Here is a 54,494-nt window from a genome sequence, read left to right on the forward strand (position 1 = left end):
CCACCAGCCAGAACCGCCCCAGCCGCCCCTGTGCCACCAGCCCGTGTACCAGGGCTGCGCCGGCGAAGACCAGCGGTACGCTGCACAGCGGCGTCAGCATGGCCAGCTGCGCGCCCAGGTTGGGTGCGAGCAGCATGCCGGTCAGCAGCGCTAACGCCCACAACCAGGGCAGGCGCAGCGCGCGGAACTCGCCGGCGAAACCGCCGGGGTTGTATAGCAGGCTCTGCCAGTAGCGACCGAGCACCAGGGCAAGCAGGCTGACAATCTGCAGCAGCGCAGCCAGCAGGCCGGTCAACACCGGCGCCAGCAGGGCACCCAGACGCACCTGCTCGTCCGCCGAGAGCGGCCTGGCCGACTCGAGAACCTGCGGCATGAGCTTCTGCAGCTCGCCCGCCATGGCCTCAATGGGGGCGCGGAACACCTCCCCCAGCACCAGCGCATAGGCCAGGCCGACCAGCACACTGCCCATCAGCACCAGCCGCCAGGACACGCTGGCGCGCAGCAACTGGGCCAGCCCCAGGGTGCCGAGCAGCAGCAGTAGGGTGCGTGGCTCGCCGAAGTACCACCAGACGGCCGCCGGCAGCATGGCCAGAGCAACGATACCGAAGGCGTCGCTCAACCCGCGGCGCAGCAACACCAGACTGCCCGCCGCCGCACTCAGCCAGAACAGCAGCGGCAGGGCGGCGGTGCTGACGACCACGAAGCTGGCCTGCATGCGACCGCGCATGATGAATTCGGCCAAGGCGCGCATGCGATCTATCCCTTACCTCTGTCGACCGCCCGCCATCAACGGCCGTGGCTGTCGGTGTAGGGCAGCAGGGCCAGATAGCGGGCACGCTTGATAGCGGTGGCCAGCTGACGCTGATAACGGGCCTTGGTACCGGTGATGCGGCTGGGAACGATCTTGCCGGTTTCGGAGATGTAAGCCTTCAGGGTGTTGAGATCCTTGAAATCGATCTCTTTCACGCCTTCGGCAGTGAAACGACAGAACTTGCGACGACGGAAGAAACGTGCCATGGGAGTTGCTCCTCAATAGATCCGTGGATTACTCGTCAGCCTTATCGCTGTCGCTGTCGAGACCTTCATGACCGCCGTGTTCGGGGCGCTCGCGACGCTCACGACGCTCACTGCGGTTTTCCTCGGCCTTGAGCATCTCGGACTGGCCGGTGACGGCTTCGTCGCGGCGGATGACCAGGTTGCGGATGACGGCGTCGTTGTAGCGGAAGTTGTCTTCCAGCTCGGCCAGGGCCTTGCCGCTGCACTCGACGTTCAGCATCACGTAGTGAGCCTTGTGCACGTTGTTGATGGCGTAGGCCAGCTGGCGACGGCCCCAGTCTTCAAGGCGATGGATCTTGCCGCCATCCTCTTCGATCAGCTTGGTGTAACGCTCCACCATGCCACCGACCTGCTCGCTCTGATCCGGATGGACCAGGAAAATGATTTCGTAATGACGCATGGATGCTCCTTACGGGTTGCAGCCTGCCGACGCGATGCGGTCAGGCAAGGAGTGAATGACTCGTTGGACTTGTCATAAGCCGAGGCGCAGCGCCTCGGCTCAGGGCAAGGGGCGCAATTCTAGAGAAGGGCCGGGAGGGAAGCAAGGCACAAGGGTACCGTGCCGTCATTGCGTGCGGCGCTGGCGCACCGCCTCGAACAAACAGATGCCAGTGGCGACGGATACATTCAGGCTGCTGACGCTGCCGGCCATCGGCAGGCGCACCAGGTAATCGCAGTGCTCGCGGGTCAGCCGCCGCATACCCTTGCCCTCGGCACCCATGATCAGCACAGTCGGGCCGCGCAGGTCCAGCCCATAGAGTTCCTGCTCGACCTCGCCGGCGGTGCCGACCGTCCACAGTCCGCGCTGGCGAAGCTTCCCCAGGGTCCGCGCCAGGTTGGTCACCGCCACCAGCGGGACCACCTCGGCGGAGCCGCAGGCGACCTTGCGCACCGTGGCGTTCAACGTGGCCGACTTGTCCTTGGGCACGATCACCGCCTGCACGCCAGCCGCATCGGCGGTACGCAGGCAGGCGCCGAGGTTGTGCGGATCGGTGACGCCATCCAGGACCAGCAGCAGCGGCGGCCCCTCGCAGCGGTCGAGCAGCTCGTCGAGCATCGCCTCACCCCAGACCTGACTGGGACTGACCTCGGCGACCACGCCCTGGTGCACGCCCTCGGCCCACTCGTCCAGCTCGCGGCGCTCACGCGGGCCGACCGGCACCCGAGCCTGCCGGGCCATCTCGAGCAGCGCCTGCACCCGAGGGTCCTGACGCCCCTCGGCCAGCCAGAGCTGCTTGACCCGCCGAGGGTGATGACGCAGCAGGGCCTCCACGGCATGTACGCCGTAGATCCTTTCCAGTTCGCTCATGTCTTGGCCTTGCTCCGAGCCTTGCGGGAAGCGCCCTTGTCGGCCGGCTTGTGCTGCCTGCCGCCGCCCCCCTTGCCGGTAGAGCCCTTGGTCGCCTTCCGGCGCTCCGGCTTGGTGGTCTTGGCCTCGGCCAGCAGCGCCTGCTTGGTCGCCCGACTCTTCTTCACATCGGTGTTGCCGAGCATGGCCTCGGCCTGGGCCAGCAACTCGGAAGCCAGTGGCGCCAGCTCCTTGCCCTTACCACCCCTGCTGCCCTTGCCACGCCCCTTGGCGGTACGCCCCTCGACCTCTGAGCCCTGCTCGGCAGAGCGCCGGCGGCGCCCGGTCGGCTGCCCGCGCTCGCCCTCGACCAGTTCGAAGTCGATCCGCCGCTCGTCCAGGTCGACCCGCATCACCCGCACGGCAACGCTGTCGCCGAGCCGGAAGCCGCGCCCACTGCGCTCCCCGGCCAGACGGTGGTGAACCGGATCGAAGTGATAGTAGTCGCCCGGCAAGGCGGTGACATGCACCAGCCCCTCCACATAGATATCCTTCAGTTCGACGAAGATGCCAAAGCCAGTTACCGCCGTGATCACCCCGTCGAAACGCTCGCCGACGCGATCCTGCATGAATTCGCACTTCAGCCAGTTGACCACGTCGCGGGTCGCCTCGTCAGCACGCCGCTCGGTCATCGAGCAGGCCTCGCCGAGCTGCTCCAGGGACGCCTCGTCGTAGGGGTAGATGCGCGCCCTGGGCATGCTCGCCGCGCCCGCACGGCGCACATGAGGCGTCTCGCGCTTGGAGCGAATCACGCTGCGGATCGCGCGATGCACCAGGAGATCCGGATAGCGGCGGATCGGCGAGGTGAAATGGGTATAGGCCTCGTAGTTCAGGCCGAAGTGACCATGATTCTCGGCACTGTATACCGCCTGACTGAGCGAGCGCAGCATAACCGTCTGGATCAGGTGGAAGTCCGGCCGCCCCTGGATCGACTCCAGCAGCATCTGGTAGTCCTTCGGCGTCGGACCATCCTTGCTGCGATGCAGGCTCAGGCCAAGCTCGCCAAGGAATGCCTTGAGCTTCTCCAGGCGCTCCGCCGGCGGGCCGTCGTGCACCCGGTAGAGCCCTGGCAGCTCGTGCTTCTGCAGGAACGCGGCGGTTGCCACGTTGGCACAGAGCATGCATTCCTCGATCAGCTTGTGCGCATCGTTGCGCTCGGTCGGCAGAATTTCCGCGATCTTGCGCCCGGAACCGAAGACGATGCGCGTTTCCTGGGTTTCGAAGTCGATGGCACCACGCACCTGACGCGCCTTCACCAGCACCTTGTAGAGCGAATGCAGCTGCTTGAGATGCGGCAACACCCCCGCATAGATGCTGCGCAGCCGCTTGCCTTCGGGGGTCTTCGGCTGCTCCAGCATGGTGCTGACCCTGTTGTAGGTCAGTCGGGCATGAGAATGGATGACCGCCTCGTAGAACTGGTAGTCGGTCATCTTGCCGGAACGCGACAGGGTCATCTCGCAGACCATGGCCAGCCGGTCGACCTGCGGGTTGAGCGAACAGAGTCCGTTGGAGAGCTCCTCCGGCAGCATCGGCACCACCCGCTCGGGGAAATACACCGAGTTGCCGCGCCGGCCGGCCTCCTCATCCAGAGCCGAGCCCACCCTGGCGTAGTGGGACACGTCGGCGATCGCCACGTACAGGCGGTAGCCACCGGCCAAGGGGGCCAGAATGCCTTTCTCGCAGTAAACCGCATCGTCGAAGTCGCGGGCATCCTCACCGTCGATGGTGACGAATGGCAGATGGCGCAAGTCGATGCGCTTGAGCTTATCCTTCTCCTCCACCTCGGGCTTGAACTTGCGCGCCTCCTTGAGCACGGCCTCCGGCCAGACGTGGGGAATGTCGTAGCTGCGCAGTGCGACGTCGATCTCCATGCCCGGCGCCATATAGTTGCCGATCACCTCGATGATGTCGCCCTGCGGCTGGAAGCGCAGGGTCGGCCAGTGGGTGATGCGGATCTCGACGAACTGGCCGACCCCGGCGTTGGCCGTGCGACCGGGGGTGACCAGCACCTCCTGCTGGATCTTCGGGTTGTCGGGGATGACGAAACCGATGCCGCTTTCCTCGTAATAGCGGCCGACGACGGTTTCGTGGGCTCGCGAGACTACTTCGACGACTGCTCCCTCGCGGCGGCCACGCCGATCGAAGCCGGACACCCGCGCCAGGGCGCGGTCACCGTCGAACAGCAAGCGCATCTGCATCGGACCGAGAAAGAGGTCTTCGCTGCCGTCGTCCGGAATCAGGAAGCCAAAGCCGTCGCGGTGTCCGCTGACCCGACCGAGCACCAGATCGAGCTTGTCCACCGGCGCATAGGTGCCGCGACGGGTATGGATCAGCTGACCGTCGCGTTCCATGGCGCGCAGGCGCCGGCGCAGGGCTTCGATCTGCTCCTCCTCGCGCAGGCCAAACTCCTCGGCCAGCTCCTCGCGGCTGGCGGGAGCGCCACGCTCGTCGAGGCGCTTCAGGATCAACTCGCGGCTGGGAATGGGGTTGTCGTACTTTTCCGCCTCGCGGGCGGCCTCGGGATCGAGACTTTGCCAATCGGCCATCAGTGCGTTGTCACCTTATTCATGGTTTCCATTTGAGGTATTTGCCATCTGCTTATTGAAGCGCGAAATCCATCTGCCGGTCAGCTTTACGGCGACAATAATTTTTTTCACCGCAAGGGTTTACAAGCCAAAACCTGCTCCGTATAGTTCGCGCCCACAACGTTGAGACGTTGTAGCATGAAATCGATGCGACAGCATTGAAATGCAGTGCCCAGGTGGCGGAATTGGTAGACGCACTAGGTTCAGGTCCTAGCGGTGGCAACACCGTGGAAGTTCGAGTCTTCTCCTGGGCACCATATTGAAAAGCACGCTTCACCAAAGAAGCGGTCTTTTATACGGACAGCAGGCTCCGTGTCGGTCAACACGATGAATACTGCGCAAGTCGGTGCTTGGTCGCCGCATGTGCCCAGGTGGCGGAATTGGTAGACGCACTAGGTTCAGGTCCTAGCGGTGGCAACACCGTGGAAGTTCGAGTCTTCTCCTGGGCACCATCTTATTCACGAAAAAACCGAGCCAATGGCTCGGTTTTTTCGCTTCTACACTCCCGAAATGCCATCGAAGCCCCCACCCCACTTCCAATAGCAAGCACTCTAGTCCGGAAGACCGCCCGCAGGCGGCCTCGGGGCGATCCAGACTCAGGCGAACGGATGGCGCAGCACGATGGTTTCGTTGCGATCCGGCCCGGTGGAGATAATGTCGATGGGCGCACCGACCAGCGCCTCAATGCGCTTGATATAGGCAAGGGCATTGGCCGGCAGATCGCCCAGACTCTTGATGCCGACGGTCGACTCCTTCCAGCCCGGCATCTCCTCGTACACCGGCTCCAGCCCCACATAACTGTCGGCGTCGGTCGGCGCTTCGGTGATGACACCCTCGGCGTTCCGGTAGGCTACGCACAGCTTGACGGTCTCCAGGCCGTCCAGCACGTCCAGCTTGGTCAAACACAGACCGGAGATACTGTTGATTTCGATGGCACGACGCAAGATCACCGCATCGAACCAGCCACAGCGGCGGGCGCGGCCGGTGGTGGAGCCGAACTCATGGCCCTTGCTGGCCAGACGCGCACCGATGTCGTCGAACAGCTCGGTGGGGAAAGGCCCGGACCCCACGCGCGTGGTATAGGCCTTGGTGATGCCGAGGATATAGTCGAGATACAGCGGACCAAACCCTGAACCGGTGGCGGTACCGCCGGCGGTGGTGCTGGAGCTGGTCACATAGGGATAGGTGCCATGGTCGATGTCCAGCAGCGAACCCTGGGCACCCTCGAACATGATGCAGGCCCCCTGCTTGCGCAGCTCGTGCAGACGTGCAGTGACGTCGGTGATCATCGGCTTGAGCAGTTCGGCATAGCCCAGCGCCTCGTCGAGAGTCTTCTGGAAATCCACCGGCTCGACCTTGTAGAAGTTCTGCAGGATGAAGTTGTGGTACTCCAGCAACTCGTGCAGCTTCTTGGCAAAGCGCTCCGGATTGAACAGGTCGCCAATGCGCAGGCCGCGGCGGGCCACCTTGTCCTCATAGGACGGGCCGATGCCACGACCGGTGGTGCCGATCTTGCCTTCGGAGCGGGCTGCCTCGCGCGCCAGGTCCAAGGCCACGTGGTAGGGCAGGATCAGGGTGCAGGACGGACTGATGCGCAGGCGCTCGCGCACCGGCACGCCCTTCTCCTCCAGCTTGGCGATCTCGCGCAGTAGCGCATCCGGCGCCACGACCACCCCGTTGCCGATCAGGCACTCCACATTGTCGCGCAGAATCCCGGACGGAATCAGGTGCAACACAGTCCTCTCGCCATCGATGACCAGGGTGTGACCGGCGTTGTGGCCACCCTGATAACGCACGACGGCCGCCGCCTGATCGGTCAGCAGATCGACGATCTTGCCCTTGCCCTCATCACCCCACTGGGTGCCCAGGACCACGACATTCTTACCCATAACGCTTGTCCTCTTCGGGAAAAACTGATGCCGGCCATGGGCCGGCGAAGAAACTCAGGATGCCAGCGGCACCACCCGCCACCGGCCATCGCTCAGCAGCAACTGCCGGTCACAGCCGCAGGCCCGGGCGGCGGCGACCTGCTGACCCGGCAACGCCTGAACCACCCGCTCGCCCTGGCACCGCAGGCGCTGCACCATCTGCCAAAGATAGACATCGTGACTGTCCGGAGCCCAGATGCCGACTACCGGCTCGGCCGGCGCCACCCGCCCCAGGGCCACCAGGGTCTTCAGATCGGTGGAAAAACCGGTTGCCGGCCGGGCGCGACCGAAATCGGCACCAATGTCGTCGTAGCGGCCGCCCTGGGCGATCGACTGGCCAACCCCCGGCACGAAGGCCGCGAACACCACGCCGGTGTGGTAGTGATAACCGCGCAGCTCGCTCAGATCGAAATACAGTGGCAGCTCCGGATAGCGCACGCTCAGCGTGTCGGCGATGGCGATCAACTCATCCAGGGCCGCACGCACTTCGGCTGGCGCGTCGACCAGACAGGCCTGGGCCAGATCGAGCACTTCTCGACCACCGCAGAGCTCGGCCAAGGCGCGCAGCATCGAGGCCTGAGCCTCGGGCAGCGGCGCGGTCAGAGCCTCCACCTCGTCGACGGCCTTGCGCTGCAGGGCGTCGAACAGCTGCTGCTCGATCTCGCCGGACAACCCCGCCGCCCGAGCCAACCCCCGGTAGATACCGACATGTCCGAGATCCATGTGCACGTCCGGCACTGCGACCTGCTCGAGCACCTCCAGCATCAGACCGATGACTTCCACATCGCTCGCCGGGCTGGTATCGCCGTAAAGCTCCGCGCCGAGCTGGATGGGGCTGCGCGAGGTGGATAGAGCCCGCGGCTTCGCATGCAGCACGCTGCCAGCGTAGCAGAGTCGGCTCGGCCCCTCGCGGCGCAGGGTGTGCGCATCGATGCGCGCGACCTGCGGGGTGATGTCGGCTCGAAAGCCGATCAGGCGACCGGACAGCGGGTCCGTCACCTTGAAGGTACGCAGGTCCAGGTCCTGACCGGCACCGGTCAGTAAGGACTCCAGGAATTCAATATGCGGGGTGACGACGAACTCATAGCCCCAGCGCTGGAACAGATCCAGCATCTGGCGGCGCACTACCTCGATACGGGCCGCCTCCGGCGGCAAAACTTCCTCGATACCATCCGGCAGCAGCCAGCAGTCTACCGTTGCCATTACGCCTTTCCTCTCTCGATCCGGGCGGAAAGCCTTCAATGAAGTCAATAAGGAGGGCGGTTCCCAGCAGCATGCTGGCCAGCCCCATGAGGCATAGCTGACGATCCGACAACTGCAGTACTTGCATGATCGCACTACGCCGGCGTCGCGAGTTGAGGAAGGCAGGATGCCTTCGAGTACCAGCATCAGACACACGGCAATCGTGAATCCCTGCCATATGATTCCCACAGACGCAAAAAAGCCGGGTTTTCCCCGGCTGGCCCATCATAGCACGTTTTCCAGTCCGGACATCCCGGCGGGACCTGCAGCCCCGCCGGATATCCATCACGGCTTGGCCTGCTCCAGATAGCGGAAGAATTCGCTCTTCGGATCCAGGATCAGCACGTCCTTCTTGTCCGCAAAACTGCCGCGATAGGCCTGTAAACTGCGGTGGAAGGCGTAGAATTCCTGATCCTGCCTGTAAGCCTGGGCATAGATGTCTGCCGCCAGTGCATCACCCTCACCACGAAGCTCTTCCGACTCGCGGTAGGCCTCGGCCAGCAGCACCCGGCGCTGGCGGTCGGCATCGGCACGGATCCCTTCGGCCAGCTCCTTGCCCTTGGCGCGGTGCTCGCGGGCCTCGCGCTCACGCTCGGTGCTCATGCGCTCGAATACGCTGCGATTGACTTCCTTCGGCAGGTCGATGGCCTTGACCCGCACGTCGAGCACCTCGATCCCCAGCTCCTTGCGCGCCATCCGATCAAGCGCCTGGGTGATATCCGCCATCAGCGCGTCGCGCTCGCCGGAAACCACCTCATGCAGGGTTCGCTTGCCGAACTGGTCGCGCAGCCCCGACTCGAGACGGCGCAGCAGACGCTCATCGGCGACCTGCTTGAGGCCGGAAGTAGCGGTGTAGAAGCGCTCGGCGTCCGCCACCCGCCACTTGGCATAGGCATCGACCATCACCGCCTTCTTCTCCAGAGTGAGGAAACGCTGGGTCGGCGAATCCAGCGTCAACAGACGGGCATCGAACTTGCGCACCTTGTTGACATAGGGAATCTTCACGTGCAACCCGGGCTGGAGATCGGCTTCGACAATGCGACCGAACCGCAGCAGGACGGCCCTTTCGGTTTGCGCCACGACGTAGAAGCTGTTCCAGACGACCAGCGCCAGAACCACTCCGACGACCAGGGCGACCACGGATTTGTTGCTCATCAACGCCTCTCCCTTGAACGCAGGTCTCGCTGCTGCAGATCATTGACGACCTGCGACCCCATGTCGGCGGCGCCCGCCGCGGCAGGCGCCGGCAAACCAGCCGGGGCATTGCCACCGCGCCCCTCGAGCATCTTGTCGAGCGGCAGGTAGAGCAGGTTGTTCTGCGCCCCCTCGGTGGCGACCAGCACCTTGCTGCTGTTGCTCAGGACCTCCTGCAGGGTTTCCAGGTACAGGCGCTGACGGGTCACCTCCGGTGCCTTGTGATACTCCGCCACCAGCTTGCCGAAGCGCTGCGCCTCACCCTGGGCACGGGCCACGACCTCCTCGCGATAGCCATTGGCATCTTCGAGAATCCGCTGCGCCTGGCCGCGCGCCTCGGGAATCACGCCATTGGCATAGGTTTCCGCCTGATTGCGCTCGCGCTGCTCGTCCTCGCGAGCCCGAATCACGTCGTCGAACGCCTCCTGAACCTCGCGTGGCGCCTGGGCGTTCTGCACGTTTACCTGGGTCACGACGATGCCGGTGCGGTAGGTGTCGAGGAAACGCTGCAGGCGCTCCTGAACCTCGCTCGCCAGCAGCTCGCGCCCCTCGGTGAGCACCTGATCCATCTCGGTGGAGCCCACCACATGGCGCAGTGCACTGTCGGTGGCATGCTGCAGGCTGATCTCGGGCTGATCCACGCTCAGCACGAAGTCCTTCAGATTGCTGATTTTGTACTGCACGGTAAGCGGCACGTCGACGATGTTCTCGTCCTCGGTGAGCATCTGCCCCTGCTTGCTGTAGGCCCGCTCGCGGGTGACGTTCTCCACGAACTTGCGATCAATCGGCGGGAAATGGATATTCAGGCCCGGCCCGACGGTCTCGTGATATTTGCCGAAGCGCAGCACCACCGCCTGCTCCTGCTCGTCCAGCACGTAGATCGCGCTGTACAACCAGAAAGCCGCCAGCACCGCCAGGGCGATGCCGAACAGGCCGAAACCACCGCCCTTGCCACCCGCCCCGTCACTGCCGCGCTTCTTCCCGCCCAACATGCCGTTCAGGCTTTCCTGCAACTTGCGGAACGCCTCGTCGAGGTCCGGTGGCCCCTTGCGGTCGCCTCCGCGACGCCCGCCCCAGGGATCCTGGTTGTTAGAATTGCCACCCGGCTCATTCCAAGCCATAGCGCTCTCCATCCGAAAAACACAGACGCGCCCACGGCACGCCACCCCATGCTACCCAATGCCCGCTTCCGGCGGCAAAACTGCCGGCCGGGCTTTCATTGCAAAGTATGTTGCGTGATGAACTCGTCCGGCCGCAGCCCCTCGCGACTGACCAGGCGCTTCAGTTCGATCCGTGGCAAACGCACTGCCAGCAGGCTTCCCCCCTCCTCGTCATGCGTCTCGCTGCGCACCGCCCCGAGCGCGAAAAACTGCGCGCGCAGCCGACCCAGTCCCTGCGGCAGGCGCAGGGTCCCGACAAACAGATCATCTCCCAGCAGCTCGGCGATGGCCTGACGCAGCAGATCCAGGCCGCGCCCGTCGCGGGCCGATACCCAGACCCGCTGCGGCTTGCCATCGGCATCGCGCTGGATCTGCGGCTCCATGCTTTCGAACAGGTCCAGCTTGTTGTACACCTCCAGGATCGGCAGGCTGTCGGCGCCGATTTCTCCCAGCACGGCCATGACCTGCTCGATCTGCGCCATGCGCTCGGGCTCGTGAGCGTCGATCACATGCAGCAGGAGGTCGGAATTGCTCGACTCTTCCAGCGTAGCGCGAAATGCCTCGACCAGCTTGTGCGGCAGATGGCGGATGAATCCTACGGTATCCGCCAGTACCAGCGCCCCCAGATCGTCCAGCTCGAGACGGCGCAGGGTCGGATCGAGGGTGGCGAATAGCTGGTTGGCCGCATAGACCTCAGAAGCCGTCATGGCATTGAACAGGGTGGACTTGCCAGCATTGGTATAACCGACCAGGGAAACCAGGGGAATCTCCGCGCGCCGGCGTCCGCGCCGCGCCTGCTCGCGCTGGCTGCGCACCTTTTCCAGACGCCGGCGGATCTGCCGGATGCGTACCCGCAGCAGGCGCCGGTCAGTCTCCAGCTGGGTTTCACCGGGACCGCGCAGACCGATACCGCCCTTCTGCCGCTCCAGGTGGGTCCAGCCACGGACCAGTCGCGTGCTCATGTGCTCCAACTGGGCCAGCTCGACCTGCAGCTTGCCCTCATGGGTACGCGCGCGCTGGGCGAAAATGTCGAGAATCAGGCCAGTGCGATCGAGCACCCGGCACTCGAAGGCGCGCTCCAGGTTGCGCTCCTGACTGGGCGTCAGGATGTGATTGAAGATCACCAGCTCGGCCTGCTCGGTCCTGACCAGATCGTGTAACTCCTCGACTTTGCCGGTGCCGATCAGAAATTTGGCACTTGGCTGGTGACGCGCCACACCGACGAACGCCACCGTTTCGGCACCCGCCGAGCGGGCGAGCTCCTGGAACTCCTGGGGATCTTCACGCGCATCGGGATCCTGACTCTCGAGATGAACCAGGATGGCTCGCTCTCCACCACCAGGGCGCTCAAAAAACAAGGCGGGCTCCTATCAGGCGTTGCCGGGTTCGGGCTGCTCGCCCTCACTCGCAGTGGGCAGGCGCACAGGACGGCTCGGCACCACGGTGGAAATCGCGTGCTTGTAGACCATCTGGCTGACCGTGTTCTTCAGCAGGATCACGAATTGATCGAAGGATTCGATCTGGCCCTGCAGCTTGATACCATTGACCAGATAGATGGAAACCGGAACGCGCTCTTTGCGCAGGGTATTAAGGTAAGGGTCTTGTAGCGAATGCCCTTTTGACATAAGGAGCTCTCCTTTCAGGGATTGTTTAGAAATTTGAAGAAAAATGGCAGGCTGCCTCAGGGAAACCCCAAAACGGCAGCAAGGACTGAAGTTCAGGCCAATATGGCGACCGCCTCAAGGTATTTCAAGGAGCGTTGAAGATTGTCGTCCCCCAAGCTGTCCAACCAGTGGAGGTCGGTCCAGCTGCGCAACCAGGTGAACTGCCGTTTGGCCAGTTGGCGTGTCGCGATGATGCCGCGCTCGACCATCTGCTCCCGCGTCAGTCGACCCTCCAGATGTTCCCACACCTGCCGGTAACCGACCGCCCGCATGGAGGGCAGGTTCTCATGTAAATCGCCGCGCCGCCGCAACGCCTCGACCTCGTCGACGAAGCCCTGCTCCAGCATCAGGCGGAATCGCCGGGCGATTCGCTCGTGCAGAATCTGTCGCTGCGTCGGCGCTATTGCCAGATGGGCGACAGTATAAGGCAAATGCCCACCCGTTGAGTCGCAAGATAGAGGATTTTGCGCGACCTGACGCAAGCGATGGGCAGTCATCGAAAGGCCGCTGACCCGATAGACCTCCAGAGCCCGCACTAGACGCTGGGGATCGTTGGGATGGATGCGCGCCGCCGACTCCGGATCGACCGCCGCCAGCTCCCGGTGCAGGGCCGGCCAGCCTTGCGCAGCGCCCCGCGCCTCCAGTTCCGCACGCAGCGCCGGATCGGCGCCCGGCATGTCAGCCAGCCCCTCCAGCAGGGCCTTGTAATACAACATGGTGCCGCCCACCAGCAGGGGAATGCGCCCCCGGGCGGTGATTTCAGCCATGGCTGCCAGGGCAGCGTCGCGGAACTCGGCGGCGGAATAGCTTTCCGCCGGATCGCGAATATCGATGAGGCGATGGGGAAACTCCGCCAGCAGCGCCTTCGAGGGCTTGGCCGTGCCGATGTCCATGCCCCGATAGACCAGCGCCGAGTCGACGCTGATCAGCTCGCACGGCAGGACCCGCACCAGCTCCAGCGCCAGGTCGGTCTTGCCGGAAGCGGTCGGCCCCATGAGGAAGATGGCGGGAGGCAGGCGGGACATCGGCGAACTCGGTACTGGCGCGAAAGGGAGCATAGTTTCAGGTGCCGGGCGACAGGCTTGCAAGCGGCCCCGCTCGGCATGAGGAAGTTGATTAGCGACCGCGCAAGAACAGCTTGTCCAGCTCGTCCATGCTCAGCCGGGTCCAGGTCGGCCGCCCGTGGTTGCACTGACCGCTGCGTTCGGTGTGCTCCATGTCGCGCAGCAAGGCGTTCATCTCCGGCAAGGTCAGGCGCCGGTTGGCACGCACCGCGCCATGACAGGCCATGGTCGCCAACAGCTCGTTGAGATGGGCCTGGATGCGATCGCTAGTACCGTACTCCAGGAGATCGGCCAACACGTCGCGCACAAGCTGGCCCGACTCGGCCTGCCGGAGCAGCGCCGGCGTCTGCCGGATCGCCAGGGCTTCGGGGCCGAGGCGCTGCAGCTCGAAACCCAGCCGCAGGAACCACTCGGCATGTTCCTCGGCGCAGTCCGCCTCGCGCTGGCTGAGGGCCAGACTTTCCGGCACCAGCAACGGCTGGCCGCGCAACCCCTCGCTGGCCATGGCGGTCTTCAGCCGCTCGTAGGTGACCCGCTCGTGGGCCGCGTGCATGTCCACCAGTACCAAGCCCTGCGCGTTCTCGGCGAGGATGTAGATCCCCTTGAGTTGGGCCAGGGCATAGCCGAGCGGCGGCACATCGTCCAGCCCGTCCGACGGGGCTGCAGGCGCAGACCCGGACTCGGCCAGCGGCGCGAAGAACTCGCGATAGACGCCCCCGGGCTCGGCGGAATGCCCCGCAGGCTGCGGCCGTGGCGCCTGATAGCCAGCGCCGGGGCCCTTCCAGGCGGCCGGCTCGTCCGGCGTCCGCTCGGGTGCGCAGGTGGACAGCGGCATCTCGCCCTGCCCCCGGAACTCGCCGGCAGCAGGTCCGGCGAGCGGAGCCGCGGACGGCGCGGCAACCGGTGCCGCCAGTTGGTCCTCGGGGCGCACCTCGCCCAGTGCGCGGTGCAAGGTGCCATAGAGGAAATCGTGGACCATGCGGCTGTCGCGAAAGCGCACCTCATGCTTGGTGGGATGCACGTTGACATCCACCACCGACGGATCGACCTCGAGGAACAGCACGAAGGTCGGATGACGGCCGTTGAACAGCACGTCGCGATAGGCCTGGCGCACTGCATGGGCGACCAGCTTGTCGCGCACCATGCGGCCGTTGACGTAGAAGTACTGCAGGTCGGCCTGACTGCGCGAGAAAGTCGGCAGGCCGACCCAGCCCCACAGGCGCAGACCGCCCCGCTCGACCTCGACCGGCAGCGCCTGCTCCAGGAAGGCCGGCCCGCAGACCGCCGCGACCCGCCGCGCACGGGCCGCGTCGTCTCCGGCCTCATGCAGGGCCAGCGCACTCCGGCCGTTATGGCGCAAGTGGAAGGCCACCTCGAAGCGCGCCAGGGCCAGGCGCCTGATGACCTCCTGCAAATGCTCGAATTCGGTCTTTTCCGCACGCAGGAATTTGCGCCGCGCTGGCGTATTGAAGAACAGGTCGCGCACCTCCACCGAAGTGCCGACCGGATGCGCCGCCGGTTGCACCCGCGCTTCCATGTCGCGCCCCTCCGTTTCGACTTGCCAGGCCTGCCCGGCATCGGCGGTGCGCGAGGTCAGGGTCAGACGCGCCACCGAACCGATCGAGGCCAGCGCCTCGCCGCGAAAGCCCAGGCTCATCACCCGCTCGAGATCCTCCAGATCGCGGATCTTGCTGGTGGCATGGCGGGCCAGGGCCAGCGGCAAGTCGTCGGCGGCGATGCCACTGCCGTCGTCGCGCACCCGCAGCAACTTGACGCCGCCCTGCTCCACCTCGATGTCGATGCGCCGGGCACCGGCGTCCAGGCTGTTCTCCAAGAGCTCCTTGGCCACCGAGGCCGGTCGCTCGACCACTTCGCCGGCGGCGATCTGGTTGGCCAGCCGCAGACTCAGCAGCTGAATGCGCGCCGGGCCGCTCATGGCTGGGCCGCCAAGGTGGCGGCCGGTATGTCGAGAACCTGGCCGATCTTCAGCAGGTCGCTCTTCAGCTTGTTGGCGCGGCGCAGCGCCGCCATGCCGACCTGGTAGCGCTCGGCGATCAGCGCCAGGGTTTCGCCGGAGACGACCACATGCTCCTGTCGTCCCCGGGCAATCTTCCCGGAGTCGCGCAGCCAAGCGATGTAGGTGCCCGGCGGCGGGTTCTGCTGGAAGAATTGGCGCACCCCGCCGTGGATGGAACGCGCCAGCGCCTGCTGGTGACTGCGGGTCTGCAGCTTGTCGGACTCGCCAGGATTGGAGATGAACCCGGTTTCCACCAGGATCGACGGGATGTCCGGCGATTTCAGCACCATGAAGCCAGCCTGCTCCACCCGCTCCTTGTGCAGCGGGGTGATCCGCCCCATGGTGCTCAGCACCTTCTGGCCGACGTTCAGACTGGAGGACAGCGAGGCAGTCATCGACAGGTCGAGCAGCACACCGGCGAGCATGCGGTCCTTGTCCTCGAGACTGACACTGCCGGCGCCCCCGATCAGGTCCGAGCGGTTCTCGCTGTCGGCCAGCCAGCGCGCCGTTTCCGAGGTTGCGCCGCGATCGGACAAGGCATAGACCGAGGCGCCGAAGGCCGATGAGCGCGGCGCGGCGTCGGCATGGATGGAGACGAACAGGTCGGCGCCCTTCTTGCGGGCGATCTCGGTGCGCTTGCGCAGCGGGATGAAGTAGTCACCGGTGCGCACCAGCTCGGCGCGGAAGCCCTTCTCGGCGTTGATCTGCTGCTGCAGCTCACGGGCGATGGCCAGGACGACATTCTTCTCCTGCGCCCCCCGCGGACCGATCGCGCCAGGATCCTCGCCGCCGTGACCGGCATCAATCGCGATCACAATGTCTCGCCTGCCCCTGGACAACGGCGTGGTCGCCTTGGCTGCCGGCTTGGTCGGCGTTATCACCGGGGCCGGCACCGGCCGACTGACGACCCGCGTCGGCGGCAGCTCGGGGGCGATGCTCGGCTCCTGATCGTAAAGGTCGAGCACCAGACGATGGCCGTACTGCTGGTTGGGTGCGAGGGTGAAACTCTTGGGCACCACCGACTTGGAGAGGTCGAGGACCAGGCGCAGCTCGTTCGGACTCCGCTGCGCCGCGCGCAGGCCGCTGATCGGGGTATTGCCCAAGGCGAGCCTGTCCAGTTGGGTGCGCAGCTGGGCGCCACTGACATCGATGACGATCCGGTGCGGTGCGGTCAGGGTGAATACGCTGTGCTGCACCTGGCCACTCAGATCGAACACCAGGCGGGTATTGTCCGGCGCCCGCCACAGGCGCACGCCACGCACCTCCACGGCTGCCCAGGTATCGACGGCCAGGGCGACGAGCAGCAGACCGACGCCGGCGACCCAGGCACGCAGGGAATTAGGGCCTGTCATCAATGGTTTCCTCGTTGCGACGGAGCCTGTTTGGGCACAGGGCAAGGCGTGAGGAGAGAGGTTTGGTCATTCCAAATGAACGACGAACAGCGCGGCACTGTGCCCAAACAGGCCCGTCCCTTCGGGCGGCAACGCAATCGTGGAAACAATTGATGACAGGCCCTAACCCACATAATTATCTAGTTCTCCTGAGCCAGAGAGGCGCACCAGGCTTCGCCCCGTGCGCCATGGGGCGACAGGCGCAAGATGCGGCCTCCCGCTTGCTGGGTAATGGTAATATCGAGGTCCGGCCTTGGCAAAAAGCCCGAGCCGCGCTGCGGCCACTCGACCAGGCACAGCGCGTCGTCCCCGAAATAGTCACGAACCCCAAGAAATTCAAGCTCTTCCGGATCGGCCAGGCGATACAGATCGAAGTGGTAGGCCTGTCGCTCGCCGATCCGGTAGGGCTCGACCAGAGTGAAGGTCGGGCTCTTCACCGCGCCGGCATGCCCCAGGCCGCGCAGGATGCCACGCGACAGAGTGGTCTTGCCGGCGCCGAGTTCGCCATGCAGGAAGATCGTCCCGCAGCCGCCGGTGAGCGCGCCGAGGCGCTCGCCCAGGGCCAGTTGGGCCGCCTCGTCAGCGGCAAAAAGGATCAGCCCAGGCACGGCGAATGCTCCTCCAGCAACTGACGAATCATCGGGAACAGATCGCTGGCCACCAACCCGCGGCCCATCACCGCCAGCCGCTCGCCCGCCCGGGCATGCAGCCAGACTGCCAGGCAGGCCGCCTCGAAAGGCGCCAGCCCCTGAGCCAGCAGGGCACCGACCAGCCCGGCGAGAACATCTCCAAGCCCCGCTCCGGCCATCGCCGGATGGCCGTGGTCGCACAGCGCCAGGTGCCCCTGGGGGGTGGCCACCAGGCTGCCGGAGCCCTTGAGGATGACCACCACGCCATTGCGCCGCGCCAGAGCGAGGGCTGCTGCCGGCCGGTCGGCCTGCACGGTTGCGGTATCGCTGCCCAGCAGACGCGCGGCCTCGCCGGGGTGGGGCGTCAGCACGGCATTCGCCGGTGCGCCCACCGCGCCGGCGGCGAGCAGATTCAGCGCGTCGGCATCCCACACCTGGGGCTGCGCGCAGCCGGCCGCCGCCGACAGCAGGCTGCGGCCCCAGGCCTCCTGGCCGAGCCCCGGACCGACCACCAGCACGTCGGCACGGGTCATCAGCGCCAGCGCCTGATTAGCCGAGTCGACGCCGCGGCTCATCAACTCCGGCCGCTGCGCCAGCGCCGCCGGCACGTGCGCGCCGCGGGTCGCCAGACTGACCAGCCCGGCGCCGGCGCGCAGGGCGCTTTCCGCGCTGAGCAGCGCCGCCCCGCCAAGGCCGAGGTCGCCGCCAAGCACCAGCACATGACCGTAACGCCCCTTGTGCGCGGTGCGCAGACGCGGCGCCAGACGCGCCACATTGCCGGCAGCCAGGCGCAGGGCCGCGGCTGGCTGCGCGGCGACGATCTGCGGATCGGCCGCCAGATCGGCGAACACCAGCGCGCCGACGTGATCCGGCGCCTCGCCGGTGAGCAGCCCCAGCTTGAGGCCGATGAAGCTGACCGTCAGCTCGGCACGCACCGCCACGCCCAGGGGGCAGCCGGTGTCGGCGCTGAGCCCGGAGGGAATGTCCAGCGCCAGCACCGGCAGACCGCTGGCATTGATCTGGCGAATCGCCTGGGCGTAGGGTTCGCGCACCGACCCGCCGAGGCCGGTGCCGAGCAGAGCGTCGACCAGCACGCCTTCCAGCTGCGCGCACTCGCTCCAGGACTCGATCGCCACCCCGGCCTGCCGCGCCTCGCGCCAAGCCTGCGCCGCGTCGCCCTGCAGCTGCTGTGGGTCGCCAACCGCCAGCACCCGCACGCGCCAGCCGGCGCGCTGCGCCAGCGCGGCGACCAGATAGCCGTCGCCGGCATTGTTGCCGCGCCCGGCAAGCACCGTCAGCGCGCCGGCCTGCGGCCAGCGCCGGCGCAGGGCCCGCCAGGCGGCATGGGCGGCGCGGCTCATCAGCTCGAAGCCGGGGGTGCCGGCGGCGATCAGCCGCGCGTCGAGTTCGCGCACCTGGGCAGCGCTGTAAAGGGAAAGCGGCAAATCTTCCTGAATGTCTGGCATGCGTCGATCGGCTCCGAGGTCTGGCAGAATTATCGCATCTAACACAGGTTTCCTTCAGCATGTCCGCCAGCCCACCCGATCCCGCCCGTCTCGCTCAGTCGATCAAGGACTGGGGCCGCGAACTGGGCTTCCAGCAGGTCGGCATCGCCGATATCGACCTGCGCGAGCACGAGGCCCATCTGCAGCGCTGGCTGGCTGCCGGCTACCAGGGCGAGATGGACTACATGGCCGCCCACGGCGACAAGCGCTCGCGCCCCGCCGAGCTGGTGCCCGGCACCCTGCGGGTGGTCTCGCTGCGCATGGACTACCTGCCGGGCAACACCCGAATGGCCGAGCGCCTTGCCGCGCCGGAGCAGGCCTACCTGTCCCGCTACGCCCTCGGCCGCGACTACCACAAGCTGATCCGCAAGCGCCTGCAGCAGCTGGCCGAACGCATCCAGGGACAAATCGGCCCGTTCGGCTACCGCGCCTTCGTCGACAGCGCCCCGGTGCTGGAAAAGGCCCTTGCCGAGCAGGCCGGGCTCGGCTGGATCGGCAAGAACACCCTGCTGCTCAACCGCAAGGCCGGCAGTTGGTTCTTCCTCGGCGAGCTGTACGTCGATCTGCCCCTGCCGACGGACGCCCCCCACGCCGGCGAACATTGCGGACGCTGCTCGGCCTGCCTTGATGCCTGCCCGACCGGCGCCTTCGTCGGGTCCAAGGTGCTCGACGCACGGCGCTGCATCTCCTACCTGACCATCGAACTGAAGGGGCCGATCCCCGTGGAGCTGCGTCCACTGATCGGCAACCGGGTGTTCGGCTGCGATGACTGCCAGCTGGTCTGCCCCTGGAACCGCTTCGCCCGCCCAACCACGGAGGGCGACTTCCAGCCACGCCACGGCCTGGACAACGCCGAGCTGGCTGCGCTCTTTCTCTGGAGCGAGGCGGAATTCCTCGCCCGCAGCGAGGGCTCGCCGCTGCGCCGTGCCGGCTACGAGCGCTGGCTGCGCAACCTGGCGATTGGCCTGGGCAACGCGCCCTCGACCATCCCGGTACTCGAGGCGCTCGAGGCACGCCGCGATCATCCCTCGCCGCTGGTGCGCGAGCATGTGCGGTGGGCGCTGCGTCGACACGGCCGCGAATGACCCGCATCGTCAATACCGGATGAAATGCTCGCGATAATGGCGCAGCTCGGCGATGGACTCGCGGATATCGTCCAGCGCCAGGTGGCTGGCGGTCTTGCTGAAGCTGTCACGCACATGCGGCGCCCAGCGCCCGGCCAGTTCCTTGAGGGTCGAGACGTCCACGTGGCGGTAGTGGAACCAGGCCTCCAGAGCCGGCATGTAGCGGGCGAGAAAACGCCGGTCCTGGCAGATGCTGTTGCCGCACATCGGCGACTTGCCCTTGGGCACCCACTGCTCGAGGAAAGCCAGGGTCTGCGCCTCGGCCGTCCCGACGTCGATGCGGCTGGCACGGACCCTCTGGGTCAAGCCGGAATGGCCATGCTGACGGGTGTTCCACTCGTCCATGCCCGCAAGGATCTCGTCGCTCTGGTGCACGGCGATCACCGGCCCTTCGGCCAGCACGTTCAGCTCGCTGTCGGTAACGATGGTGGCCATCTCGATGATGACGTCCTTTTCTGGATTCAGCCCGGTCATTTCCAGGTCGATCCAGATCAGATTTTGCGGGTTCTGCATAGCTAGGCTCCTTGGCTTTGCCGCAGTTTAGCAGGACCCGCCCATGCTAAACTCGCTGCCCCCCAGCCACTCGCGACCGAACCTCCGACCCATGGCCAAACGCCAACTCACCCGCCGCCAGAGCTGGCGCATTGAAAAGATCCAGGAAGAGCGCGCCGCCCGCGCAGCCAAGCGCGAGTCCCGCCTGCTCGATGAGTTGGAAGGTAGCGACCTCGGCCCGGAACAAACCGGCCTGGTGATCGCCCACTTCGGCGTCCAGGTGGAGGTCGAGGCCGAGGACGGCGAACTGGCCGGCCAGGTCTGCCGCTGCCACCTGCGCGCCAACCTGCCGACACTGGTCACCGGCGACCGGGTGGTCTGGCGCGCCGGCAACCAGGGGATCGGCGTCATAGTCGCGCAACTGCCGCGGCGCAGCGAACTGTGCCGGCCGGACATGCGCGGCCAGCTCAAGCCGGTGGCGGCCAACGTCGACCAGATCGTCATCGTCTTCGCCCCGCTTCCCGAGCCCCACGCCAACCTCATCGATCGCTACCTGATCGCCGCCGAGCACGCTGACATCCGCCCGCTGCTGCTGCTGAACAAGGCCGACCTGGTGGACGAGGAGAACGCCGCTGGCCTCGATGCCCTGCTCACCACCTACCATCGTCTCGGCTACCCCCTGCTGGAGGTCTCGGCCCGCCAGGGCGCCGGCATGCAGGAGCTGCAGGCGGCGCTGGACGGCCATGTCAGCGTCTTCGTCGGCCAGTCCGGAGTAGGCAAGTCGTCGCTGGTCAATAGCCTACTGCCCGGCGTGGATACCCGCGTCGGCGCCCTCTCCGAACAAACCGGCAAGGGCATGCACACCACCACCACCGCCCGGCTATTCCACTTCCCCGGGGGCGGCGAGCTGATCGACTCGCCTGGCATCCGCGAATTCGGCCTCGGCCATGTCGACCGCGCCGACGTGGAGAACGGCTTCATCGAGTTCCGCGAGCTGCTCGGCCACTGCCGCTTCCGCGACTGCCGGCACGACCGCGAGCCCGGCTGCGCGCTACTCGCGGCCCTGGAGGACGGCCGCATCCAGCCGCAGCGCATGGCCAGCTACCGGCATATCCTCGCCAGCCTGCCCGAGCCGGAATACTGACAACGTCCGTGCCGAAGGTCGCCGGGCTGAGGCTACAATCCATCCTCTTTCATTACTGCCTGGAGTCCCCCCATGGACGACTTCGCCTCGCTGCCACTGGTCATCGAACCGGCTGATCTGGATGCCCGCCTGACGGCGCCTCAGCTGATCCTGGTCGACCTGACCAACGCCGCCCGCTACGCCGAGGGACACATCCCCGGCGCGCGCTTCGTCGACCCCAAGCGCACCCAGCTCGGCCAGCCGCCGGCGCCCGGCCTGCTGCCCGCCAAGGAGCAGCTGGAAGGCTTGTTCGGCGAGCTCGGCCACAATCCAGATGCGGTCTACGTGGTCTACGACGACGAGGGCGGCGGCTGGGCCGGGCGCTTCATCTGGCTGCTGGACGTCATCGGCCACCCCCGCTACCACTACCTGAACGGCGGCCTCACCGCCTGGCTGGCAGAGGGTCGGACGCTGTCCCGGGAAGTCCCGGCACCGGCTGGCGGCTCCCTGCCCCTCGTGCTGCACGACGAACCGACCGCCACCCGCGAATACCTGCAGAGCCGCCTCGGCGCTGCCGACCTGGCGATCTGGGACGCCCGCTCGCCGCAGGAGTACCGCGGCGAGAAGGTGCTCGCGGCGAAGGGTGGCCATGTTCCCGGTGCGGTCAACTTCGAATGGACCGCTGCCATGGACCCGACCCGCGCCCTGCGCATCCGCACCGACATCGCCGACTGCCTGAAGGGTCTGGGCATCACCCCGGACAAGGAAATCGTCACCCACTGCCAGACCCATCACCGCTCCGGCCTGACCTACCTGATCGCCAAGGCCCTCGGCTACCCGCAAGTCAAGGGCTATGCCGGTTCCTGGAGCGAATGGGGCAACCACCCGGACACCCCAGTGGAGACTTAAGGAAACCCGATGAAAGACCGCCTGTTCCTCCTCGGCCAGCACCGGCTGCCTCACCACCTGCTGTCACGCGCGGCCGGCTGCCTCGCCGAATGCCGCACCACCTGGGTCAAGAATACCTTCATCAAGGCCTTTGCCCGGTACTTTCAGGTCGATATGAGCGAGGCGCTGGTCGAGGAACCGACTGCCTACGAGCACTTCAACGCTTTCTTCACCCGCGCCCTGAAGGACAGTGTCCGCCCTCTCGATCCCACGCCCGGCGCCATCCTCAGTCCGGCCGATGGTACGGTCAGCCAGCTCGGGGCCATCGAGCAGGGGCGCCTCTTCCAGGCCAAGGGCCACAGTTTCAGCGTGCAGGAGCTGCTCGGCGGCGATCCCGCCACCGCCGCCCCCTTCCTGGGCGGCAACTTCGCCACCGCCTACCTGTCACCAAAGGACTACCACCGCGTGCACATGCCGCTGGCTGGCACCCTGCGGGAAATGATCCACGTACCGGGGCAGCTGTTCTCGGTGAACCGCCTCACCGCGGAGAACGTGCCAGAGCTGTTCGCCCGCAACGAGCGCCTGGTCTGCCTGTTCGATACCGAGTGCGGCCCCATGGCCGTGGTGCTGGTCGGCGCGATGATTGTCGCCAGTATCGAAACAGTCTGGGCCGGAGTGGTCACCCCACCGCCGCGCCAGATCAAGCGCTGGAATTACGACGAGGCGGTGCGCCCGCCCATCCATCTGGACAAGGGCGCGGAACTCGGACGCTTCAGGCTCGGCTCGACGGTCATCATCCTGTTCGGCCCGGACCAGGTGCGCTGGCGCGACGACCTCGAGCCCCTGGGCCATCTGCGCATGGGCCAGGCAATCGGCCAGGTATATCCGCAAGGCTCCTCCTGAGCGCCTGCCGCCGCGTGCGGGATGCCGGTCACAGCCGGCCTTCCCGCGCTTTGACTCGTCTCGGCGGTCCCTGTAGATTCCGCCAACCCCTGTTCCGCGGTGAGCGGGTCGGAAAAAGCCTTGAGCGGCTTTCGGCGGCCTGCAATCGCCCTGCGCCGATTCTGTTCCTGCCATGGCCATCGAGAAGAAAACCGTCCGCCTGCTGATTCTGGAAGACTCGCAGAACGAAGCCGAGCGCCTGGTCAGCCTGTTCCGCAACGCCGGTCGCGCCACCCGGGTGCACCGCCTGACCTCCAGCGAGGACCTCGCCGAGTCCCTGCAGCAGACCTGGGACCTGCTGATCACCGCCCCGCACAGTGAAAACCTCAGCCCCGCCGAGGCGATCGCCGCCATCCGCCGCCAGGCCAAGGACATCCCCATCCTCCAACTGCTGCCGGACAACGACTCCGACTCGATCACCGAAGCCCTCGCCCTCGGCGCCCAGGATGCCCTGCCCCAGGGCGAGGACGAGCGCCTGATCCTGGTCGCCAGCCGCGAGCTGGCCAACCTGGACGAGCGCCGCGCCCGGCGCAGCGCGGAAGTCGCCCTGCGCGAGGCGGAGAAGCGCTGCCAGCTGCTGCTCGACAGCTCGGTGGACGCCATCGCCTATGTGCACGATGGTATGCATATCTACGCCAACCGCGCCTATCTGGAGCTGTTCGGCTACGAGGAGGCCGACGAGCTGGAAGGCATGCCGATGATCGACCTGATCGCCGGCCGCGACCAGGCCCGGTTCCGCGACCTACTGAAAAACTACGGCAGCGCCCGTGACGAGGGCGTACTGCAGTGCAGCGGGATCAGCGCCGAAGGTCGCCAGTTCCGCATGCGCATCGACCTGTCGCCGGCCAGCTACGACGGCGAACCCTGCATCCAGGCGGTGCTGCGGGCCGAAAGCCTGCAGAGCGAGCTGGAAGAGAAGCTGCGCGAGGTCAGCAGCCAGGATCTGGTCACCGGACTGTTCAACCGCAACTACTTCCTCGAACTGCTGGACTCCGCCTGCGCACGCGCGGTCAACGCCGACCAGCCGTCCTGCCTGGCCTACCTGCGCCTTGACCGCTACGCCCAGTTGCACACCAATCTCGGCCTGGCCGGCCTCGACCAGTTGCTCGCCGACCTGGCCAATCTGCTGCGCGGCGAGTTCCCCGCCGAGGCCCTGCTGGCCCGCTTCGCCGACGATGCCTTCGCCGTGCTGCTGCCCAACCTGACGCTGGAACAGACACGGGCCGGACTCGCCGCCCTGCTGAAGAAGGTCGAAGGCCAGCTGTTCGAGGTCGCCGAACGGACCGTGCAGCTCACCCTGTCGATCGGCATCGCCAGTCTCAACGAGACGACGCCCAAGGCCCAGCTGGTGATCGAGCGCGCGCACCGCTGCGCCGACGAGTTGGCCGATGGCAATGCCCTGAAGCTCTACGATCCGGCCGAGGAGCTGGCCGCCGAGGCCAGCCGCGGCAATGTCGGCGCCATGGTCCGCCAAGCGCTGGAGAAGGACAGTTTCCGCCTGCTGTTCCAGCCGATCATCAGCCTGCGCGGAGACAGCACCGAACACTACGAGGTCCTGCTGCGGCTGATCGACCCCCAGGGCGCGGAAGTGTCGCCCGCCGACTTCCTCGCCGCCGCCTGCGAGGCCGGCCTGGCCGAAACCCTGGATCGCTGGGTGATCCTCAACGCCATCCGCCAGCTCGCCGCGCACCGCGCGAAGGGCCACAACACCCACCTGTTCGTCCACCTGTCCACCGCCAGCCTGCAGGACCCGACGCTGCTGCCCTGGCTCGGCACGGCACTGCGGGCGGCGCAGTTGCCCGCCGCGGCGCTGATCCTGCAGCTCGGCGAAGCCGATGCGACCGTCTATCTCAAGCAGGCCAAGGCTTTGGTCGAAGGACTCGCCGAGTTGCACGGCAAGAGCGCGCTGATCCACTTCGGCTGCGCCCTCAACCCGTTCAACACGCTCCGGCACCTGCCGGTGGACTACGTCAAGATCGACGACTCCTTCATCGGCACGCTCGCCGACGAAAAAGGCCAGGAAAGCTTCAAGGCCCTGCTGGCCAGCCTGCATGCCCAGGCCCGACCGAGCATAGTGCCGGGCATCGAGAACTCCAGCGTGCTGGCGACGCTCTGGCAGGCCGGGGTCAACTACATCCAGGGCTACTACCTGCAGGCACCGGGCCCGGCGATGAACTACGAGTTCCCCAATGAAGAGTAGTGACTCTGACAATGGCCAACCGGCCTGGCTCCGCCTCGTCACATTCCTGCGGTTGACTCAGGGCCAGAGCCGCCTATGACCTGTTCGGCCATCAGCGCGACGGCGTGCTGAAGGTGACGATCAAGCCATAGCCACGGAAAGCTCCGGAGCTAGACTCCAGCCTCCCGATCCCGATAGCCGAGCAGATAGAGGATGCCATCCAGCCCAAGGTTGCTGATCGCCTGCTTGGCCGACTGCCTGACCAGCGGCTTGGCGCGAAAAGCCACGCCCAGGCCGGCCAGGCCGAGCATCGGCAGGTCATTGGCGCCGTCGCCGACAGCGATGGTCTGCTCAAGGCACAGCCCCTCCTGCTCGGCCAGTTGGCAGAGCAGGTCGGCCTTGCGCTGGCCGTCGACGATGGGTTCGACTGCCACCCCGGTAACCTTGCCGTCGACGATTTCCAGCTCGTTGGCGAACACGTAGTCGATGCCAAGCTTCTGCTGTACCTGGCGGGCAAAGTAGGAGAAGCCGCCGGAAAGGATCGCCGTCTTGTAGCCCAGGCGCTTGAGTTCAGCGAACAGCACCTCGGCGCCCTCGGTCAGGCGCAGGGAGGCGCCGATCTCCGCCAGTACGCCTTCCGGCAGGCCCTTGAGCAGCGCCAGGCGCTCCTTGAAGCTGGCGCGAAAATCCAGCTCGCCGCGCATCGCCCGCTCGGTAATGGCCGCGACCTGCTCGCCGATACCGGCGGCCTTGGCCAGCTCATCGATCACCTCCGCCTCGATCAGTGTCGAGTCCATGTCGAATACCGCCAAGCGACGGACGCGGCGGAACACCGTATCGAGCTGGAAGCCGATGTCGACGTTCAGCTCCTGGGCGGCGAGTAGAAACTCGTCGCGCAGCGCCGCCGAATCGGCCGGCTCGCCGCGCACCGAGAACTCGATGCAGCTCTTGCTGCGCACTTCCGGAGTGTCCAGGGCGATGCGTCCGGAGAGGCGATCGATCTGGTCGATATCCAACCCGTGGCGGGCGGTGATCGCGCTGACCCGCTCCAGCTGCGCAGCGGTCATCCGGCGCGTCATCAGGGTGACGATGTAGCGCGACTTGCCCTGGCCGGTGACCCAAGCCTGGTAGTCAGCCTCGGAAACCGTGGTGAAGCGCACCTGCTGCTCCAGCCCGTGGGCGACGAACAGCACCTCCTTCTGCAACGCCGACAGCTCGCTGCCGGCCGGGACCTCGACCAGGATGCCGAACGACAGGGTGTCATGGACGACCGCCTGGCCGATGTCGAGGATGCCCACCCCGCAGCGGGCCAGCGCGCCGGTGATGGCCGCGGTCAGACCGGGACGATCCGCCCCGGTGATGTTGATCAGGACAATTTCGCGCAAGACGCCCTCTCCCATGGCAAAGAAGGCGGCATTCTAGCAGGCCGTGCCGCGCCGGGCGCTTCCCTGCCGAACACCAAACCCATCGGGCGGTTTCCCTCCATCAAGCCTTACGGCGCCCCCCCGGCATTCCGTATACTGACCGCCCGTCCGTCTCAAGAGCCGCGATCAGTGAACCGGCCAGCATCCGTCAAGCCCGACAACTTCTTCGTCCTGCTGTTTCGTGCCCTGTGCCAGCGGCGCGTCCCAGTCTCCCTGCGTATCGTCAGCCACAGCCTGGTGCTGGTGATCCTGGCGCTAGCCACCTACTCCTGGCTGGTCGGCCTCCAGGTCCGCCAGACCATGCACGAGCAGGCCGACGCCCTCGGCCAGACGTTGATTGCCCAGACCGCGGCCTCGGGCAGCCAGTTGCTGGTGGCCAACGACATCCTCAGCCTCAACGTGCTGCTGGGCAACCTGACGAAGAGCCCTCTGGTCGCCCACGCGGCCGTCTACAGCGTGGACAACCACCTCCTCGCCGAAGCCGGCAGCCGTCCACCGAGAATGCCGCCGGAAGGCGACCCCAGTCTCCACGCCCAGCCCATCACCTTCCAGGACAGCATCACCGGACACCTGCGCATCGTCCTGAACATGCCGCAGTTCCGCGAGCCGTTCATCGTCAGTCTGCGCAACATGGGGCTGCTCGGCCTGGGGCTGCTGATCCTGACGCTGATCCTCAGCCTGCGCCTGGGCTACCACATCTCCACGCCGCTGCTGCAAATGCGCGTCTGGCTGCGCGATCCGGACGACCATGCCCCCGGCGCCAAGCGCCAGGACGAGATCGGCGACCTAGCCCGCCAGCTGCAGAGCCGCCTGGTGCCGGAACGCCCGGCCCGCTCCGACTTTGACGCGATCGAGGACGACGAGCTGTCGCTCGACACTCCGACACCCTGCGTGGCGACACCCACCAGAGCGGCGCCTGGCAAGCCGGCGTCCGCCGGGCTGTCGCCGCTGCCCATGCCCGGGCAGCGGCGTGCCGATATCGGGCTGGATGACGAGGACCAGGACCCGCCGCTGCGCCGGTTGCTCCCGGAAGCCAACGATGAGCCCGACTTCGCCGCAGGGCTGGACGAGGACTTCGCTCCTGTCGCAGCGCCCGCGTCGCATCGGCAGGCCCGCGAAAGCGCGGTGCTGGCCATCCAGCTCGGCCCCCTGGACCAGTTGCGCAGCCTGTCCCGTGAGCAGCTGGTGGAGCTGCGCCGGCGCTATCGCAACAGCCTGGAGCAGGCCGCGGCGCTCTACGGCGGGGAGCTGTACCCGCTCGACGAGGACGGTGGCCTGCTGCTGTTCCACCGCCGGGAATGCGGCGACGACTATCTGGCCAACGCCATCTGCTGCGCCGAACTGCTGCGCTCCCTGAAATCCGAGCTGGAGCTCGAGGCCGCCGACGGCGCCAGCCTGCAGCTGCAGCTCGGCCTGGCGCGCGGCGCGAACCTCGCCAGCCAGGGCCAGGCGGCCCTGCTGCTCAGCCCGGGCGGCCAGTCCGCACTGACCCTGGCGCAGTACAGCCATAACGTCCTGCTGCTGGAGCGGCAGATCGGCGAGGATCCCGAAGTCCGCCTGCGGGTGCGCCTGCGCCCGCTCGCCATGCCCGAGGGCGGCGCCGCCATCGAGCGCCTGCTGGAGCCCTACCCCACCGAACTGGCCAGTCAGTTGGCCCGCCTGCGCGAAGAGCTGCAGAGCTACTGATAGCCACTTCTTTTTTCAAGGTCTTTGAGTGCTTTCAATTACCCATATCTGCGAGCGGTCTATGAGCTTGTGGCAAGGAGTCGCCTATGTGAACCGCTCCGGGAACTCCGAAGGCTCAATGCCCCGGCAGGATAGGCGTGCTGCCCAGGGCCGAAACGATCGGCTCCAGCCGCTCCGGCCAGTATCGCCCGCTCCAGCGCCATGCGGAGCATCCCAACCTGCTGCCGGCGTTCTTCGACCCGGCGCAGCGGTGCGCCAGGCCTGCCTGCTGCTGCCCTGCTTCGCCGGCCACTACCCGCTGACAGGCAGCCGGGTGGTGGGTGACCGCGCCTGCGGCATCGGCATCCGCGAGGACGCCAGCCCGATCACCCAGGGCAGCTCGCGCTTCCTGCCGCACTTCATCCTCGACTGAGCACCGCCCTCACCCGGTCGCGGCAACCGACAGCGCATTGCCACAACCCGCTGCGAGCCTGTCCTGCCGCCTCTTCGCCTCGCTCAAGAGCCGGAATGGCGATCGGCCTCCGGCGTTGCAACAGCGCCACTGGTACGGTTCACCCACTGCCTCCGCCGGTCAGCCCCGTTTTGACACCCGGCGCCCCGACAACTACACAGAAAAACAGGAGTCAACTAACAAATGCGCTCCGGCGCTTGCAATTTACTGGGCGACTACAGGTGAAAAACATGAAGAAGAAGAACACCGCTCTTGACCCGAAGAAGCACCTTGAACCCGGGTTGGAAATCCACAGCTGCGAAGATCTGGTGGAGACCTCCCTGCCACGCGCCCAAGGCGACTGGCGCCTGTCGCGCTCGGACAAGCCCAGGCGCACTTGGCGACTGAGCAAATAGCCTCCGCGCCTGCCCGCGATCAGCCGTCCCTCGCTGAAGGCTCGTCGGGCCCCGCCCCTACCGTCTATCCGCTGCCGCCCCCTTCGCCGGAAAGACAGGAACTCTGCCGGTGGGCTTCTCTCAGTAACTGTATGCAGTCTGAAGTTGGACGCTCGTCCAGACTGCAGACCCCCATCAGTATGCGAGGAGAGAGGCCATGCCCAAACACGCCAATCCCGGAAACTTCGCCAACGATCCCGAACGGGCCGCCGCCGCCGGCCGCAAGGGTGGGCACAACAGTGGTGGCAATTTCGCCAACGATCCGAAGAAAGCCTCCGAGGCCGGCCGCAAGGGAGGCCGCAACAGCCACGGCGGCGGTCGACACTGACCGCCGAACCCAGGCGGGAGCGCCAGGCTCCCGCCTGTCAGGACATTTCCACGGCAATCGCCGTCGCCTCGCCGCCGCCGATGCACAGGCTGGCGATGCCACGTCGCTCGCCGCTGCACCGCAGGGCGCCAAGCAGGCTGACCAGGATGCGCGCGCCAGAAGCGCCGATCGGATGCCCCAGGGCACAGGCGCCGCCATGGACGTTCACCCGGACCGGATCGAGCCCCAGATCGCGGATCGCCGCCAAGGTCACTACTGCGAAGGCTTCGTTGATCTCCCATAGATCGACGTCATCGACCGTCCAGCCGGCCTGCTCCAGCATCCGCTGCATGGCGCCGACCGGCGCGGTGGGGAACAGCCGCGGCTCGTGGGCATGGCTGGCATGGCCGATGATGGTCGCCAACGGCGCGAGCCTGAGCTGCCCAGCCGTGGAGCGGCGCATCAGCAGCAGCGCGGCGGCGCCGTCGGAAATGGAGCTGGAGTTGGCCGGGGTCACGGTGCCGCCCTCACGAAAGGCCGGCTTGAGATCGGGAATCCGCTCCAGCTTGGCCTTCGGCGGCTGCTCGTCGTGCTCGACAAGAGTCTCGCCCTTGCGCCCGGCCACACTCACCGGAGCGATCTCCCAGGAGAAGGCGCCGGACTCGATGGCCGCCCGGGCGCGGCTCGTCGAGGTAATCGCCCAGGCATCCTGCTCCTCCCGGGTGAAACCGTAGCTGGCCGCGCAATCCTCGGCGAAGATGCCCATCAGCCGGCCGCGGTCGAAGTAGGCATCCTCCAGACCATCGAAGAACATGTGGTCGAGGACCCGCTGGTGCCCGAGCCGGTAGCCGCCGCGCGCCCCTGGCAGCAGATAGGGGGCATTGCTCATGGACTCCATGCCGCCGGCCAACATGACCTCGGCGCTGCCGGCGAGCAGCAGGTCGTGGGCCAGCATGGTGGCCTTCATCCCGGAGCCGCAGACCTTGTTGATCGTGGTGCAGCCGACCGACAACGGCAGGCCGGCCGCGATCGCCGCCTGGCGGGCTGGCGCCTGGCCGAGACCGGCGGGCAGCACGCAGCCGAGGATCAGCTCCTGCACCCGCTCGCCTGCGATGCCGGCCCGTTCGAGCGCCGCGCGCACGGCGACGCCGCCCAACTGCGGGGCGCTCAGGCTGGAGAGTTCGCCCTGGAACGCACCGAGCGGCGTGCGGGCGGCGGAAACGATGACAACCGGATCTTGGGACATGGCGCCCTCGCGACAGAGTGTTCGACTGAAGTGGTTGATGCTCGGACCCGACCTAGCGGGCGGTCATGCGGATAGCCCCGTCCAGGCGGATGACTCGCCGTTCGGGCAGGGAGCTGGTGAAGATGTGCTCGACCAGCAGGTGCGCCCAGCCCGGACCCGGTCACTCACCGCATGCACGCTGTTCCTGATCCACATGGGGCTTCCTCCAAGTCCTGTCGGAAAGTCTAGCCTTGCTGCATGCCGATGGCGCAAGAGACGGAAGCCGTCGCCGGCCACTCCCTCAGCGTCCGCCGCATACGACGAATTCAACACAAACCGTTGTAACAAAACCGGCTCTGGCGCATCGGAACGGAACCACGAACCCGCCGGCCACCCAGGCCGGCCGTACCCCGCGAGCCTGTCCATGGCCTCGCGACCACCAGCAACGGAGACAGATGGACATGAAAACAATCACCCCCGCCGTATCGGCCGCCAGCCTCGCCCTCGCCCTGGGCGCCGCCCTCACCCTCTCCACCGCCCCGCTCGCCGTCCAGGCGGCGGATAACGAGAAGTGCTACGGCGTCGCCCTCAAGGGCAAGAACGACTGTGCCGCCGGTCCGGGCACCACCTGCGCCGGCACCTCCAAGGTCGACTACCAGGGCAACGCCTGGAAATACGTGCCCGCCGGCACCTGCGAAAAAACCGCCTCGCCCACCTCGCCGACCGGTTTCGGCCAGCTCGAGGCCTTCAAGGAAGAAAAGAAGGAGGCCTGACCGACCTGCCAGGAGCGCCGACCATGACCCTTCCCCTTTCACGCGCCGCCCACGGCGGCGCTCCTGCGCCGGCGGGCGGCCTGCCCCTGCGGGCGGGCCTGGGGCTCAAGCCGCAGCATTTCCGGCAGATCCTCGAAACGCCGCCCGACATCGGCTTCTTCGAGGTCCATGCCGAGAACTACCTGGTGGAGGGCGGCCCCTTCCATCACTGCCTGGGCCTGATCCGCGAGCGCTATCCTCTGTCCCTGCACGGCGTCGGGCTGTCGATCGGCGCCGAGCAGCCGCTCGACGAAGACCACCTCGAGCGCCTGGCCGGGCTGATCCGGCGCTACCAGCCGGAATCCTTCTCGGAACACCTGGCCTGGTCCAGTCACGGGGAACTCTTCCTCAACGACCTGCTCCCCGTGCCCTACGACGAGGCGACGCTGGTGCGGGTCTGCGAACACATCGACCGGGTGCAGAGCCGCCTCAAGCGGCGCATGCTGCTGGAGAATCCGGCGACCTATGTCGAGTTCTCGACTTCCACCATGGACGAGGCGACCTTCATCGCCGAGGTGGTCCGCCGCACCGGCTGCGGGCTGCTGCTGGACGTGAACAACGCCTATGTTTCCTGCATCAATCACGGCCGGGACGCCGCTGCCTACATCGCCGCTCTGCCCCTCGAGGCGGTCGGCGAGATCCATCTGGCCGGTTTCGCCGAGGACCTCGACGGCGCTGGCGCCCGCCTGCTGATCGACAATCACGGCGCGCCCGTCGACGCTGCCGTGTGGGCGCTCTACGCGCGGCTGCTGCGGCAGACCGGGCCGCTGCCGACTCTGCTCGAGCGCGACAACGACGTTCCGCCCCTGGAAGTGCTGCTGGCCGAAGCAGGGCAGGCCGAGCGCCTGCTCGCCGTCGAACAGACCCGCCGCCAGGGGGCGCCGGCATGAGCATGCAACGGGAATTCGCCACCGCGCTGCTCGATCCCGAGCGGTCCTGCCCGTCCTTTCTGAAAAGCTGGAACGGCTCCGACCCGGCCGCGCGCTTCGCGATCTATCGCAATAACGTGATCGCCTCGCTGGTCGACGCCCTGGCCGAGAGCTTTCCGGTGGTGCGCCAGCTGGTCGGCGAGGGTTTCTTCCGCGCCATGGCGCAGCTCCATGTGCGCGCCACACCGCCACGCACATGCATCCTGGCGCACTACGGCGAGGACTTTGCGGCCTTCATCGAGGACTTTGCCCCGGCTGCCGGCCTGCCCTACCTGGGCGACGTGGCGCGTCTGGAGTTTCTCCGCGTCCGCGCCTGCCACGCGGCAGACGCCCCCGCGACGGACAGCGCCACACTCGCCACCGTCCTGTCCGAGCCGGACAGGCTTGCCGATCTGAACCTGCGCCTCCACCCCTCGGTTTCGACGATTGCCTCACCGTTTGCCATCGTTTCCCTGTGGGCGGCCCATCAGGGCACATTCGACATCTCCCGGGTCGACCCCGGCAGTCCGGAGAGCGCCCTGGTGCTGCGCAACGGCCTGGAAGTCGAGGTGATCGGCCTGCCCGCGAGCGCAGCGGAATTCGTCCGTCTGCTGCAGGAGGGCGTACCGCTCGGCCAGGCAGCCGGCCAGACCCTCTCCCGCGACCCCGCACTCGACATCGCCGCGCCGCTGGCGCAGCTGATCCGTGCCGGTGCCATCACCCACTTCGCCTTTGAATCAGGAGGGACCGAATGAACGACACAGTGCCCGTCGAACGCAGCGCACTCCCCGTGCGCTTGACCGCCCGTGCCGTCGACCTCTGCCAGCGGATCCCCTACAGCCTGGTCGCCTTCCTCGCCCGCTTCGCCATCGCCGCCGTCTTCTGGAAGTCCGGCCAGACCAAGGTGGAGGGCTTCGCCATCGACCTGGTGGCCGGGACCTTCGAGCTGGGCCTGCCGCGGCTTGCCGCCTCGACCGTGCCGCTATTCGCCGAGGAGTACCGGGTGCCGCTGCTGTCGCCGGTGCTGGCCGCCCATGCGGCAGCCTTCAGCGAGCATTTCTTTTCCGTGCTGATCCTGATCGGCTTGGCGACCCGCTTTTCGGCCCTGGCCCTGCTCGGCATGACGCTGGTCATCCAGCTCTTCGTCTATCCCGGCGCCTATCCGACCCACGGCGTCTGGGCCGCCTGCCTGTTGCTGCTGGCCGCCCGCGGGCCGGGGGCCCTCTCCATCGACCGGCTGCTGGCCTGGCGATATGGATACACTCGACAGCCAGGAATATGACGACGAGGCAGGAATGGATGAAGAACAGGCGCTGGTCGGCGGCATCCAGCGCGGCGAAACGGAGGCATGCGAGGCCGCCATCAGAACACACCACCGTTTCCTGATCGCCATGGCGACCCCGCTGGTCGGCGCGGATCTGGCCGCCGACGTGGCCCAGGAAACCTGGATCAGGGCCTTTGCCGCCATCGCCAGCTTCGAGGGCCGCTCCCGGCTGCGCACCTGGCTGGCGCGCATCGCCCTGAACGAGGCCCAGGCCCTGCTGCGCAAGCGCCGCTGCGAACAATCCTGGGACTGCTGGGGAGAGGACACCGGCTCGCCCCTCGGCGAGCGCTTCGATGCGACGGGCGAATGGGCCCGGCCGCCGGTGCCCTGGCATCACGACACCCCGGAGGCACTGCTCACCGAGGCCGAACTGCACGAGTGCATCCGCAAGCACCTGCACCGCCTGCCGAGCGATCAGCAGGCGGTGGTGACCATGCGCGAGCTGGCGGGACTGGAGTTCGCCGAGATCGCCCAGGCCCTGGTGCTGACGGAAGGCAACGTGCGCGTCCTGCTGCATCGCGCCCGCCAGCGTCTGTATGCCATGCTGGAGCGTTTCGAGGAGGAAGGAATATGCTGAAGTGCCGGGAGGTAGCAGAACTCGGATCGGAGATCATCGACAAGCGGCTGAGCTTCGCGACCCGTCTGGCGGTACTCGCGCACATCAGCATCTGTCCCCATTGCCGCCTCTACCTCAAGCAGCTCAGGCTGACCGCCGAGACCCTGAAGCAACTGCCCCTGGAGAGCGAGCCGGACGCCCCGGCCATCCTCGAAGCCATTCGCCTACGCGAGAAGGGGCCGAAGGACTGAACTCCGGCCCGCGGACAGGCCGTCCGCTCCATCCGCCGTAACATTTCCCGCCCCGTTCCATCCAACTCTCGCCGGCCGGCGCAAACGCGCCGGAGTTCACAATCGCCTCGAGAGACGACCATGCTGATTCAGCTTCCGCCCCGTTCGAACTGCCTCTCCTCCGAGATCACCCCGGAGCCCGTCTACCTGTCGCGCCGGCGCTTCCTCGGCGCCAGCGCCGTGGCGCTGGGCGCCGCCACTCTGCCTGCCTGGGCCCGCGCCGAAGCTTCGCGCTATGGCGAGATCGAGCCGGGCCGAACGCCCTCCTGGTTTACACAGAAGCTGCCCGACACCCGCTGGCAGGCGGTCAAGGCACCCGGCGAGGCGGTCACGCCGTTTCGCGACGCCACCCACTACAACAACTTCTACGAATTCGGTCCCGACAAGAGCGATCCGGCGGCAAACGCCGGCCAGCTGCCGACCGAGCCCTGGACGGTGCGCATTGACGGCGAGGTCGCCAAGCCGGGCCGCTACGCCCTGGAGGATCTGATTCGCCCGCACGCACTGGAGGAGCGCATCTACCGCCTGCGCTGCGTCGAGGCCTGGTCGATGGTGATCCCCTGGCTCGGCTTTTCCCTCGGCGAGTTGCTCAAGCGCGCCGAACCCACCGGCAATGCCAGATACGTGGCCTTCGAGACCCTGGTCGACCCCGAGCACATGCCGGGACAACGCTCGCGCTTCGCCCTGCTCGACTGGCCGTATCGGGAGGGTCTGCGGATGGATGAGGCGATGCACCCGCTGACCATCCTCGTGGTGGGCATGTACGGCCGCGTGCTACCCAACCAGAACGGCGCGCCGCTGCGTTTGGTGGTGCCCTGGAAGTACGGCTTCAAGAGCATCAAGTCGATCGTGCGCATCACCCTGACCGAGCGCCAGCCCTACACCAGCTGGCAGCAGCGGGCGCCCGAGGAATACGGCTTCTACGCCAACGTCAATCCCGCCGTGGACCACCCGCGCTGGAGCCAGAAGCGCGAGCGGCGCCTGCCGAGCAGCCTGTTCAGCCCGAACCTGCGCGACACCCTGCCGTTCAACGGCTACGCCGAGGAGGTCGCCGGCCTCTACAGTGGCATGGACCTGACCCGGGAGTACTGATGAAGCATCCGCTCTGGCGCTGTTGCGTATTCGTCGCGGCCCTGCTACCGCCGCCGTTCTGGCTGTACCAGGCGTGGACCTTCGCCCTCGGCCCGGACCCGGGCAAGGTACTGCTCGAGCGCCTCGGCCAGGGCGGCCTGGTCCTCCTGCTGCTGACCCTCTCCCTGACGCCGCTGCAGCGAGCCACGCACTGGAGCGGCTGGGCGCTAGTACGCCGGCAGCTGGGCCTGTGGTGCTTCGCCTATGCCTGCCTGCACCTGACCACCTACCTGATCTTCGTCCTCGGACTGGACTTCTCCCAATTGGCCGAGGAACTGCGCAAGCGTCCCTACATCCTGGTCGGCGCGCTGACCTGGTGCGCCCTGCTGCCGCTGGCGCTCACCTCGAACCGCTGGAGCATGCGTCGCCTGGGCCGCCGCTGGAAGCAGTTGCACCGGCTGGTCTATCCGGCCCTCGGCCTGGCGCTGCTGCACATGCTGTGGATCGTCCGCTCGGACATTGGCCAGTGGACACTCTACTTCGCCTGGGCGCTGCTCCTGCTGGCCCTGCGCCTGCCCGGGGTGGGCCGCCGGCTCGGCCGGAGGGCCGGCTGCGCCCCGTAGGACGGGTGCAACCCGCCGGACATGGCGTGGGGCTGCACCGAGACCGGCGGGTTTCACCCGCCCTACCTGCCCCCAAAAATCTCTTTCGAATCATGCAGATAAAAGAAAATCCGCTGTTTTGCCCAACTGGCACGCATTCTGCCTTTAGACTTGGGGCCAGTGCGATAGAGCCTCCCCGAGGGATCGGGCTATCGCCCTCAGCCAAAACAACGAGTAGAGGAAACACTCATGCGTATCGCCTCCTGCCTGCTGGGCAGCGCCCTGGTCGTCGCCCTGTCGTCCGGCACGGCCCTCGCCGCGGAAGAACTCACCGGCACCCTGAAAAAGATCAAGGACTCCGGCACCATCACCCTCGGTCACCGCGACGCCTCCATTCCCTTCTCCTATCTGGGCGGAACCTCGCGCCAGCCGATCGGCTACTCCCACGACCTGCAGTTGAAGGTGGTCGAGGCGCTCAAGCAGCAGCTCGGCCTGCCCGAGCTCAAGGTGCGCTACACCCTGGTCACCTCGCAGACGCGCATTCCGCTGGTGCAGAACGGCACCGTCGACCTGGAGTGCGGCTCCACCACCAACAATGCCGAACGGCAGCAGCAGGTGGCCTTCTCGGTGGGCATCTTCGAGGTCGGCACCCGCCTGCTGACCAAGAAGACCACGGGCATCCAGGACTTCGCCGGCCTCAAGGGCAAGAACGTGGTGACTACCGCCGGCACCACCTCCGAGCGCCTGCTCAAGGCGATGAACGTCGAGAAAGGGCTGGGGATGAATGTCATCGCCGCCAAGGACCACGGCGAATCCTTCCTGATGCTCGAATCCGGCCGCGCGGTAGCCTTCATGATGGACGACGCCCTGCTCTACGGCGAAATGGCCAAGGCCAAGAAGCCCGACGACTGGACAGTGGTCGGCACGCCGCAGTCCTTCGAGATCTACGGCTGCATGCTGCGCAAGGGCGATCCGGCCTTCAAGAAGGTAGTCGACGATGCCCTCAGCGCCACCTTCAAATCCGGCGAGATCAACGCCATCTATGACAAGTGGTTCCTCCAGCCGATTCCGCCGAAGGGCCTGAACCTCAACTTCCCGATGAGCGACGAGCTGAAGAAGCTGATCGCAGAACCCACCGACAAAGCCGCCGAGCAGCTGTAAGCGCCGCCGCCCTGCGCGGGGAGAAATGCCCCGCGCAGGCTTCCCTTGTGTTGCAGATCAGAGGAAATCCCCCCATGGATTACAACTGGGACTGGGGCGTGTTCTTCAGGTCCACCGGGATCGGCGAGGAGATCTACCTCGACTGGTTCATCGCCGGCTTCGGCTGGACCCTCGCCGTCGCCCTGGTCGGCTGGATCATCGCCCTGCTGCTGGGCTCGCTGCTCGGCGTGCTGCGCACCCTGCCGAACCGCTGGCTCTCCGGCATCGCCACCGTCTATGTGGAAATCTTCCGCAACGTGCCGCTCCTGGTGCAGCTGTTCCTCTGGTACTTCCTGGTGCCGGACCTGTTGCCCGAGCCGCTCGAGCTGTGGTTCAAGCAGGACCTCAGCCCGGCCACCTCGGCCTACCTGAGCGTGGTGGTGTGCCTCGGCCTGTTCACCGCCGCACGGGTCTGCGAGCAGGTACGCACCGGCATTCAGGCGCTGCCCGCCGGCCAGAGCGCGGCGGCCCTGGCGCTGGGCCTGCGGCCTGGCCAGATCTACCGCCAGGTGCTGCTGCCGCAAGCCTTCCGGATCATCATCCCGCCGCTCACCTCGGAGTTTCTCAACATCTTCAAGAACTCCTCGGTGGCCTCGCTGATCGGCCTGATGGAGCTGCTGGCGCAAACCAAGCAGACTGCGGAGTTCTCCGCCCATCTGTTCGAGGCCTTCACCCTGGCCACACTGATCTACTTCACCCTGAACATGAGCCTGATGCTGTTCATGCGCGTCGTCGAGAAGAAAGTCGCGGTACCTGGCCTGATCGCCACGGGAGGCAAATGATGGATTTCAGCTCGATCCCCGCCGCGCTTCCGGCGCTCTGGGACGGCATGCAGACCACCCTGCTGCTGCTCGTGCTGGGCGTGCTCGGCGGCGTACTGCTGGGCACTCTGCTGGCGATGATGCGCCTGGCGCACAACCGCCTGCTGGCCAGCATCGCCGCCACCTACGTCAACTACTTCCGCTCGATTCCGCTGCTGCTAGTGATCACCTGGTTCTATTTCGCGGTGCCCTTCGTGCTGCGCGAGATCACCGGCGAGGACACCCCGGTGGGCGCCTTCGCCTCCTGCCTGGTGGCCTTCGTCATGTTCGAGGCGGCTTTCTACTGCGAGATCGTCCGCGCCGGCATCCAGGCCATTCCCAAGGGCCAGATGAGCGCCGCCCAGGCGCTGGGAATGACCTATGGGCAGAACATGCGCCTGATCATCCTGCCCCAGGCGTTCCGCAAGATGACCCCGCTGCTGCTGCAGCAGAGCATCATCCTCTTCCAGGACACCTCGCTGGTCTACAGCGTCGGCCTGATGGACTTCCTCAATGCCGCCCGCTCGCGCGGCGACATCATCGGCCAGCCCCACGAATTCCTGATCTTCGCCGGTCTGGTGTACTTCGTCGTCAGCTTCGCCGCCTCGCAGCTGGTCAAGCGTCTGCAGAAAAGGTTAACCGTATGATTTCGATCCGGAACGTCAGCAAGTGGTATGGGGACTTCCAGGTCCTGACCGAATGCACCACCGAGGTGCAGAAGGGCGAGGTGGTGGTGGTCTGCGGGCCGTCCGGCTCCGGCAAGTCCACCCTGATCAAGTGCGTCAACGCCTTGGAGCCCTTCCAGCAGGGCGACATCGTGGTCGACGGCACCTCCCTCGCCGATCGGAAGACCGACCTGCCGAAACTGCGCGCCCGGGTCGGCATGGTGTTCCAGCACTTCGAGCTGTTCCCCCACCTGTCGGTCACCGAGAACCTGACCCTCGCGCAGATCAAGGTGCTCGGCCGCGGCAAGGAGGAAGCCACCGAGAAGGGCCTGGCGCTGCTCGACCGGGTCGGTCTCAAGGCCCACGCCCACAAGCACCCCGGCCAGCTCTCCGGCGGCCAGCAGCAGCGCGTGGCCATCGCCCGCGCGCTGGCCATGGACCCGGTGGTGATGCTGTTCGACGAACCGACCTCGGCGCTCGACCCGGAGATGGTCAACGAAGTGCTCGACGTGATGGTCCAGCTCGCCCAGGAGGGCATGACCATGATGTGCGTGACTCACGAGATGGGCTTCGCCCGCAAGGTCGCCAACCGGGTGATCTTCATGGACCGCGGGAGCATCGTCGAGGACTGCGCCACGGAAGAATTCTTCGGTGACGTCTCGGCACGCAGCGAGCGCGCCCAGCAGTTCCTCGCCAAGATCCTCCCGCATTGAGAGCACCCACATGAAGAACTGTCTGCCCGCGCTCGCTCCTGCCCTCCTCGCCCTGACCCTGCTGCTCCCGCCCGGCCTGCACGCCGAAGAGGCCGCGCAGCCCGAAACGATGCGCCAGCTGCCCCGGGTGACGATCCTCGCCACCGGCGGCACCATTGCCGGCGCCGGCGCCAGTGCCGCCAACAGCGCCACCTACCAGGCGGCCAAGATCCCGGTCGAGCAACTGATCGACAGTGTGCCGCAGATCCGGGAGCTGGCCGAGGTGCGCGGCGAGCAGGTCTTGCAGATCGCATCGGAAAGCTTCGGCAACGAGCAGCTGCTGCAGCTCGGCCGGCGCGTCGCCGAGCTGGCCGAGCACCCGGAGGTCGACGGCATCGTCATCACCCATGGCACCGACACCCTGGAGGAGACCGCCTACTTCCTGACCCTGGTGGAGCGCACCGACAAGCCCATCGTACTGGTCGGCTCCATGCGCCCGGGCACCGCCCTGTCCGCCGACGGCACCCTCAACCTGTACAACGCTGTCGCCGTGGCCGGCAATCCGGAGGCGCGCGGCAAGGGCGTGCTGGTGACGCTGAACGACGAGATCCACTCCGGACGCGACGTCAGCAAGGCGCTGAACATCAAGACCGAAGCCTTCAAGAGCCCCTGGGGCCCGCTGGGCATGGTGGTGGAAGGCAGGAGCTACTGGTTCCGCCTGCCGGCCAAGCGCCATACGCAACACTCCGAGTTCGACATCCGGCAGATCACCAGCCTGCCGCGGGTGGATATCGCCTACGCCTACGGCAACCTCGACGATATCGCCTACCAAGCCTTCGCCCGGGCCGGCGCCACAGCCATCGTCCACGCTGGCACCGGCAATGGCTCGGTCGCCGCCCCCGTGGTGCCGACCCTGCAAGCGCTGCGCCAGAAAGGCCTGCAGATCATCCGCGCCTCGCGCGTCGATCAGGGCGGCTTCGTCCTGCGCAACGCCGAGCAGCCGGACGACCAGTACGACTGGGTGGTCGCCCACGACCTCAACCCGCAGAAGGCGCGCATCCTCGCCGCGGTCGCCCTGACCAGGACGCAGGACAGCAAGGAGCTGCAGCGGATCTTCTGGGAATACTGATCCGGGCGCCCCTCCTGTCTGCGGGAGGGGCGGCGCACTTGCGGCCCGGCCGTCGGCGGCCGAAGCTATGCGCCTTTCAGCAGGAGCCCCGCAATGAACACCACCGAACTCACCCGCCGTCTGCACGCCATCCGCGACGCCAACCACTGGCGGCGCTTCCACAGCCCAAAGAACCTGGCCATGGCCGCCAGCGTGGAAATGGCCGAGCTGGTGGAAATCTTCCAATGGAAGAGCGAGGACGAATCCCGCGCCCTGCCCGCCGATGAGCTGGCCCATACCGGCCAGGAGATCGGCGACGTGGTCCTCTACCTCCTGCTGCTCTGCGCCGAACTCGGCCTGGATCTGGACGAAGTGGTGTGCGCCAAGCTGGCCGACAGCGAACGGCGCTTCGCCCAATGAGCGACCGCCACTTCGACGACCTGGCCCTGCGTTTCGCCGAGAAGATCTACGGCGGCGCCAAGGGCGCGGTCCGCCTCGCCGTGCTCCAGGCCGATCTGGCCGAGGCGCTGCCCGAGCGCCCGCTGCGGGTGCTCGATGTCGGCGCCGGGCTCGGCCACATGGCGCTCTGGCTGGCCGAGCGTGGCCACCTCGTGACCCTCGCCGAACCGGCCGCGCCCATGCTCGACGCCGCCCGCGAACGCTTCGCCGCCGCCGGGCAGCGCGCCACCTTCCTCCAGGCGCCCTGGCAGGAACTGCTCGGCCAGCTCAACGAGCCCTTCGACCTGGTACTCTGCCACGCCGTGCTGGAATGGCTGGCCGAGCCGCACCGCATCCTCCCCGTGCTGCACCAGCTCACCGCGCCCGGCGGCTGGCTGTCGCTGGCCTTCTACAACAAGGACGCTCTGATCTACCGCAACCTGCTCAAGGGCCACTTCCGCAAGCTGCGCAAGGAGCAGTTCGCCGGCGAAGGCCGCAGCCTGACCCCACAGCGCCCGCTGGACCCGCGCGAACTGGCTGCCAAGATGCAGGCCGCCTGGCACATCGACAGCACCAGCGGCGTGCGCGTCTTCCACGATTACATGCCGGCGGAATTCCAGGCCAAAGCGGAACTGCTCGATCTCTTGGAAATGGAACTGGCCTACCGTCGCCACCCGAGCTTCGCCGGCCTCGGCCGCTACCTGCACTGGGTCTGCCGGCCGCGCCCGGTTTGCTAAGCTGAAAACAGGGTGGTAGCCAAGCCGGACGCCGCAGGCAAGCCATGCGCGCCTCCCTCTCCCCGCCGGGGTGAGGGCCGGGGTGAGGGGCCATCGCCGAGGAACACCAATGCACCGCCTGGCCGCACTGTCGCTCTGCCTCGCGCTCGGCGCCTGCCAGAGCCCCAATCCCTACCGTGCCGAGTCCGCTCCCCTGCCCCCGGCGCCGCCCGCGGCCGCCACGGTCTTCGAGTTCGGCGTCTATCCGGCCACCCCACGGGACTACGCCGCCTACCGCGACTGGGCCTGGCTGGACGATCGCCCGCCGGACGGCGGCGCCGGCCTGGGGTCCGGCCAGGTGCAGGAAATCCTGTCCGCCGAGCTGGACCAGCGCGGCCTGCGCCCGGCCCGCCCGGGCGCCGTGGCGGATCTGCGGGTCACCGCGCGGCTGGCCTTGAAGCGGCGCATCCGCACCTACAGGGATTACTACGGCCGCTTTGGCGGCTACTACGGCTACCACTGGGATCATTACGGGGTATGGGGCCGGGTTCCCCTCGTCTACCGCTACGAGGAACAGGTGCTGGTGGTGCACGTCGCTCTCATCGATGGCGCCGACGGCCGACGGGTGTGGCGCGGCAGCGGCGAGGCCACGGTCGACGACGGCCAGACCGGCCGCGCCAAAGCCCTGCACCAGGCGACCCGCCGCGCCCTGGAGGGCTTTCCGCCGTAGACTCGTCCCTCGGCGGAGAAGGCCGGGATGAGGGGGGAAAAGCCCGCGACAGTCCATCTGCCGTACGCACTGCAACCGGAGGAACCACCATGCGAACCCGTCTGCTGCTACCCCTTCTGCTGCTGCTCGCAGCCTGCAAGAGCGTCCAACTCGAGCGCGACTTCGACCCCAACCGCGACTTCGCCGCCTATCGCAGCTGGAGCTGGCAAGAACCGGCGCTGCAGTACCGCCCCGCCGACCCGCGCCTGAAGAGCGATCTCACCGAACAGCGCATGCGCGCCGCCGTGGCCGACCAACTCGACCAGCGCGGCCTGCGCCCGGCCCCGCCCGGCAGCCCGGGCGATATCAAGGTGCAGGTCTGGCTGATCGTCGACCAGCGCCAGAGCCAAATCACCACTTACTCCGGCGGCTACTGGGGCAACCCCTGGTACGGCTACTGGGGCGGCCCGGGCTATGGCGAAACCCGCACCTACGACTACCGGGTCGGCACCCTGCAGATCGACTTCCACGACGCCCGCGACGGCAAGCTGGTCTGGCGCGGCAGCGCCCAGCAGATCCTCCGCAGCGGCTCCTACAACCCGGCCGAACGCACCCGGATGGTCCGCGAAATCGTAGCCAGGGTGCTGTCGCAGTATCCGCCGCGTTGAGGATGGACAGTGACGGGCTCCAGGCAGTCACCTCAACGTCCGGATCGAGCAATGGTGGAACGACCAGCGACATCAGCCGTCATACCCCTTCCAGCAGGGCATCCAGATCCAGAGTCGAACGCTTGCCCAGGTCCGCGCGATGGGCCTCGAGGAAGCCTTCGGCCGCCTTTCGCCCCTGGTCACGCAGCATCGTCAGAAACGCCCACTCCCCGTTCAGCTTCGACGAATAGCCCAGCTCCAGCAATACATCGCTGGAAATGCGGTGAATCCGCATCGATGCCCAGCGGGCGCTTTCGTCATCGCCAAGACAAACCATCTGACGCAGCAGAGCGATCATCTTCAGCTCCTTCAACAGCACGGAATTGAAAGAAACTTCATTGAGGCGGCTGAGGATATTGCGTGCCGAGCGCGGCGTGCCGGGACGTTCGATGGGATTGATCTGCACCAGGATGGTGTCGCTCGACTCGCACTCACGCACCAGCGGGGTGATCGTGGGATTACCGGCATACCCCCCATCCCAGTAGGCATCACCGTCGATCTCGATGGCCTGGAACAGGTTTGGCAGACAGGCCGACGCCAGCAGCGCATCGAGCGTCAGATCGCTGTTGCGGAATACGCGGCCGCGCCCGGTGCGCACATTGGTCGCCGTCACGAACAGCTTGATCGGCCCGTCGGCCAGATGCGAAAAATCGATGGATTCCGCCAGGATGGTGCGCAAGGGATTGTTCCCGGCCGGGTTCAGATCATAGGGGGAGAATACCCGCGCGATCATGTCCATCGTCATGAACATAGGCGAGTAGTCCAGTGTCCAGCGCCCCAGCAACACGTCGAGCGGGCTGCGCCGGAAGGGACTGAACTGCGAGGCCTTCGACACCCTGCGCCAGAACGCCTCCAGCGCGTGGCGGGCACCCGTTGCCCCGTCTCTGGCGTAGCCGTCCACCAGGACGGCCGCATTCATGGCACCGGCCGAGGTCCCCGAAATGCCTTCCAACTGAAGTTTCGGCTCTTCAAGCAGCCGGTCAAGCACGCCCCAAGTAAAAGCTCCATGGGCACCGCCTCCCTGCAGCGCAAGGTCCACCCGCAAAGGACCTTGTTGTGTCCTGTTTGGTCGTGGTGAAGACATGGCTTCCCCCAAAAACAGCGACAAAAGGGATGAGTCCAGGCAACGCTGCATGCAGGCATGCCCGGCTCGTTTCATAGGCAATAAATGACGCAAACTGTGCAATATTTTACTTAAAATCCACTGCGTTATTACTAAAACTTGGAAAAGCCGACAGACGGCTATAGGGGAGTGCAAAAAGCTTGCTATATGCCACTATCCCCGAACAAAGACATTCTCTTGGCGGGTATACCCTTCAGCGACCAATCGGGGATGTCGGGCAATACATCGAAAACTACAATGGCCGCCAGGCTGCCATCGCATTGTCTGCAGTATTGAGGAGCGGCTTTGAAAAGCGATTGGACAGACAAGGCGTGCTCACCCTGCCTGACATCCAGGTGGGGCAACCCGCATTCATCGCCCCGTATTCCGGGCTCAGAGGCTGGGTGATCCACATAAATTATCCTTATAAATCAATAACGTATGGCTTGAAGAGGCCTGCATGGGCGGGCACGTTGGTTGTCACCAAACTGACCGATGTCCCCAGACCCCATGCAGACCGTCCAGTTCTTGCACGCCGCCTTCGCCAAGGCACTCTCCACGATCCATGCCCGCCGTCTCGAAGCCCTGATGGCCGCGGTGGCCGCCCTGCTGCAGGGCCGCCGCCTGACCCTGACCGCACTGGGGCGTTCGATGCCCGGCTCGGCCTGGCCCAGGCATGCCATCGAGCGGGTCGACCGCCTGCTCGGCAACCGCCAGCTGCAGGCCGAGCGGGGGTTGTTCTACTGGGTCATGCGCCGTGCCCTGCCGGGCTCGCTCCGGCATCCGTTGCTCCTGGTGGACGGGTCGCCGATCGATGCCGCCGGCAAGCGGTTCCTGCTGCGGGCCGCGATCCTGCTGGCCGGACGCTCGCTGCCGGTCTGCGAAGTCGTCCACCCGCGCGAGCCCTGGCTGCTGGCCAGCAACCTGCCCGAGGCGCAGTGGAATGCCGCGCAGGTCGTGGCGATCTACCAGCGGCGCATGCAGGTCGAGGAAGGCTTCCGCGATCTGAAGAGCCATCGGCTGGGGAGCGGCCTGGGACTGCATCGCAGCCGCTGCCCGCGGCGCATCGAGATCCTGCTGCTGATTGCCGTGCTGGCCAACTACGCGCTGTGCCTGCTGGGTCTGCAGGCACAGGAGGCGGGGCATGAACGGCGTTTCCAGAGCAACAGTCTCAAGGGCAAGCACGTGCTGTCGCTGTGGCGGCCGGGACTGGAGTATGCACGCACCGGGGCGGGAGCCATTTCCCGGGAGACGCTGCGCAACCTGGAGCTGGCCCTGCGGCGGGAGGTCTACCGGCAAGCGCAGGAACTGGGGTGATTTTGCGGGGATCACTCAGGCTCAGAGGCCGATGGAAGACGAAGCCTATGCAGAGCGCGTGGCCAGGAATTCACCTTTCCCGATGGGCACTAGGCATGACGTGAACTCGGGGTCCGCCTCGACAAGAACGACGAAAGGCGCCAGCTGCTCCGGATGGGAAATGGCATTGTCCACCACAAGCAATCCGCCTTGGCGCACCACCCTTCTGATGTCGGGCCACCAGCCCGGATATTCGGGTCGCTCCGAATCAAGGAAGATCAAATCGAAGCTTTCGTCATTCGCCTCGGCAAGTATCTGCCCCGCGTCGCCATGGATCTGGGCGATCAGCGGAGAGAGACCGGAACGTGCGAAGTTGCGCGCAGCCAATTCAAGCTTGAATTCGGAAAGTTCCACCGTCATGACCCGACCGCCTGTGGCGCGGGCGGCATCGGCGAGCCATAAAGTCGAATAGCCGTTGGACGTTCCAATTTCCAGCACACGCCGGGCATTCGTCGCTCGGATGAGAACCGAAAGGAATTCGCCCGTATCGCGTGTGATGTTCAGCATGCGCCGGGGACGCTCGCTGATCGTGCGGTCGTTCGTTTCGCCGAAGTGTTCGAGTTCGGCGAGCAGTTGCTGCAGTGACTCAGTCATATCCTTCTCCTGACACTCCAATTGGCGGGGAAAGCCCCCCTTCCTTTCGCCCACCCCATTGGGCACGAAAATCACACCTTCAGCAGCTCGTGTTGCCCTCGGACAATCAAGCACCGCGGTCAGGGCACCTGCCCCCCTATCGGTCCCGTCTGACTCGGACAAGAGCAGGGTTCTCCGGAAAGCAGTGGCGTCGCCAGTGGGCATGTCCCGGTGAGGGTTGCGCACCTGTCGCCCAGGTTCTTCTGTTGGGCGGTGCCCGAAAAGCTTCCTTGGGGCGTAACGCAGGCACAGGGGGAGCCAGCACCGATTTCAACATCCAGAGGGCATGAGCCGCGCGCGGTGGCGCATGCATTGGCCGGTACAGGTGGCGGAGCTACCGTCGTGACGTTGTCGCTCGCAGTGTCTGGAATCAGCGAGCCCGCTGCCGCGCCCCCCGGCGTATTGCACCAGCATGGCGTGCCGACCGGTGCCGAGCCATTGACTTGGCATGCAGTGACAGCAGTACCGCACCTGCTGGAGGTATCGCCAACGGGAAAGGGGTAAACCGGACGGTTTGCTGCCGTGGCATCGATCGGGTTGCCGCTGGAGGCCAGCCTTTGAGTGTTTTGCAGACTCGCCCACGCCACATAACGCGTCTCGGCCTCGTATGCCTCCCGTTCCACGGCTTCATAGTTCCTGAGGTATCGAATGGAAAACTCCTGGATACCCCAACGCTGGTATTGATCGACGTGGGTCAATTCATGTGCCCATAGCGTGGGGTTGTAGAGCGCATCGTCGGATTCCTTGAAAATAATTACGTAATCAAGGGTGATCGCCCGTGCATCGCCATAGCGGATTAGATTCAACTGCAACGTGAAGTCATCACCGCCCTGCACCCGGTATCGCGCAGCCTCCAGAACAGGCTCCGGCAGGAAACCTGTGAGGTTGCGCCGAATGTCCGGCGGCATTGGCTGCACGCCATTACGCAGCGCATCGTCGCGCGAGTGGACGATAAGCTCCTGGAGTACGGGTGCCCCGGCCTGCACAAGGGCTTCGTCGAGGGTAATGCCAGCGCCTCCCCCGATTGCCTGAGGTGGCGGAATGAGCGCCTTGATCTGGCGATGGGCCTCGTCAAGCTCGGTACTTCCCTCCGGGGCGACCCCGTTGATGACATCGCCGATCAATCCTCCGGCGTTGGCGACACCGCCCGTAAAGAGGCCAAGAGTAATTCCGGTCACGCGCAACCACTTTGCGATCATCGAATGCTTTCCCATGACCCTCTCCTTTGCCGCCAGAGTGAGCGAGGATACCGCTATCGTCAGCTATCACGCGTTTATCGCATGCATTGTCATGCATGGCTCAGAGCGCATACAGGACAAGCGCCAGACAGGTGCCGAGCAGCGCAACGCTCAGGTTCACGGCAACGCCCCAGCGGGCGCCGTAGCCCGGCGGATACTCGGCAGGTGTCAGCGTCTTCAGAACGATCTGATATTGCCGGGATGAATAGATGGCCACAAAAGCTCCCAGCGCGATAAAGGCCAGGCCAAGCCAGAACGTGACGACAGAGGCCTTCGCCGCCTGGCTGTCGGGGGCGATCGCCTGAACCAGCAGACCGGAGCGCTCGACCACGAAGCCGAAGGCAATCAAGGTCAGGCTGGTCCTGTTCCACGCCAGCAAGGTTCTCTCGGCGGCGAACAGCACCCTGGGGTCTTTCAGGTCGGACATGATCTCTCCTTGGTATTCAACACGGGCAGGCGACGAAGCCGCGGGCCAAGAGGCTCACTCTCTGGAAGAAGAACCCACTGACTTACCTTGCCGCAGCCAGTCGGCCTTGGCGTGGTTTGCCGGGCGGCCCCCTTCACCATCAAAGCATGCCACTCATTCCAGGCAGCCCAAAGGTATTGACCAGAGTCGCGTCGATATCCTCCGCTGTCACGGACTCCACATGAATTTCCCCATCCCTTACCGTCTTCAGCGTATCGCCGAAAAGAATCGCCCTCCCCGTGGGGGCATGGCGCACCACGAGCAGCTTCTGCACAAAAATGGCCTCAGGGTGTGTGGAGTTCAAATAATTTGCCGGCGCAAAATCGATCCACTCCTGAGGCGACAGGTCGAAGGCATATTGATTGACCCACTCCCCATTCACGAGCGCAGCCAATAGATACTCTCGCTCGTTCGGCCGGCTCAGCATGAAGACATCGTCATCTTGCCTCACTTCGGCATCGACCACATCGAGCCGCAGGGGAGCCCGGATGCCATAGCTGCCAAAGCCCAGATCGCACAGCCATTGCTCGCCCTTCAGTGTCAAGACAACAGCCATATGCGTTTTCGGCCGTCTTACCGGGTAGAACATGGGCCGCGCTGCCACGAACCGGTAAGCAATGCCCAGCGCCTCGAGCGCCATGCAAAAGAGTCCATTGACTTCATAGCAATAGCCGCCGCGATTGCGCCCGACTATCTTCTCGACAATCTCCTCCGGCACCAGCGAAACCACCTTGCCCGCCTGAACGTCGAGATTCTCGAACGGCACAGTGAACAACTGGCAGCGCATCAACTTGGTTACGGTGGCAATATCCGCCTGGGCATCGTCGCGATAACCGATTCTCTTGAAATAGTCTTCAAGCGCGAAATTTTCAGCTTTCATGCGTATCCTCCTTGAGGGAGCAGAATACAACCAAAAAACAGATAAAACTTAAGTGCTCGAAGAAAAATAATCCGATATTTTTCCCCTGCATTGCCCGTGCAAGCCACTGAAATACAGGGGTTGGCCTGGTTCGGAACAGCAGAAAACCCAGGGAAATTTCGCTCGAGCACTTACAAGGCAAATCCCAAGACAATGAAAGAGAGTAGCTAATCACGCATCAAGGCAATTTTCGACTATCAAGTCTGCAATAATGCAACCGCGAGCGCATGACAGGGCGAAAACTACGCCAAGGATAAAAAATATTGCTGGAGTGCCGATTCAGATTGCCCTCTGCAACAACTTCATATGAATGAGTGCAACCCGCTTCCCTTTCTTGTCTTTCCGCTCTTCAATGGCATATGGCCTGAACCCAAGCTTCGGGTACAGCAGCAGGCCGACAATATTTTGATTGAAACAGGATACCGTTACCTGAGCGGCTTTATGCTTGGAAAATGCCAACTCAATCATCCGCTCGATGAGATAGCGGCCTACGCCACGCCCACGACTCAGCGGGGATACGATGACATTTCCAATAGAGCAAGCGCCACAGGGCTCCCAGCGATAGAAATTTGCAAAACCGACAACCACACCATCTGCCTCCACGACTGTTGAGTCAGCTCGCTGAGCGACTGCATCCCTCAATGCTTCTACCGTCAGCGGATATGATGCTTTCGGAAACAGAAAATACAATTCCTCTTCGCTCTGTGGAAAATCACATATGCACTGGATATCTTCTTCACTTACAGGTCTGGCAAGAAGCAGCATTCGCTCTGGAAACCCAATAATTGATCTGCAGGGTACGCCTCAGCGTGTCTCTATGAGCGAGCGACTTTGAACCCACCGTCATGTGGCACCGACACCATCCACGAATGCCAAAGCCGCACCCAACACAAGTAGTGAAACCATGCCTGCCAAACACGCTGACATGGCCACAGGACGTGACGCTTTCTCGTATTCGCCGATTTGCTCCTTCGGAAACGAGTTAAGGCTGAGCACCCTGCAAATGCACCAGCCAACCCACCCGGCAACCACTTCGAAGAGCATTTCAAACACAAGCCACAGTACCAGGCGAACCAGGTAAAGCCCCTTCCATAGCGGCTTCAGCGCGTGATCCACTATTCCATCCATGCATGGATTCCCTACATCCACATGACAGTTTGACGAACAGCCCATGAGGCCAACACGTCCAGGTCATTCGACTCGCCCCTCTGAAGGCCACGCCAGCGATGGGCTCGCGGCTGGTACTGGGGAGGAAGCCCCCTCACTCCGCCATCGCATCCGTCCCATGCTCGGACAACTGGGCGCCGAACCAACGATGAACGGCGGTGATCATCTCGAGGTCGCCGGCCTCGAAACGGATTTCACCGCCGTTGGGCAACGGCGCGTAGGTGACCTTCATTCGCGAGGCGCCGGCCTCCAGCTCCTTGAGGCCCGGCATGCTCTCGCCATGCAGGCTGGCCGGGATGGAGAAGTCGCCGCTGGAGAAGCGCGCCAACAAGTGCAGGAGGTGCCGCTGGATGCTCGGCAGCTGATCCGCCGCGCTCGCCGTGCGGATGACGACCCGCATGCTGCCGCCGGTTTCGGTCATGCGAAAGACGTGCAGGGTGCGACTGAGGGTGAAGGGCATCACGCTGTGGCCCAACTCATGGATTTGCTCCTGGCGGCTCTGCGGCGAGGAGTTATTGCTGGCCAGGGCCGGCACGGCGAGGCAGGCACACAGGCCAACGACTAACAGGCGTGAATATCCAAACATAGGTATTGCTTAATTCCGACAATTGCACGTCGAAGCGCTGGGAGGCGCGACAGGATTCGGGCTGAGCTCTGCGGACGACTCCTTGCCACAGCGCCGACAGAAAATTATAGCGTACAGGCAGCGGAGTCCAATGGCAGCTCAATGGCGCGGTCCAGGGCAATCGCATGAAGGGGCAGGCGCAGAGCCGTTCACTCCCTCTCCCGCGTGCGGGAGAGGGCTGGGGAGAGGGAAAACAAGCCATCGCTGCCCATTTGCCCGCTCCCCCGGCCCCCCTCCCATGAATGGGTGAGGGGAGTAAAGTCGTTCACGCGATTGCCCTGACGATGAAGGTGAGGTAGACGGCGACCGCCACGACGGGCCTGATTACATTCAGCAGTTCGATCGCGGCCGCATGGAGGTCGAACAGGGTGCCATCCGCCTCGAGATGCCAGGAAATCACGTGGGCTGCACTTTCCGGTAGGGGTTGCAGCCGTCCGGCCCGAATCATGGCGATGACATCCTCGATCCAGAACTCGCTCCGCTTGCGTGCCAGACGCGACCGCCAATACTTCGGCCCCAGCAGCGTAATCGAACAGCAAGGCGACCTCATGCGCACGGCGCCCGGCTTCTTCCTCGGCAAGCGGAACCCAAGCCCATGCGCATACGGCCCAGGTCAGCATTTCCTGCAGCGAGTCGTAGAGAACCACCCTTTCCATCGACGCCCATCACCGCCCGCATGCTCGCCACTCGCTGCGAGCCGCCTCGACCAGCAGGGCGACCCTCACGGGGTCCATGAGCAGCGCAACGAACATGCGCTTGCGGTGCCGGTGCGCGTCGCCATCCAGTCCCTGCACCCCGCCCACGCCGAAAAGGCTTTTCTGCACCCGGCGCGGCATCGCGCCCTGACGCATGAAGCGCTCGGGCTCGTAGAACAGCCGGGCCGCCTCGGCTCCGCTCATGCAGAGGGTCATTGTCAGCAGGAGCCGGGTTTCGAAAAGTTCCGAACCGTGGAGGCGACACCGCTTGGCGATGAACCGATAGGGGTCGTGTATCAGGGCCAGCGTGCTGTCCTGGCCTTTGTCGCGGGGAATCCGGTGCATGGGTCGCTCCTCCCGTGCGCTGCCGCATTCGATCGTCGCGGCGGCATTCCTCCCTTCGACTGCAGCGTGCCTCGATTGCTCGCCGGGGCTCGTACCGCCGGTAGCGAGTCTGGCACCAGCGGCCGTGCAACGCCGAAGGGGCCGGCCGGGCCGGCCCCGCCGGGGGTCAGGACTGGCCTTGGATGCTGACGATGGTCGCCATGCCCTCGTGGGTGAATTCGAAGCTTACCTTGTCACCCGCCTTGAGCCCTTCCATCTGCTCGGCAGTGGCTTTGAACGGCATGACCATGGCCGGCCACTTCAGCACCGGGACCGGGCCGTGGGCAATGGTGATGGCGCCCTTCTGCGGGTCGAGCTTCTTCACCGTGCCGGTGGCGCTGGCGGTGGCGGGCTTGGCGGCGGCAGCCTGATGGGTCATCTGTCCGTGGCCGTCGTGGCCGGGCATCGCCTGCCTTTCGGCAGCCTGCACGGCCGGAACCAGGGCAAGGACGGCAATCGCGAAAAACGGAACTTTCATGGTTGTACTCCGGTTTGGATTGAGGTTGGTGAAGCCTGCCGGCGGCGCATCAGGCGATAGGCCGCCGGCAGGACGAACAGGGAGAGCAGCGGCGCACTGACCATGCCGCCGACCATGGGCGCGGCGATGCGGCTCATGATCTCGCTGCCGGTACCGCTGCCCCAGAGGATCGGCAGCAGGCCGGCGATGATCACCGCCACGGTCATCGCCTTGGGCCGCACGCGCTGCACGGCGCCCTCGCGGATGGCCTCGAGCAGCGCCGCCTCGTCGCTCTGGCCGACGGCCAGACGTTCGTGCCAGGCGTTCTTCAGGTACAGCAGCATGATCACGCCGAACTCGGCGGCGACCCCGGCCAGGGCGATGAAGCCGACGCCGGTGGCCACCGACAAGTGGTAGCCGAGCAGGTAGAGGAACCAGACCCCACCGGTGAGGGCGAACGGCAGGGTGGCCATGATCAGCAGGGCCTCGCCGAAGCGGGAGAAGGTCAGGTAGAGCAGTACGAAGATGATCAGCAAGGTGGCCGGCACCACCAGCTTGAGGCGGGCGTTGGCACGCTCGAGGAACTCGAACTGGCCGGAGAAGCTGAGGCTCATGCCCGGCTCCAGGCGGACCTCCCGTTCGATCGCCGCGCGCAGGTCGGCCACCACCGAGGCCAGGTCGCGGCCGCGCACGTCGACGTAGACCCAGCCGGAGAGGCGCGCGTTCTCGCTTTTCAGCATCGGCGGACCGTCGCTGATGCCGATCCGCGCCACGGTGCCGAGGGTGATCTGGCTGCCCCGAGGGGTGTAGATCGGCAGCTCGCGCAGGGCGGTGATCGAGTCGCGCCATTCGCGCGGATAGCGCAGGTTGATCGGATAGCGGGCCAGCCCCTCGACGGTCTCGCCGATGGTCCGGCCGCCGACGGCGCCGGCGACGATGGCCTGCACGTCGGCGATGTTCAACCCGTAGCGGGCGGCGGCGGCGCGGTCGATGTCGACGTCGACGTAGCGCCCGCCGGCGAGGCGCTCGGCCAGCGCCGAGGCGACGCCCGGCACCGTCTTGGCGACGCGCTCCACCGCCTGGGTCGCCGCGTCGATCCGCGCCAGGTCGGTGCCGGCGACCTTGACCCCAATGGGGCTCTTGATCCCGGTGGCGAGCATGTCGATGCGGTTGCGGATCGGCGGAATCCACAGGTTGGCCAACCCCGGTACCTGCACCGTCCGGTCCAACTCCTCGATCAGCTTCTCCGGGGTCATGCCCGGCCGCCACTGGTCCTTGGGCTTGAACTGGATGGTGGTCTCGAACATCTCCAGCGGTGCCGGGTCGGTGGCGCTGTCGGCGCGTCCGGCCTTGCCGAACACCCGCGCCACCTCGGGCACCGACTTGATCAGGCGGTCGGTCTGCTGCAGCAGCTGGCTCGCCTTCTGCGCCGAAAGCCCCGGCAGCGCGGTGGGCATGTAGAGCAGGTCGCCCTCATCCAGGGGCGGCAGGAACTCGCCGCCCAAGCGGCTGGCCGGCCAGAGGCTGGTGAGAAACACCAGCAGGGCCGCCACCAGGGTCGCCCTGGGCCAGCGCAGCACCCACTCCAGGGCCGGGCGGTATAGGCGGATCAACAGGCGGTTGAGCGGGTTCTGCGCCTCGTCGGGTATCCGTCCGCGAATCCAGTAGCCCATCAGCACCGGCACCAGGGTCACCGACAGCCCTGCCGCAGCGGCCATGGCGTAGGTCTTGGTGAAGGCCAGCGGGCCGAACAGCCGTCCTTCCTGGGCCTCCAAGGTGAACACCGGGATGAACGA

General features: G+C 65.8%; 57 protein-coding genes, 2 tRNA genes and 2 pseudogenes (2 of these 61 cut by a window edge). 29 read left to right on the forward strand and 32 right to left on the reverse strand.

From position 1 onward, the window contains the following. From ACYVD0_RS08120 to rnr, 5 genes are all read right to left on the reverse strand, one after another. Window positions 1-751 carry the 5' portion of a hypothetical protein gene (locus tag ACYVD0_RS08120; protein WP_460426343.1) on the reverse strand. The gene continues 140 nt to the left of window position 1, outside the view, so only the first 751 of its 891 coding nucleotides appear in the window; the start codon lies at window positions 749-751; the stop codon falls past the left edge of the window. 35 nt (window positions 752-786) lie between these two features. Further along, the gene (gene rpsR, locus ACYVD0_RS08125) at window positions 787-1,017 is read right to left on the reverse strand and encodes a 30S ribosomal protein S18 (protein ID WP_012699436.1); all 231 of its coding nucleotides are present in this window, start codon (window positions 1,015-1,017) and stop codon (window positions 787-789) included. Window positions 1,018-1,045: 28 nt separating this feature from the next. Further along, a complete protein-coding gene (gene rpsF / locus ACYVD0_RS08130) occupies window positions 1,046-1,456 on the reverse strand; it encodes a 30S ribosomal protein S6 (protein WP_460426344.1) in 411 nt (136 codons plus the stop codon). Window positions 1,457-1,621: 165 nt separating this feature from the next. Then, the gene (gene rlmB, locus ACYVD0_RS08135; RefSeq protein ID WP_460426345.1) at window positions 1,622-2,365 is read right to left on the reverse strand and encodes a 23S rRNA (guanosine(2251)-2'-O)-methyltransferase RlmB; all 744 of its coding nucleotides are present in this window, start codon (window positions 2,363-2,365) and stop codon (window positions 1,622-1,624) included. Then, window positions 2,362-4,950 (reverse strand): ribonuclease R family protein, encoded by a 2,589-nt coding sequence (rnr, locus tag ACYVD0_RS08140; protein WP_460426346.1) that lies wholly within the window; start codon window positions 4,948-4,950, stop codon window positions 2,362-2,364. Before rnr ends, rlmB begins: the two co-directional genes overlap by 4 nt. Before the next feature lie 209 nt (window positions 4,951-5,159). Between rnr and ACYVD0_RS08145 the strand changes: the two genes are divergently transcribed. After that, a tRNA-Leu gene (locus ACYVD0_RS08145) sits at window positions 5,160-5,246 on the forward strand. A gap of 108 nt (window positions 5,247-5,354) precedes the next feature. Then, a tRNA-Leu gene (locus ACYVD0_RS08150) sits at window positions 5,355-5,441 on the forward strand. A gap of 144 nt (window positions 5,442-5,585) precedes the next feature. Here ACYVD0_RS08150 and ACYVD0_RS08155 read toward each other — a convergent pair. The 12 genes and pseudogenes from ACYVD0_RS08155 to ACYVD0_RS08210 form a co-directional block, all read right to left on the reverse strand. Continuing rightward, window positions 5,586-6,878 carry an adenylosuccinate synthetase gene (locus tag ACYVD0_RS08155; protein WP_460426347.1) on the reverse strand — a complete coding sequence of 431 codons (1,293 nt, stop codon included), beginning with the start codon at window positions 6,876-6,878 and terminating at the stop codon, window positions 5,586-5,588. Window positions 6,879-6,932: 54 nt separating this feature from the next. Continuing rightward, window positions 6,933-8,120 carry an ATP phosphoribosyltransferase regulatory subunit gene (locus tag ACYVD0_RS08160; protein ID WP_460426348.1) on the reverse strand — a complete coding sequence of 396 codons (1,188 nt, stop codon included), beginning with the start codon at window positions 8,118-8,120 and terminating at the stop codon, window positions 6,933-6,935. Window positions 8,121-8,220: 100 nt separating this feature from the next. Continuing rightward, a pseudogene (locus ACYVD0_RS08165) lies at window positions 8,221-8,445 on the reverse strand (hypothetical protein); the annotation flags it as partial. After that, the gene (gene hflC / locus ACYVD0_RS08170; RefSeq protein ID WP_460426349.1) at window positions 8,445-9,314 is read right to left on the reverse strand and encodes a protease modulator HflC; all 870 of its coding nucleotides are present in this window, start codon (window positions 9,312-9,314) and stop codon (window positions 8,445-8,447) included. The gene hflC and the pseudogene ACYVD0_RS08165, both read right to left, overlap by 1 nt. Further along, the gene (gene hflK, locus ACYVD0_RS08175; protein ID WP_460426350.1) at window positions 9,314-10,474 is read right to left on the reverse strand and encodes a protease modulator HflK; all 1,161 of its coding nucleotides are present in this window, start codon (window positions 10,472-10,474) and stop codon (window positions 9,314-9,316) included. Before hflK ends, hflC begins: the two co-directional genes overlap by 1 nt. 95 nt (window positions 10,475-10,569) lie before the next feature. Beyond that, window positions 10,570-11,871, reverse strand: a complete 1,302-nt coding sequence (gene hflX / locus ACYVD0_RS08180) for an HflX GTPase family protein (RefSeq protein ID WP_460426351.1) — start codon at window positions 11,869-11,871, stop codon at window positions 10,570-10,572. A 12-nt stretch (window positions 11,872-11,883) separates the two neighbouring features. Further along, on the reverse strand, window positions 11,884-12,138 hold the full coding sequence (gene hfq, locus ACYVD0_RS08185; protein WP_012699425.1) for an RNA chaperone Hfq: 255 nt from the start codon (window positions 12,136-12,138) through the stop codon (window positions 11,884-11,886). 92 nt (window positions 12,139-12,230) lie between these two features. Further along, window positions 12,231-13,202 carry a tRNA (adenosine(37)-N6)-dimethylallyltransferase gene (miaA, locus tag ACYVD0_RS08190; protein WP_460426352.1) on the reverse strand — a complete coding sequence of 324 codons (972 nt, stop codon included), beginning with the start codon at window positions 13,200-13,202 and terminating at the stop codon, window positions 12,231-12,233. 91 nt (window positions 13,203-13,293) lie between these two features. Beyond that, entirely contained in the window at window positions 13,294-15,177 is a 1,884-nt protein-coding gene (gene mutL / locus ACYVD0_RS08195) for a DNA mismatch repair endonuclease MutL (protein ID WP_460426353.1), read from the reverse strand. Next, window positions 15,174-16,610: an N-acetylmuramoyl-L-alanine amidase gene (locus ACYVD0_RS08200; RefSeq protein WP_460426354.1), complete on the reverse strand. Its 1,437-nt coding sequence runs from the start codon at window positions 16,608-16,610 to the stop codon at window positions 15,174-15,176. Before ACYVD0_RS08200 ends, mutL begins: the two co-directional genes overlap by 4 nt. A gap of 179 nt (window positions 16,611-16,789) precedes the next feature. Continuing rightward, window positions 16,790-17,257 (reverse strand): tRNA (adenosine(37)-N6)-threonylcarbamoyltransferase complex ATPase subunit type 1 TsaE, encoded by a 468-nt coding sequence (tsaE, locus tag ACYVD0_RS08205; RefSeq protein ID WP_460426355.1) that lies wholly within the window; start codon window positions 17,255-17,257, stop codon window positions 16,790-16,792. Continuing rightward, window positions 17,245-18,744 carry an NAD(P)H-hydrate dehydratase gene (locus tag ACYVD0_RS08210; RefSeq protein ID WP_460426356.1) on the reverse strand — a complete coding sequence of 500 codons (1,500 nt, stop codon included), beginning with the start codon at window positions 18,742-18,744 and terminating at the stop codon, window positions 17,245-17,247. The genes tsaE and ACYVD0_RS08210 overlap by 13 nt, the downstream gene beginning before the upstream one ends. A 59-nt stretch (window positions 18,745-18,803) precedes the next feature. Here ACYVD0_RS08210 and queG point away from each other — a divergent pair, with 59 nt between their 5' ends. Then, window positions 18,804-19,868, forward strand: coding sequence for a tRNA epoxyqueuosine(34) reductase QueG (queG, locus tag ACYVD0_RS08215; protein WP_460426357.1), 1,065 nt, complete (start codon window positions 18,804-18,806; stop codon window positions 19,866-19,868). A gap of 9 nt (window positions 19,869-19,877) precedes the next feature. Here the strand turns inward: queG and orn are convergent, their stop codons facing one another. Then, on the reverse strand, window positions 19,878-20,420 hold the full coding sequence (gene orn, locus ACYVD0_RS08220) for an oligoribonuclease (protein WP_460426358.1): 543 nt from the start codon (window positions 20,418-20,420) through the stop codon (window positions 19,878-19,880). 91 nt (window positions 20,421-20,511) lie between these two features. Between orn and rsgA the strand changes: the two genes are divergently transcribed. The 4 genes from rsgA (at window position 20,512) to ACYVD0_RS08240 (ending at window position 25,552) form a co-directional block, all read left to right on the forward strand. Further along, window positions 20,512-21,543 (forward strand): small ribosomal subunit biogenesis GTPase RsgA, encoded by a 1,032-nt coding sequence (gene rsgA, locus ACYVD0_RS08225; RefSeq protein WP_460426359.1) that lies wholly within the window; start codon window positions 20,512-20,514, stop codon window positions 21,541-21,543. A gap of 72 nt (window positions 21,544-21,615) precedes the next feature. Beyond that, window positions 21,616-22,431, forward strand: coding sequence for a thiosulfate sulfurtransferase (rhdA, locus tag ACYVD0_RS08230; protein ID WP_460426360.1), 816 nt, complete (start codon window positions 21,616-21,618; stop codon window positions 22,429-22,431). A gap of 9 nt (window positions 22,432-22,440) precedes the next feature. Continuing rightward, window positions 22,441-23,313, forward strand: coding sequence for a phosphatidylserine decarboxylase (gene asd, locus ACYVD0_RS08235; protein ID WP_460426361.1), 873 nt, complete (start codon window positions 22,441-22,443; stop codon window positions 23,311-23,313). A 172-nt stretch (window positions 23,314-23,485) separates the two neighbouring features. Then, window positions 23,486-25,552, forward strand: a complete 2,067-nt coding sequence (locus ACYVD0_RS08240; RefSeq protein ID WP_460426362.1) for an EAL domain-containing response regulator — start codon at window positions 23,486-23,488, stop codon at window positions 25,550-25,552. A gap of 149 nt (window positions 25,553-25,701) precedes the next feature. Here ACYVD0_RS08240 and serB read toward each other — a convergent pair whose 3' ends face one another. After that, window positions 25,702-26,916, reverse strand: a complete 1,215-nt coding sequence (gene serB, locus ACYVD0_RS08245) for a phosphoserine phosphatase SerB (protein ID WP_460426363.1) — start codon at window positions 26,914-26,916, stop codon at window positions 25,702-25,704. Window positions 26,917-27,084: 168 nt separating this feature from the next. On the opposite strand from serB, the gene ACYVD0_RS08250 reads away from it, so the two are divergent. From ACYVD0_RS08250 to ACYVD0_RS08265, 4 genes and pseudogenes are all read left to right on the forward strand, one after another. After that, the gene (locus ACYVD0_RS08250; protein WP_460426364.1) at window positions 27,085-28,641 is read left to right on the forward strand and encodes a histidine kinase; all 1,557 of its coding nucleotides are present in this window, start codon (window positions 27,085-27,087) and stop codon (window positions 28,639-28,641) included. A gap of 250 nt (window positions 28,642-28,891) precedes the next feature. Continuing rightward, on the forward strand, window positions 28,892-29,053 hold the full coding sequence (locus ACYVD0_RS08255; protein ID WP_460426365.1) for a glutathionylspermidine synthase family protein: 162 nt from the start codon (window positions 28,892-28,894) through the stop codon (window positions 29,051-29,053). Window positions 29,054-29,322: 269 nt separating this feature from the next. Then, window positions 29,323-29,487, forward strand: coding sequence for a hypothetical protein (locus ACYVD0_RS08260; RefSeq protein WP_460426366.1), 165 nt, complete (start codon window positions 29,323-29,325; stop codon window positions 29,485-29,487). 214 nt (window positions 29,488-29,701) lie between these two features. Next, a pseudogene (locus ACYVD0_RS08265) lies at window positions 29,702-29,854 on the forward strand (con-10 family general stress protein); the annotation flags it as partial. A 37-nt stretch (window positions 29,855-29,891) separates the two neighbouring features. On the opposite strand, the gene ACYVD0_RS08270 reads toward ACYVD0_RS08265, so the two are convergent. Beyond that, window positions 29,892-31,079 (reverse strand): thiolase family protein, encoded by a 1,188-nt coding sequence (locus ACYVD0_RS08270; protein ID WP_460426367.1) that lies wholly within the window; start codon window positions 31,077-31,079, stop codon window positions 29,892-29,894. A gap of 440 nt (window positions 31,080-31,519) precedes the next feature. Here ACYVD0_RS08270 and ACYVD0_RS08275 point away from each other — a divergent pair, with 440 nt between their 5' ends. The 17 genes from ACYVD0_RS08275 to ACYVD0_RS08355 all read left to right on the forward strand — a co-directional run bounded on the left by ACYVD0_RS08275 (window position 31,520) and on the right by ACYVD0_RS08355 (window position 43,617). Then, on the forward strand, window positions 31,520-31,831 hold the full coding sequence (locus ACYVD0_RS08275; RefSeq protein WP_460426368.1) for a BufA1 family periplasmic bufferin-type metallophore: 312 nt from the start codon (window positions 31,520-31,522) through the stop codon (window positions 31,829-31,831). A 23-nt stretch (window positions 31,832-31,854) separates the two neighbouring features. After that, window positions 31,855-32,760, forward strand: a complete 906-nt coding sequence (bufB, locus tag ACYVD0_RS08280) for an MbnB/TglH/ChrH family RiPP precursor modification enzyme (protein WP_460426369.1) — start codon at window positions 31,855-31,857, stop codon at window positions 32,758-32,760. Beyond that, window positions 32,757-33,533 carry an HvfC/BufC N-terminal domain-containing protein gene (locus tag ACYVD0_RS08285; RefSeq protein ID WP_460426370.1) on the forward strand — a complete coding sequence of 259 codons (777 nt, stop codon included), beginning with the start codon at window positions 32,757-32,759 and terminating at the stop codon, window positions 33,531-33,533. The genes bufB and ACYVD0_RS08285 overlap by 4 nt, the downstream gene beginning before the upstream one ends. After that, window positions 33,530-34,060: a DoxX family protein gene (locus tag ACYVD0_RS08290; RefSeq protein WP_460426371.1), complete on the forward strand. Its 531-nt coding sequence runs from the start codon at window positions 33,530-33,532 to the stop codon at window positions 34,058-34,060. The genes ACYVD0_RS08285 and ACYVD0_RS08290 overlap by 4 nt, the downstream gene beginning before the upstream one ends. Continuing rightward, window positions 34,032-34,679: an RNA polymerase sigma factor gene (locus tag ACYVD0_RS08295; protein WP_460426372.1), complete on the forward strand. Its 648-nt coding sequence runs from the start codon at window positions 34,032-34,034 to the stop codon at window positions 34,677-34,679. The genes ACYVD0_RS08290 and ACYVD0_RS08295 overlap by 29 nt, the downstream gene beginning before the upstream one ends. Then, a complete protein-coding gene (locus tag ACYVD0_RS08300; protein WP_460426373.1) occupies window positions 34,673-34,909 on the forward strand; it encodes an anti-sigma factor family protein in 237 nt (78 codons plus the stop codon). The genes ACYVD0_RS08295 and ACYVD0_RS08300 overlap by 7 nt, the downstream gene beginning before the upstream one ends. 120 nt (window positions 34,910-35,029) lie before the next feature. Further along, complete coding sequence (gene msrP / locus ACYVD0_RS08305) at window positions 35,030-36,040, forward strand: protein-methionine-sulfoxide reductase catalytic subunit MsrP (RefSeq protein WP_460426374.1); 1,011 nt, start codon at window positions 35,030-35,032, stop codon at window positions 36,038-36,040. Further along, window positions 36,040-36,642 carry a protein-methionine-sulfoxide reductase heme-binding subunit MsrQ gene (gene msrQ, locus ACYVD0_RS08310; protein ID WP_460426375.1) on the forward strand — a complete coding sequence of 201 codons (603 nt, stop codon included), beginning with the start codon at window positions 36,040-36,042 and terminating at the stop codon, window positions 36,640-36,642. Before msrP ends, msrQ begins: the two co-directional genes overlap by 1 nt. Before the next feature lie 228 nt (window positions 36,643-36,870). Further along, on the forward strand, window positions 36,871-37,782 hold the full coding sequence (locus ACYVD0_RS08315; RefSeq protein ID WP_460426376.1) for a glutamate/aspartate ABC transporter substrate-binding protein: 912 nt from the start codon (window positions 36,871-36,873) through the stop codon (window positions 37,780-37,782). 74 nt (window positions 37,783-37,856) lie between these two features. Continuing rightward, the gene (locus ACYVD0_RS08320) at window positions 37,857-38,603 is read left to right on the forward strand and encodes an amino acid ABC transporter permease (RefSeq protein ID WP_460426377.1); all 747 of its coding nucleotides are present in this window, start codon (window positions 37,857-37,859) and stop codon (window positions 38,601-38,603) included. Continuing rightward, entirely contained in the window at window positions 38,600-39,268 is a 669-nt protein-coding gene (locus ACYVD0_RS08325; protein WP_460426378.1) for an ABC transporter permease subunit, read from the forward strand. The genes ACYVD0_RS08320 and ACYVD0_RS08325 overlap by 4 nt, the downstream gene beginning before the upstream one ends. Then, the gene (locus tag ACYVD0_RS08330; protein WP_460426379.1) at window positions 39,265-39,999 is read left to right on the forward strand and encodes an amino acid ABC transporter ATP-binding protein; all 735 of its coding nucleotides are present in this window, start codon (window positions 39,265-39,267) and stop codon (window positions 39,997-39,999) included. The genes ACYVD0_RS08325 and ACYVD0_RS08330 overlap by 4 nt, the downstream gene beginning before the upstream one ends. A 10-nt stretch (window positions 40,000-40,009) precedes the next feature. Further along, on the forward strand, window positions 40,010-41,107 hold the full coding sequence (locus ACYVD0_RS08335) for an L-asparaginase family protein (protein ID WP_460426380.1): 1,098 nt from the start codon (window positions 40,010-40,012) through the stop codon (window positions 41,105-41,107). Between the two features lie 93 nt (window positions 41,108-41,200). Next, window positions 41,201-41,506, forward strand: coding sequence for a nucleoside triphosphate pyrophosphohydrolase family protein (locus tag ACYVD0_RS08340; protein ID WP_460426381.1), 306 nt, complete (start codon window positions 41,201-41,203; stop codon window positions 41,504-41,506). Beyond that, on the forward strand, window positions 41,503-42,261 hold the full coding sequence (locus tag ACYVD0_RS08345; RefSeq protein ID WP_460426382.1) for a class I SAM-dependent methyltransferase: 759 nt from the start codon (window positions 41,503-41,505) through the stop codon (window positions 42,259-42,261). Before ACYVD0_RS08340 ends, ACYVD0_RS08345 begins: the two co-directional genes overlap by 4 nt. A 109-nt stretch (window positions 42,262-42,370) precedes the next feature. Next, complete coding sequence (locus tag ACYVD0_RS08350) at window positions 42,371-42,970, forward strand: DUF4136 domain-containing protein (RefSeq protein ID WP_460426383.1); 600 nt, start codon at window positions 42,371-42,373, stop codon at window positions 42,968-42,970. An 89-nt stretch (window positions 42,971-43,059) separates the two neighbouring features. Continuing rightward, the gene (locus ACYVD0_RS08355) at window positions 43,060-43,617 is read left to right on the forward strand and encodes a DUF4136 domain-containing protein (protein ID WP_460426384.1); all 558 of its coding nucleotides are present in this window, start codon (window positions 43,060-43,062) and stop codon (window positions 43,615-43,617) included. Window positions 43,618-43,696: 79 nt separating this feature from the next. Here the strand turns inward: ACYVD0_RS08355 and ACYVD0_RS08360 are convergent, their stop codons facing one another. Next, window positions 43,697-44,791 carry a patatin-like phospholipase family protein gene (locus tag ACYVD0_RS08360; RefSeq protein WP_460426385.1) on the reverse strand — a complete coding sequence of 365 codons (1,095 nt, stop codon included), beginning with the start codon at window positions 44,789-44,791 and terminating at the stop codon, window positions 43,697-43,699. 477 nt (window positions 44,792-45,268) lie between these two features. Here ACYVD0_RS08360 and ACYVD0_RS08365 point away from each other — a divergent pair, with 477 nt between their 5' ends. Next, entirely contained in the window at window positions 45,269-46,075 is an 807-nt protein-coding gene (locus tag ACYVD0_RS08365) for a transposase (RefSeq protein WP_460426437.1), read from the forward strand. 45 nt (window positions 46,076-46,120) lie between these two features. Here the strand turns inward: ACYVD0_RS08365 and ACYVD0_RS08370 are convergent, their stop codons facing one another. The 11 genes from ACYVD0_RS08370 to ACYVD0_RS08420 form a co-directional block, all read right to left on the reverse strand. After that, complete coding sequence (locus tag ACYVD0_RS08370) at window positions 46,121-46,708, reverse strand: O-methyltransferase (RefSeq protein WP_460426386.1); 588 nt, start codon at window positions 46,706-46,708, stop codon at window positions 46,121-46,123. 119 nt (window positions 46,709-46,827) lie between these two features. Then, window positions 46,828-47,961 carry an eCIS core domain-containing protein gene (locus ACYVD0_RS08375; protein ID WP_460426387.1) on the reverse strand — a complete coding sequence of 378 codons (1,134 nt, stop codon included), beginning with the start codon at window positions 47,959-47,961 and terminating at the stop codon, window positions 46,828-46,830. An 85-nt stretch (window positions 47,962-48,046) separates the two neighbouring features. After that, window positions 48,047-48,412 carry a YidH family protein gene (locus tag ACYVD0_RS08380; protein WP_460426388.1) on the reverse strand — a complete coding sequence of 122 codons (366 nt, stop codon included), beginning with the start codon at window positions 48,410-48,412 and terminating at the stop codon, window positions 48,047-48,049. A gap of 139 nt (window positions 48,413-48,551) precedes the next feature. Then, window positions 48,552-49,331, reverse strand: coding sequence for an arylamine N-acetyltransferase family protein (locus tag ACYVD0_RS08385; protein WP_460426389.1), 780 nt, complete (start codon window positions 49,329-49,331; stop codon window positions 48,552-48,554). Between the two features lie 318 nt (window positions 49,332-49,649). Then, window positions 49,650-50,135, reverse strand: a complete 486-nt coding sequence (locus ACYVD0_RS08390) for a GNAT family N-acetyltransferase (RefSeq protein ID WP_460426390.1) — start codon at window positions 50,133-50,135, stop codon at window positions 49,650-49,652. 78 nt (window positions 50,136-50,213) lie between these two features. Then, a complete protein-coding gene (locus ACYVD0_RS08395; protein ID WP_460426391.1) occupies window positions 50,214-50,498 on the reverse strand; it encodes a hypothetical protein in 285 nt (94 codons plus the stop codon). Between the two features lie 133 nt (window positions 50,499-50,631). Beyond that, entirely contained in the window at window positions 50,632-51,123 is a 492-nt protein-coding gene (locus ACYVD0_RS08400) for a hypothetical protein (RefSeq protein ID WP_460426392.1), read from the reverse strand. Window positions 51,124-51,427: 304 nt separating this feature from the next. After that, entirely contained in the window at window positions 51,428-51,712 is a 285-nt protein-coding gene (locus tag ACYVD0_RS08405; RefSeq protein ID WP_460426393.1) for a hypothetical protein, read from the reverse strand. 115 nt (window positions 51,713-51,827) lie between these two features. Further along, window positions 51,828-52,202, reverse strand: coding sequence for a cytochrome P450 family protein (locus ACYVD0_RS08410; RefSeq protein ID WP_460426394.1), 375 nt, complete (start codon window positions 52,200-52,202; stop codon window positions 51,828-51,830). A gap of 166 nt (window positions 52,203-52,368) precedes the next feature. Next, on the reverse strand, window positions 52,369-52,719 hold the full coding sequence (locus tag ACYVD0_RS08415; RefSeq protein WP_460426395.1) for a copper-binding protein: 351 nt from the start codon (window positions 52,717-52,719) through the stop codon (window positions 52,369-52,371). Then, a protein-coding gene (locus ACYVD0_RS08420; RefSeq protein WP_460426396.1) for an efflux RND transporter permease subunit crosses the window boundary here: on the reverse strand, window positions 52,716-54,494 show its 3' portion. It continues 1,377 nt past the right edge of the window; only the last 1,779 of its 3,156 coding nucleotides appear in the window; its start codon lies beyond the right edge, outside the window; it ends in the stop codon at window positions 52,716-52,718. The genes ACYVD0_RS08415 and ACYVD0_RS08420 overlap by 4 nt, the downstream gene beginning before the upstream one ends.

This window comes from Azotobacter armeniacus, from assembly GCF_054779355.1.

What these genes read in the sequence shown, in the direction of transcription:
- hfq (WP_012699425.1), bottom strand. Translation starts at nt 12,138, where the DNA reads ATGTCAAAAGGGCATTCGCTACAAGACCCTTACCTTAATACCCTGCGC.
- ACYVD0_RS08415 (WP_460426395.1), bottom strand. Translation starts at nt 52,719, where the DNA reads ATGAAAGTTCCGTTTTTCGCGATTGCCGTCCTTGCCCTGGTTCCGGCC.
- ACYVD0_RS08270 (WP_460426367.1), bottom strand. Translation starts at nt 31,079, where the DNA reads ATGTCCCAAGATCCGGTTGTCATCGTTTCCGCCGCCCGCACGCCGCTC.
- ACYVD0_RS08300 (WP_460426373.1), top strand. Translation starts at nt 34,673, where the DNA reads ATGCTGAAGTGCCGGGAGGTAGCAGAACTCGGATCGGAGATCATCGAC.
- ACYVD0_RS08315 (WP_460426376.1), top strand. Translation starts at nt 36,871, where the DNA reads ATGCGTATCGCCTCCTGCCTGCTGGGCAGCGCCCTGGTCGTCGCCCTG.
- msrP (WP_460426374.1), top strand. Translation starts at nt 35,030, where the DNA reads ATGCTGATTCAGCTTCCGCCCCGTTCGAACTGCCTCTCCTCCGAGATC.
- ACYVD0_RS08395 (WP_460426391.1), bottom strand. Translation starts at nt 50,498, where the DNA reads ATGGATGGAATAGTGGATCACGCGCTGAAGCCGCTATGGAAGGGGCTT.
- ACYVD0_RS08275 (WP_460426368.1), top strand. Translation starts at nt 31,520, where the DNA reads ATGAAAACAATCACCCCCGCCGTATCGGCCGCCAGCCTCGCCCTCGCC.
- queG (WP_460426357.1), top strand. Translation starts at nt 18,804, where the DNA reads ATGTCCGCCAGCCCACCCGATCCCGCCCGTCTCGCTCAGTCGATCAAG.
- ACYVD0_RS08375 (WP_460426387.1), bottom strand. Translation starts at nt 47,961, where the DNA reads ATGGGAAAGCATTCGATGATCGCAAAGTGGTTGCGCGTGACCGGAATT.
- ACYVD0_RS08285 (WP_460426370.1), top strand. Translation starts at nt 32,757, where the DNA reads ATGAGCATGCAACGGGAATTCGCCACCGCGCTGCTCGATCCCGAGCGG.
- ACYVD0_RS08330 (WP_460426379.1), top strand. Translation starts at nt 39,265, where the DNA reads ATGATTTCGATCCGGAACGTCAGCAAGTGGTATGGGGACTTCCAGGTC.
- ACYVD0_RS08160 (WP_460426348.1), bottom strand. Translation starts at nt 8,120, where the DNA reads ATGGCAACGGTAGACTGCTGGCTGCTGCCGGATGGTATCGAGGAAGTT.
- ACYVD0_RS08350 (WP_460426383.1), top strand. Translation starts at nt 42,371, where the DNA reads ATGCACCGCCTGGCCGCACTGTCGCTCTGCCTCGCGCTCGGCGCCTGC.
- hflK (WP_460426350.1), bottom strand. Translation starts at nt 10,474, where the DNA reads ATGGCTTGGAATGAGCCGGGTGGCAATTCTAACAACCAGGATCCCTGG.
- ACYVD0_RS08400 (WP_460426392.1), bottom strand. Translation starts at nt 51,123, where the DNA reads ATGTTTGGATATTCACGCCTGTTAGTCGTTGGCCTGTGTGCCTGCCTC.
- rpsR (WP_012699436.1), bottom strand. Translation starts at nt 1,017, where the DNA reads ATGGCACGTTTCTTCCGTCGTCGCAAGTTCTGTCGTTTCACTGCCGAA.
- ACYVD0_RS08360 (WP_460426385.1), bottom strand. Translation starts at nt 44,791, where the DNA reads ATGCAGCGTTGCCTGGACTCATCCCTTTTGTCGCTGTTTTTGGGGGAA.
- ACYVD0_RS08320 (WP_460426377.1), top strand. Translation starts at nt 37,857, where the DNA reads ATGGATTACAACTGGGACTGGGGCGTGTTCTTCAGGTCCACCGGGATC.
- ACYVD0_RS08365 (WP_460426437.1), top strand. Translation starts at nt 45,269, where the DNA reads ATGCAGACCGTCCAGTTCTTGCACGCCGCCTTCGCCAAGGCACTCTCC.
- hflC (WP_460426349.1), bottom strand. Translation starts at nt 9,314, where the DNA reads ATGAGCAACAAATCCGTGGTCGCCCTGGTCGTCGGAGTGGTTCTGGCG.
- bufB (WP_460426369.1), top strand. Translation starts at nt 31,855, where the DNA reads ATGACCCTTCCCCTTTCACGCGCCGCCCACGGCGGCGCTCCTGCGCCG.
- ACYVD0_RS08355 (WP_460426384.1), top strand. Translation starts at nt 43,060, where the DNA reads ATGCGAACCCGTCTGCTGCTACCCCTTCTGCTGCTGCTCGCAGCCTGC.
- ACYVD0_RS08290 (WP_460426371.1), top strand. Translation starts at nt 33,530, where the DNA reads ATGAACGACACAGTGCCCGTCGAACGCAGCGCACTCCCCGTGCGCTTG.
- ACYVD0_RS08210 (WP_460426356.1), bottom strand. Translation starts at nt 18,744, where the DNA reads ATGCCAGACATTCAGGAAGATTTGCCGCTTTCCCTTTACAGCGCTGCC.
- ACYVD0_RS08240 (WP_460426362.1), top strand. Translation starts at nt 23,486, where the DNA reads ATGGCCATCGAGAAGAAAACCGTCCGCCTGCTGATTCTGGAAGACTCG.
- ACYVD0_RS08370 (WP_460426386.1), bottom strand. Translation starts at nt 46,708, where the DNA reads ATGACTGAGTCACTGCAGCAACTGCTCGCCGAACTCGAACACTTCGGC.
- rsgA (WP_460426359.1), top strand. Translation starts at nt 20,512, where the DNA reads ATGGCCAAACGCCAACTCACCCGCCGCCAGAGCTGGCGCATTGAAAAG.
- mutL (WP_460426353.1), bottom strand. Translation starts at nt 15,177, where the DNA reads ATGAGCGGCCCGGCGCGCATTCAGCTGCTGAGTCTGCGGCTGGCCAAC.
- ACYVD0_RS08155 (WP_460426347.1), bottom strand. Translation starts at nt 6,878, where the DNA reads ATGGGTAAGAATGTCGTGGTCCTGGGCACCCAGTGGGGTGATGAGGGC.
- ACYVD0_RS08335 (WP_460426380.1), top strand. Translation starts at nt 40,010, where the DNA reads ATGAAGAACTGTCTGCCCGCGCTCGCTCCTGCCCTCCTCGCCCTGACC.
- msrQ (WP_460426375.1), top strand. Translation starts at nt 36,040, where the DNA reads ATGAAGCATCCGCTCTGGCGCTGTTGCGTATTCGTCGCGGCCCTGCTA.
- miaA (WP_460426352.1), bottom strand. Translation starts at nt 13,202, where the DNA reads ATGTCCCGCCTGCCTCCCGCCATCTTCCTCATGGGGCCGACCGCTTCC.
- ACYVD0_RS08325 (WP_460426378.1), top strand. Translation starts at nt 38,600, where the DNA reads ATGATGGATTTCAGCTCGATCCCCGCCGCGCTTCCGGCGCTCTGGGAC.
- rnr (WP_460426346.1), bottom strand. Translation starts at nt 4,950, where the DNA reads ATGGCCGATTGGCAAAGTCTCGATCCCGAGGCCGCCCGCGAGGCGGAA.
- ACYVD0_RS08410 (WP_460426394.1), bottom strand. Translation starts at nt 52,202, where the DNA reads ATGCACCGGATTCCCCGCGACAAAGGCCAGGACAGCACGCTGGCCCTG.
- ACYVD0_RS08295 (WP_460426372.1), top strand. Translation starts at nt 34,032, where the DNA reads ATGGATACACTCGACAGCCAGGAATATGACGACGAGGCAGGAATGGAT.
- ACYVD0_RS08260 (WP_460426366.1), top strand. Translation starts at nt 29,323, where the DNA reads ATGAAGAAGAAGAACACCGCTCTTGACCCGAAGAAGCACCTTGAACCC.
- ACYVD0_RS08405 (WP_460426393.1), bottom strand. Translation starts at nt 51,712, where the DNA reads ATGAGGTCGCCTTGCTGTTCGATTACGCTGCTGGGGCCGAAGTATTGG.
- ACYVD0_RS08200 (WP_460426354.1), bottom strand. Translation starts at nt 16,610, where the DNA reads ATGACAGGCCCTAATTCCCTGCGTGCCTGGGTCGCCGGCGTCGGTCTG.
- ACYVD0_RS08340 (WP_460426381.1), top strand. Translation starts at nt 41,201, where the DNA reads ATGAACACCACCGAACTCACCCGCCGTCTGCACGCCATCCGCGACGCC.
- ACYVD0_RS08390 (WP_460426390.1), bottom strand. Translation starts at nt 50,135, where the DNA reads ATGCTGCTTCTTGCCAGACCTGTAAGTGAAGAAGATATCCAGTGCATA.
- rlmB (WP_460426345.1), bottom strand. Translation starts at nt 2,365, where the DNA reads ATGAGCGAACTGGAAAGGATCTACGGCGTACATGCCGTGGAGGCCCTG.
- asd (WP_460426361.1), top strand. Translation starts at nt 22,441, where the DNA reads ATGAAAGACCGCCTGTTCCTCCTCGGCCAGCACCGGCTGCCTCACCAC.
- ACYVD0_RS08345 (WP_460426382.1), top strand. Translation starts at nt 41,503, where the DNA reads ATGAGCGACCGCCACTTCGACGACCTGGCCCTGCGTTTCGCCGAGAAG.
- rpsF (WP_460426344.1), bottom strand. Translation starts at nt 1,456, where the DNA reads ATGCGTCATTACGAAATCATTTTCCTGGTCCATCCGGATCAGAGCGAG.
- ACYVD0_RS08385 (WP_460426389.1), bottom strand. Translation starts at nt 49,331, where the DNA reads ATGAAAGCTGAAAATTTCGCGCTTGAAGACTATTTCAAGAGAATCGGT.
- ACYVD0_RS08380 (WP_460426388.1), bottom strand. Translation starts at nt 48,412, where the DNA reads ATGTCCGACCTGAAAGACCCCAGGGTGCTGTTCGCCGCCGAGAGAACC.
- orn (WP_460426358.1), bottom strand. Translation starts at nt 20,420, where the DNA reads ATGCAGAACCCGCAAAATCTGATCTGGATCGACCTGGAAATGACCGGG.
- rhdA (WP_460426360.1), top strand. Translation starts at nt 21,616, where the DNA reads ATGGACGACTTCGCCTCGCTGCCACTGGTCATCGAACCGGCTGATCTG.